The 56,634-nt window shown below is 75.0% G+C and carries 49 protein-coding genes and 1 pseudogene (2 of these 50 cut by a window edge); 22 read left to right on the top strand and 28 right to left on the bottom strand.

Annotated elements, in window-relative coordinates:
- From ABWU78_RS01025 to ABWU78_RS01010, 4 genes are all read right to left on the bottom strand, one after another.
- Positions 1-211, bottom strand: partial view of a 16S rRNA (uracil(1498)-N(3))-methyltransferase gene (locus ABWU78_RS01025; RefSeq protein WP_439157288.1) — the 5' portion only. 602 nt of this gene lie to the left of the window's left edge; 211 of the gene's 813 nt are visible here — the first part of the coding sequence; its start codon is at positions 209-211; its stop codon lies beyond the left edge, outside the window.
- Positions 212-224: 13 nt separating this feature from the next.
- The gene (dnaJ, locus tag ABWU78_RS01020; protein WP_253050324.1) at positions 225-1,346 is read right to left on the bottom strand and encodes a molecular chaperone DnaJ; all 1,122 of its coding nucleotides are present in this window, start codon (positions 1,344-1,346) and stop codon (positions 225-227) included.
- A gap of 133 nt (positions 1,347-1,479) precedes the next feature.
- The gene (hrcA, locus tag ABWU78_RS01015) at positions 1,480-2,496 is read right to left on the bottom strand and encodes a heat-inducible transcriptional repressor HrcA (protein ID WP_439157287.1); all 1,017 of its coding nucleotides are present in this window, start codon (positions 2,494-2,496) and stop codon (positions 1,480-1,482) included.
- A 79-nt stretch (positions 2,497-2,575) separates the two neighbouring features.
- Positions 2,576-4,039, bottom strand: coding sequence for an MFS transporter (locus ABWU78_RS01010; RefSeq protein ID WP_439157286.1), 1,464 nt, complete (start codon positions 4,037-4,039; stop codon positions 2,576-2,578).
- 155 nt (positions 4,040-4,194) lie between these two features.
- Here ABWU78_RS01010 and ABWU78_RS01005 point away from each other — a divergent pair, with 155 nt between their 5' ends.
- Entirely contained in the window at positions 4,195-5,058 is an 864-nt protein-coding gene (locus ABWU78_RS01005; protein WP_253050329.1) for a DUF3097 domain-containing protein, read from the top strand.
- A 78-nt stretch (positions 5,059-5,136) separates the two neighbouring features.
- Here ABWU78_RS01005 and ABWU78_RS01000 read toward each other — a convergent pair whose 3' ends face one another.
- From ABWU78_RS01000 to lepA, 5 genes are all read right to left on the bottom strand, one after another.
- Positions 5,137-6,237 (bottom strand): hypothetical protein, encoded by a 1,101-nt coding sequence (locus ABWU78_RS01000; RefSeq protein WP_439157285.1) that lies wholly within the window; start codon positions 6,235-6,237, stop codon positions 5,137-5,139.
- Between the two features lie 116 nt (positions 6,238-6,353).
- A complete protein-coding gene (locus ABWU78_RS00995; RefSeq protein WP_439157284.1) occupies positions 6,354-7,454 on the bottom strand; it encodes a hypothetical protein in 1,101 nt (366 codons plus the stop codon).
- Positions 7,455-7,617: 163 nt separating this feature from the next.
- Entirely contained in the window at positions 7,618-9,732 is a 2,115-nt protein-coding gene (locus tag ABWU78_RS00990) for an acyltransferase family protein (RefSeq protein WP_439157283.1), read from the bottom strand.
- The gene (gene hemW / locus ABWU78_RS00985; RefSeq protein ID WP_439157282.1) at positions 9,729-11,066 is read right to left on the bottom strand and encodes a radical SAM family heme chaperone HemW; all 1,338 of its coding nucleotides are present in this window, start codon (positions 11,064-11,066) and stop codon (positions 9,729-9,731) included. The genes ABWU78_RS00990 and hemW overlap by 4 nt, the downstream gene beginning before the upstream one ends.
- Entirely contained in the window at positions 11,063-12,955 is a 1,893-nt protein-coding gene (lepA, locus tag ABWU78_RS00980; RefSeq protein ID WP_290444608.1) for a translation elongation factor 4, read from the bottom strand. The genes hemW and lepA overlap by 4 nt, the downstream gene beginning before the upstream one ends.
- 204 nt (positions 12,956-13,159) lie before the next feature.
- On the opposite strand from lepA, the gene ABWU78_RS00975 reads away from it, so the two are divergent.
- From ABWU78_RS00975 to rpsT, 3 genes are all read left to right on the top strand, one after another.
- Positions 13,160-13,738: a type 1 glutamine amidotransferase domain-containing protein gene (locus ABWU78_RS00975; protein WP_253050339.1), complete on the top strand. Its 579-nt coding sequence runs from the start codon at positions 13,160-13,162 to the stop codon at positions 13,736-13,738.
- Positions 13,739-13,842: 104 nt separating this feature from the next.
- A complete protein-coding gene (locus ABWU78_RS00970) occupies positions 13,843-14,481 on the top strand; it encodes a type II toxin-antitoxin system PemK/MazF family toxin (protein WP_439157281.1) in 639 nt (212 codons plus the stop codon).
- Between the two features lie 246 nt (positions 14,482-14,727).
- Entirely contained in the window at positions 14,728-14,988 is a 261-nt protein-coding gene (rpsT, locus tag ABWU78_RS00965; RefSeq protein ID WP_253050343.1) for a 30S ribosomal protein S20, read from the top strand.
- A gap of 215 nt (positions 14,989-15,203) precedes the next feature.
- Here rpsT and holA read toward each other — a convergent pair whose 3' ends face one another.
- The 4 genes from holA to ABWU78_RS00945 form a co-directional block, all read right to left on the bottom strand.
- Positions 15,204-16,214 (bottom strand): DNA polymerase III subunit delta, encoded by a 1,011-nt coding sequence (gene holA, locus ABWU78_RS00960; RefSeq protein WP_253050345.1) that lies wholly within the window; start codon positions 16,212-16,214, stop codon positions 15,204-15,206.
- 50 nt (positions 16,215-16,264) lie between these two features.
- Positions 16,265-18,955: a ComEC/Rec2 family competence protein gene (locus tag ABWU78_RS00955; protein ID WP_439157280.1), complete on the bottom strand. Its 2,691-nt coding sequence runs from the start codon at positions 18,953-18,955 to the stop codon at positions 16,265-16,267.
- Positions 18,952-20,217: a helix-hairpin-helix domain-containing protein gene (locus ABWU78_RS00950; protein ID WP_439157279.1), complete on the bottom strand. Its 1,266-nt coding sequence runs from the start codon at positions 20,215-20,217 to the stop codon at positions 18,952-18,954. The genes ABWU78_RS00955 and ABWU78_RS00950 overlap by 4 nt, the downstream gene beginning before the upstream one ends.
- A 168-nt stretch (positions 20,218-20,385) precedes the next feature.
- Positions 20,386-21,267, bottom strand: coding sequence for a DegV family protein (locus ABWU78_RS00945; RefSeq protein ID WP_253050351.1), 882 nt, complete (start codon positions 21,265-21,267; stop codon positions 20,386-20,388).
- Positions 21,268-21,351: 84 nt separating this feature from the next.
- On the opposite strand from ABWU78_RS00945, the gene ABWU78_RS00940 reads away from it, so the two are divergent.
- The gene (locus ABWU78_RS00940) at positions 21,352-23,322 is read left to right on the top strand and encodes a helicase HerA-like domain-containing protein (RefSeq protein ID WP_439157278.1); all 1,971 of its coding nucleotides are present in this window, start codon (positions 21,352-21,354) and stop codon (positions 23,320-23,322) included.
- 83 nt (positions 23,323-23,405) lie between these two features.
- Here the strand turns inward: ABWU78_RS00940 and leuS are convergent, their stop codons facing one another.
- On the bottom strand, positions 23,406-26,405 hold the full coding sequence (gene leuS / locus ABWU78_RS00935; protein WP_439157277.1) for a leucine--tRNA ligase: 3,000 nt from the start codon (positions 26,403-26,405) through the stop codon (positions 23,406-23,408).
- A 67-nt stretch (positions 26,406-26,472) separates the two neighbouring features.
- On the opposite strand from leuS, the gene ABWU78_RS00930 reads away from it, so the two are divergent.
- Positions 26,473-26,919, top strand: a complete 447-nt coding sequence (locus ABWU78_RS00930; protein ID WP_253050354.1) for a YbjQ family protein — start codon at positions 26,473-26,475, stop codon at positions 26,917-26,919.
- 49 nt (positions 26,920-26,968) lie between these two features.
- On the opposite strand, the gene ABWU78_RS00925 is transcribed toward ABWU78_RS00930, so the two are convergent.
- The 6 genes from ABWU78_RS00925 to ABWU78_RS00900 form a co-directional block, all read right to left on the bottom strand.
- A complete protein-coding gene (locus ABWU78_RS00925; RefSeq protein WP_439157276.1) occupies positions 26,969-27,625 on the bottom strand; it encodes a vitamin K epoxide reductase family protein in 657 nt (218 codons plus the stop codon).
- 347 nt (positions 27,626-27,972) lie between these two features.
- Entirely contained in the window at positions 27,973-29,262 is a 1,290-nt protein-coding gene (locus ABWU78_RS00920; RefSeq protein ID WP_439157275.1) for an MFS transporter, read from the bottom strand.
- A gap of 120 nt (positions 29,263-29,382) precedes the next feature.
- Positions 29,383-30,126, bottom strand: a complete 744-nt coding sequence (locus ABWU78_RS00915) for a metal-dependent transcriptional regulator (RefSeq protein ID WP_253050358.1) — start codon at positions 30,124-30,126, stop codon at positions 29,383-29,385.
- Positions 30,127-30,160: 34 nt separating this feature from the next.
- Positions 30,161-30,865, bottom strand: coding sequence for a YceI family protein (locus tag ABWU78_RS00910; protein ID WP_253050360.1), 705 nt, complete (start codon positions 30,863-30,865; stop codon positions 30,161-30,163).
- A 54-nt stretch (positions 30,866-30,919) separates the two neighbouring features.
- A complete protein-coding gene (locus tag ABWU78_RS00905; RefSeq protein WP_253050362.1) occupies positions 30,920-32,779 on the bottom strand; it encodes a metallophosphoesterase family protein in 1,860 nt (619 codons plus the stop codon).
- Positions 32,780-32,876: 97 nt separating this feature from the next.
- Positions 32,877-34,448, bottom strand: coding sequence for an MFS transporter (locus ABWU78_RS00900; RefSeq protein WP_439157274.1), 1,572 nt, complete (start codon positions 34,446-34,448; stop codon positions 32,877-32,879).
- Between the two features lie 203 nt (positions 34,449-34,651).
- Here ABWU78_RS00900 and ABWU78_RS00895 point away from each other — a divergent pair, with 203 nt between their 5' ends.
- A complete protein-coding gene (locus ABWU78_RS00895; protein WP_439157273.1) occupies positions 34,652-35,281 on the top strand; it encodes a TetR/AcrR family transcriptional regulator in 630 nt (209 codons plus the stop codon).
- 88 nt (positions 35,282-35,369) lie between these two features.
- Here the strand turns inward: ABWU78_RS00895 and ABWU78_RS00890 are convergent, their stop codons facing one another.
- The 3 genes from ABWU78_RS00890 to ABWU78_RS00880 form a co-directional block, all read right to left on the bottom strand.
- On the bottom strand, positions 35,370-36,851 hold the full coding sequence (locus ABWU78_RS00890; protein WP_253050368.1) for a hypothetical protein: 1,482 nt from the start codon (positions 36,849-36,851) through the stop codon (positions 35,370-35,372).
- Positions 36,848-37,438, bottom strand: a complete 591-nt coding sequence (locus ABWU78_RS00885) for a VOC family protein (RefSeq protein WP_253050369.1) — start codon at positions 37,436-37,438, stop codon at positions 36,848-36,850. The genes ABWU78_RS00890 and ABWU78_RS00885 overlap by 4 nt, the downstream gene beginning before the upstream one ends.
- A 129-nt stretch (positions 37,439-37,567) precedes the next feature.
- On the bottom strand, positions 37,568-38,578 hold the full coding sequence (locus tag ABWU78_RS00880) for a non-homologous end joining protein Ku (RefSeq protein WP_253050370.1): 1,011 nt from the start codon (positions 38,576-38,578) through the stop codon (positions 37,568-37,570).
- Positions 38,579-38,692: 114 nt separating this feature from the next.
- Here ABWU78_RS00880 and ABWU78_RS00875 point away from each other — a divergent pair, with 114 nt between their 5' ends.
- Complete coding sequence (locus tag ABWU78_RS00875; RefSeq protein WP_253050372.1) at positions 38,693-38,995, top strand: DUF1905 domain-containing protein; 303 nt, start codon at positions 38,693-38,695, stop codon at positions 38,993-38,995.
- A gap of 6 nt (positions 38,996-39,001) precedes the next feature.
- Here the strand turns inward: ABWU78_RS00875 and ABWU78_RS00870 are convergent, their stop codons facing one another.
- Both ABWU78_RS00870 and ABWU78_RS00865 read right to left on the bottom strand, forming a co-directional pair.
- Positions 39,002-39,670: a response regulator gene (locus tag ABWU78_RS00870; RefSeq protein WP_253050374.1), complete on the bottom strand. Its 669-nt coding sequence runs from the start codon at positions 39,668-39,670 to the stop codon at positions 39,002-39,004.
- Complete coding sequence (locus tag ABWU78_RS00865) at positions 39,667-40,866, bottom strand: sensor histidine kinase (protein ID WP_353708920.1); 1,200 nt, start codon at positions 40,864-40,866, stop codon at positions 39,667-39,669. Before ABWU78_RS00865 ends, ABWU78_RS00870 begins: the two co-directional genes overlap by 4 nt.
- 172 nt (positions 40,867-41,038) lie before the next feature.
- On the opposite strand from ABWU78_RS00865, the gene ABWU78_RS00860 reads away from it, so the two are divergent.
- Both ABWU78_RS00860 and ABWU78_RS00855 read left to right on the top strand, forming a co-directional pair.
- Positions 41,039-42,010 (top strand): ABC transporter ATP-binding protein, encoded by a 972-nt coding sequence (locus tag ABWU78_RS00860; RefSeq protein ID WP_353708919.1) that lies wholly within the window; start codon positions 41,039-41,041, stop codon positions 42,008-42,010.
- Positions 42,007-42,813 (top strand): ABC transporter permease, encoded by an 807-nt coding sequence (locus ABWU78_RS00855; RefSeq protein ID WP_353708918.1) that lies wholly within the window; start codon positions 42,007-42,009, stop codon positions 42,811-42,813. The genes ABWU78_RS00860 and ABWU78_RS00855 overlap by 4 nt, the downstream gene beginning before the upstream one ends.
- Positions 42,814-42,862: 49 nt before the next feature.
- On the opposite strand, the gene ABWU78_RS00850 is transcribed toward ABWU78_RS00855, so the two are convergent.
- Entirely contained in the window at positions 42,863-43,561 is a 699-nt protein-coding gene (locus tag ABWU78_RS00850; RefSeq protein ID WP_253050773.1) for a GTP pyrophosphokinase, read from the bottom strand.
- A gap of 256 nt (positions 43,562-43,817) precedes the next feature.
- Between ABWU78_RS00850 and ABWU78_RS00845 the strand changes: the two genes are divergently transcribed.
- The 6 genes from ABWU78_RS00845 to ABWU78_RS00820 all read left to right on the top strand — a co-directional run bounded on the left by ABWU78_RS00845 (position 43,818) and on the right by ABWU78_RS00820 (position 51,351).
- Positions 43,818-46,511 carry an ATP-dependent DNA ligase gene (locus ABWU78_RS00845; RefSeq protein WP_439157272.1) on the top strand — a complete coding sequence of 898 codons (2,694 nt, stop codon included), beginning with the start codon at positions 43,818-43,820 and terminating at the stop codon, positions 46,509-46,511.
- A 178-nt stretch (positions 46,512-46,689) separates the two neighbouring features.
- On the top strand, positions 46,690-47,115 hold the full coding sequence (locus ABWU78_RS00840) for a nitroreductase/quinone reductase family protein (RefSeq protein ID WP_439157271.1): 426 nt from the start codon (positions 46,690-46,692) through the stop codon (positions 47,113-47,115).
- A 122-nt stretch (positions 47,116-47,237) separates the two neighbouring features.
- Positions 47,238-48,503: a hypothetical protein gene (locus ABWU78_RS00835; RefSeq protein WP_439157270.1), complete on the top strand. Its 1,266-nt coding sequence runs from the start codon at positions 47,238-47,240 to the stop codon at positions 48,501-48,503.
- Positions 48,500-49,747: an amidohydrolase gene (locus tag ABWU78_RS00830; RefSeq protein ID WP_439157269.1), complete on the top strand. Its 1,248-nt coding sequence runs from the start codon at positions 48,500-48,502 to the stop codon at positions 49,745-49,747. The genes ABWU78_RS00835 and ABWU78_RS00830 overlap by 4 nt, the downstream gene beginning before the upstream one ends.
- A 132-nt stretch (positions 49,748-49,879) precedes the next feature.
- Positions 49,880-50,287, top strand: coding sequence for a VOC family protein (locus tag ABWU78_RS00825; protein WP_439157268.1), 408 nt, complete (start codon positions 49,880-49,882; stop codon positions 50,285-50,287).
- A 128-nt stretch (positions 50,288-50,415) separates the two neighbouring features.
- Complete coding sequence (locus ABWU78_RS00820; RefSeq protein ID WP_253050389.1) at positions 50,416-51,351, top strand: NADP-dependent oxidoreductase; 936 nt, start codon at positions 50,416-50,418, stop codon at positions 51,349-51,351.
- 80 nt (positions 51,352-51,431) lie between these two features.
- Here the strand turns inward: ABWU78_RS00820 and ABWU78_RS00815 are convergent, their stop codons facing one another.
- A complete protein-coding gene (locus tag ABWU78_RS00815; protein WP_253050391.1) occupies positions 51,432-51,812 on the bottom strand; it encodes a cupin domain-containing protein in 381 nt (126 codons plus the stop codon).
- Here ABWU78_RS00815 and ABWU78_RS00810 point away from each other — a divergent pair.
- The 3 genes and pseudogenes from ABWU78_RS00810 to ABWU78_RS00800 all read left to right on the top strand — a co-directional run.
- Positions 51,811-52,344: pseudogene (locus tag ABWU78_RS00810) on the top strand (aminopeptidase P family N-terminal domain-containing protein); the annotation flags it as partial. The gene ABWU78_RS00815 and the pseudogene ABWU78_RS00810 overlap by 2 nt on opposite strands.
- The gene (locus tag ABWU78_RS00805; RefSeq protein ID WP_439157267.1) at positions 52,298-53,116 is read left to right on the top strand and encodes a M24 family metallopeptidase; all 819 of its coding nucleotides are present in this window, start codon (positions 52,298-52,300) and stop codon (positions 53,114-53,116) included. The pseudogene ABWU78_RS00810 and the gene ABWU78_RS00805, both read left to right, overlap by 47 nt.
- A complete protein-coding gene (locus ABWU78_RS00800) occupies positions 53,113-53,718 on the top strand; it encodes a class I SAM-dependent methyltransferase (protein ID WP_253050393.1) in 606 nt (201 codons plus the stop codon). Before ABWU78_RS00805 ends, ABWU78_RS00800 begins: the two co-directional genes overlap by 4 nt.
- Before the next feature lie 10 nt (positions 53,719-53,728).
- Here the strand turns inward: ABWU78_RS00800 and ABWU78_RS00795 are convergent, their stop codons facing one another.
- On the bottom strand, positions 53,729-55,132 hold the full coding sequence (locus ABWU78_RS00795) for an MFS transporter (RefSeq protein ID WP_253050395.1): 1,404 nt from the start codon (positions 55,130-55,132) through the stop codon (positions 53,729-53,731).
- A 122-nt stretch (positions 55,133-55,254) separates the two neighbouring features.
- Between ABWU78_RS00795 and ABWU78_RS00790 the strand changes: the two genes are divergently transcribed.
- The 3 genes in view from ABWU78_RS00790 to ABWU78_RS00780 are tightly spaced (each overlapping or abutting the next) and all read left to right on the top strand, a layout consistent with a single transcriptional unit that may run on beyond the window.
- Complete coding sequence (locus tag ABWU78_RS00790) at positions 55,255-55,830, top strand: TetR/AcrR family transcriptional regulator (RefSeq protein ID WP_353708907.1); 576 nt, start codon at positions 55,255-55,257, stop codon at positions 55,828-55,830.
- A complete protein-coding gene (locus tag ABWU78_RS00785) occupies positions 55,827-56,516 on the top strand; it encodes a pyridoxine/pyridoxamine 5'-phosphate oxidase (protein WP_353708906.1) in 690 nt (229 codons plus the stop codon). The genes ABWU78_RS00790 and ABWU78_RS00785 overlap by 4 nt, the downstream gene beginning before the upstream one ends.
- A protein-coding gene (locus ABWU78_RS00780; RefSeq protein WP_353708905.1) for a maleylpyruvate isomerase family mycothiol-dependent enzyme crosses the window boundary here: on the top strand, positions 56,507-56,634 show its 5' end (the start). It continues 706 nt past the right edge of the window; 128 of the gene's 834 nt are visible here — the first part of the coding sequence; the start codon lies at positions 56,507-56,509; the stop codon falls past the right edge of the window. Before ABWU78_RS00785 ends, ABWU78_RS00780 begins: the two co-directional genes overlap by 10 nt.

The raw sequence follows: 56,634 nt of genomic DNA, 5'->3' as shown, positions 1-56,634 counted from the left end.
CCTGGACGAGCAGGGTCACGCGGCCCGCGTCGGCGTGCTCGACGACGCAGCGCAGGCGCAGGCCGTCGCCGTCCACGACGTCGACCCGCTCCCCCGCCCCGCGGCGCTGGACGACGCCCGCGTGGCGGCCCTCGGCGCCGTCGAGGACGTAGCGGTCGCCGGGCGCGACGGCGTCGAGCCCGGTCTCGGCGAGGAACACCGGAGCACTCACGCGACCGCTCCCCTCAGCGCCCGGAGAGCTTGTCGCGCAGGCGCGAGAACACGCCGGGGTGCGCGGCCGACAGGCGCGGCTCGGGCCGCTCCTCGCCACGCATCGCGGCGAGCGAGCGCAGGAGCTGCTCCTGCTCCTCGGTGAGCTCGCGCGGCACCTGGACCTCGATGTGGACGTTGAGGTCGCCGCGGCCGCTGCCGTGCAGGTGCCCCACGCCGAGGTTCTTGAGCGTGACGATCTGGCCCGGCTGCGTGCCCGGGCGCAGGTCGATCTCCTGCGCGCCGTCGAGCGTCTCGAGCTCGAGGACGGTGCCGAGCGCGGCCGCGGTCATGGGCACCTGGAGCGTGCAGTGCAGGTCGTCGCCGCGGCGCACGAACGTGTCGTGGTTGCGCTCGCGGATCTCGACGTACAGGTCGCCCGCGGGGCCGCCGGCCGGACCGACCTCGCCCTGCGCGGTGAGCTTGATGCGCGTGCCCGTGTCGACGCCCGCGGGGACGTTCACCGTGATGCTGCGGCGGCTGCGCACGCGGCCCTCGCCGGAGCACTCCGCGCACGGCTCGGGGATGACGGTGCCGAAGCCCTGGCACGCGGCGCACGGGGCGCTCGTCATGACCTGGCCGAGGAAGGAACGCGCCACGCGCTGGACCGTGCCGCGGCCGTGGCAGACGTCGCACGTGCGGGGCGAGGTGCCCGGGCGACAGCACGAGCCGCCGCACGTCCCGCACACGACCGCCGTGTCGACCTGGAGCTCGCGCTGCGCGCCGAACGTCGCCTCGGACAGGTCGATGTCGAGCCGCACGAGCGCGTCCTGGCCGCGCCGGGCGCGCGGGATCGGCCCCTGCTGCGCCTGGCCGCCGCCGAAGAACGTCTCGAAGATGTCCTGGAAGCCGAACCCGCCGCCCATGGGGCCGGCGCCGCCGCCGGGGGCGCTCGGGTCGACGCCGAGATCGTACTGCTGACGCTTCTCCGGGTTGGAGAGCACCTCGTACGCGCGCGCCACGTCCTTGAAGCGGTCGCCCGCCTCCTCGCCCGCGACGTCGGGGTGCAGCTCGCGCGCGAGCTTGCGATAAGCCTTCTTGATCTGGTCCTGGCTGGCGTCGCGCGCCACGCCCAGGATCTCGTAGTAGTCGCTCACACGTCACTCTCTGCTGGTGCGGGTCGTGAGGCCGGCAGGGGGCCGGTCGTGAAGGGTCTGGTGCGGGTCGTGAGACCGGCACGAGGTCGGTCGTCGTGGATGCCTGCCGCGCGCGGGGAGGCCGCGGCGAGGCTCACGTGCCGAGCACCCGTGACAGGTAGCGCGCGACGGCGCGCACCGCCGCGATGGTCCCGGGGTAGTCCATGCGGGTCGGCCCGATCGAGCCGACGAGGGCGACCGTGTCGCCGTCGTTACCGTAACCGGTCGTCACGACGGAGGTCTCCACGAGGCCCTCGAGCTGGGTCTCGTGCCCGATCCGCACGCTCACGCCCGACTCGGCCGCCATCTCCGTCAGGAGGCCCAGGAGGACGACCTGCTCCTCGAGCGCCTCGAGGACCGGGCGCAGCGCGTGCTCGAACCGCATGCCCGCGCGGGCCAGGTTCGCCGTGCCCGCGAGCACGAGGCGCTCCTCGCTCTCCTCGGCGAGCGTCTGGGCGACGAGGTCGCCGACCGCGCGCACGAGCGGGGCGTCGTCGGGGTGGAAGCTCTCCGTCACCGCGGCGAGGCCCGTGGCGAGGTCCGTGAGGCGCTTGCCGGCCGCGGCGGCGTTGAGCCGCGCACGGACCTCGACGAGGGTGCCCTCGTCCGGCACGCTCGCGACCTCGAGCGTGCGCTGCTCGACGCGCCCGGTGTCGGTGATGATCACGACGAGCAGGCGCGAGTCCCCGACCGGCACGAGCTCGAGGTGCCGCAGCCCGGACCGGCTCAGCGACGGGTACTGCACGACCGCGACCTGGCCCGTGAGCTGCGCCAGCAGCCGGCCGGCGCGCGCGATGACGTCGTCGAGGTCCACGCCCTCGGAGAGGAACGTCTCGATGGCGCGCTTCTCCGGCGCGGACAGCGGCTTGACGCCCGAGAGCCGGTCGACGAAGAGACGGTAGCCCTTGTCCGTGGGGATGCGGCCCGCGGACGTGTGCGGCTGCGCGATGTACCCGGCGTCCTCGAGGGCCGCCATGTCGTTGCGGATCGTCGCGGGCGACACGCCGAGGCCGTGCCGCTCGGTGAGCACGCGCGACCCCACGGGCTCGCGCGTGAGGACGTAGTCCTCGACGATCGCCCGCAGCACCTCGAGCCGGCGCTCCTCGCTCACGTCCACCTCCGTGTGCCGCACCGTCGCCGCCCCGGGCGGGCGCGCGGGCGTCGGCACTCTCGACCTCCGAGTGCCAATCCTACGCGTCCGCGCGGCCCGTCCCGCGGTCCTCCGCTCGCCGCGAACGCAGGTCCGCGAGCCCGACGACGAGCGCGAGCGCGACGAGCACGATCGTCACGAGCAGCGCCCTCCCCGTCGCGTGCGCCGCCGTGTCGCCGCCCGCGAGGCCCCCGTAGTACACGGAGAGCACGATCGAGATGCCGACCGCCGACCCGATGCGCTGCCCGAGCTGCAGCATGCTCCCCGCGACCCCCGCGCGGCTCACGGGAACCTCGGACAGCGTGAGGGTCTGGTTCGGCGCGATGACCGTCCCGCTGCCCGCCCCGGCGACCAGCAGGGCTCCCGCGAGCGCCGGCCCCACGGCGCCCGGCTCGTCCCCGAGGAGGCGCACGACGGCGTCGGCCACGACGACCCCGACGAGGACGAGCGTCAGCCCGCCGACGACGAGCTGCCGGCCCCAGCGCGCGACCCAGCGCCCCGAGAACCACGCCGACACCCCGGACGCCACGGCGAACGGCGTCCCCACGAGCCCCGCCTGGAGCGGCGTGTAGCCGAGCTCGTCCTGGAGGTAGAGCGTGACCACGAGGAAGATGCCCGTGAAGCCCGCGAAGTAGGCGAGGCCGAGCAGCGCGCCGTTGCGGAACGACCCGAGCCCGACGACCTGCGGGTCGAGCACCGCCTCGCCGGTGCGCCGCTGGTACCGCCGCTCCCAGACGACGGCCGCGGTCCCCGCCGCGGCGGCCACGACCAACCACCACCAGCGCGAGGCGTCGTCCCCGCGACCGGTCGTCGTGACGAACGGCATCATGACGCCGAGCGTCGCCGCACCGAGCAGCGCCAGCCCGACGAGGTCGAGGCGGCGCGGGCCCCGCGCGGAGCGCGCGGCGTCGGGCGGTGGCGCGGGCACGAGGCGCCACGCGAAGGGCAATAGGACCGCGACGACGGGGAGGTTGACGAGGAAGACCCACCGCCACCCGTCCGCGGAGCCGGCCGCCGCGATGATGAGGCCGCCGAGCAGCGGGCCCAGCGCCGTCGAGACCCCGATCGTCGCGCCGAACATGCCGAACGCGCGGCCGCGCTCGAACCCGGAGAACTGCTGCTGGATGAGCCCGACGACCTGCGGGTTGAGGACGCCCGCGCTCACGCCCTGCAGCAGGCGCGCGACGGCGAGCCACCCGTCCGTCGGCGCGATCCCGCACGCGAGGCTCATGAGCGCGAACCCGACCAGCCCGGCGATGAACAGGGCACGCCGGGCGCCGGCGTCGCCGAGCCGGCCGGCGGGCACGAGCGCGAGCCCGAACGCGAGCGTGTAGCCCGCGACGACCAGCTGGAGCTGCGTCGGCCCCGCGTCGAGCGACGACTCGATCGACGGGAGGGCGACGTTGACGATCGACACGTCGAGCGTCGTGACGAAGCCGACCGCGAGGCAGACGGGCAGCACGCGCCAGCGGTTCGGGTCCGGCTCGGCGCGCTGCGGGCTCACCGCTCCGTCGTACCACCCCTCCCCGGGACCGCGCGCGGCGGGCGCCGGGTGCCGAGATCGACCCGAGCGTCCGAGATCGACCCTCGGGAGGTCGATGTCGCGACGCACGGGCCGATCTCGCCGGGGTGCGTCCGGCGCTCCCCTAGGGTGACGGCGTGGCTTTCGATCGTTATGGGTTCGACGTCCTCGGCGGCACGCCCGCCCCCGTTCATCATCGTGCGCGGCCGGTGTCCCGACCGCAGGCCGCCGAGCGGGGGCTCGTCGTCGAGGAGGTGCAGACCGGGTGGGTCGGCGCGGTCGTGCGGGTCGAGAAGTCGGGCGGGATGCACGTCGTCGTGCTGGAGGACCGCGCCGGCCGGACGCGGACGTTCCCGCTCGGGCCCGGGTTCTGGGTCGACGGCGAGCCGGTCGAGCTCACCGCCCCGGTCACGTCCCGCGCCCCCGCCGCGCCGACGCGGACCGCGTCCGGCTCGCGCGCCGTCGTCGGGCAGCGGGCGCGCGTGGCCCGCGGCAGCCGCATCTGGGTCGAGGGCAAGCACGACGCCGAGCTCGTCGAGAAGGTGTGGGGCGACGACCTCCGGGTCGAGGGCGTCGTCGTCGAGCCCCTGCACGGCGTCGACGACCTCGCGGCGGCGCTCGCCGACTTCGGCCCGACGCCGCAGCGCCGCGTCGGCGTGCTCGTGGACCACCTGGTGCCCGGGAGCAAGGAGCGCCGCATCGCCGACGACGCGGTCCGCCGCTCCCCCGCGGGCACGGTGCTCGTGCTCGGGCACCCGTACGTCGACGTGTGGCAGGCCGTGAAGCCCGCGCGCGTCGGCCTGCAGCGCTGGCCCGTGATCGAGCGGGGCACCGAGTGGAAGCGCGGCATCCTGCGCGAGCTCGGCTGGCCCGCGGAGACCGCCGAGGACGTGGGCCGCGCGTGGCAGCGCATCCTCGGCACCGTGCGCACGTACGCGGACCTCGAGCCGTCCCTGCTCGGCCGCGTCGAGGAGCTCATCGACTTCGTCACGGCGTCCTGACCTCGCCCCGGTCCGGACGCGCCGCGCCCCGGCACCGACGGGCGGCACCGGGGCGTGGTGAACGACGACGACCGGCCGTCAGGCGGCCGGCACGCCCCCGGTGAGGCGACGGTAGGCGAAGCCCACGGCCACGTAGCTCAGCGGGATCGTGACGAACAGGCCGAGGCCGCACGGGATCGCGCCGAGGATGTTGATGCCGAACAGCGCGAGCAGCAGCAGGAACACCTGGCCGAAGTTCTTGGCGACGAGCGAGAAGCTCGTCCGGATCGCCGTGATCGCGTCGACGCCCTGGTCGAGCGCGACGTAGTAGACGAACGCGGAGAAGAGCAGCACCGCGAAGCCCGGCAGGATGCACAGCACGAAGCCGATGCCCGTGAGGATGCCGACGATCAGCGCCGCGAGCAGCACGTTGACGACGTTGCCGAGGCGGAAGAACGCCGCGACGTCCGGGCGGCGCCCGTCCACCTCGTCGAGCGCGCCGCGCGTGAAGAACGCGGTGATCAGGTAGCCGATGACCGTGCCCACGATCCCGAGCAGGATGCTCGTGAACGTGATGCCGCTGACGGCGGCGAAGTTCGTGTCGCTGAAGTCGTACTGGTCCTGGAACTGGTCGAACCCGCCCGTGATCCAGCTCCACGCCACGTTCACCGCGAGGAAGATCAGCGCGACGAGGATCCACGGCCCGAGGTTCGAGGTGACCTTGCGCCAGCCGTAGGAGATCGCCTCGCCCACCGCGAAGGCGGGCCCCGTGTACCCGGGCTGGGCGCCGTAGCCGCCGGCCGCGGCCGGGTACGAGCCGGGCGGCGGCGGGTAGGCGCCGGACGGGGGCGGGTACGCGCCCGGCGGCGGGGCGGTCGGCCCCGGGGCCGCGGGGTCGCCCGGTGCGCCCGCGGGAGCGCCGTACGCCCCGGGCGCGCCGTAGGCGGGCGGGCCCGACGGCGGGGCGGCGGGGTCCTGCGGCGCGCCGTACGCGGGCGGCCCCGACGGCGGGGCGGACGGGTCCGGCGGCGTCGCGCCGCCCGGGCCGTACGGCGACGCGGGCGGGACGTCGCCCTCGGGCGTCGCCGGGCTCGGACCGGCCGGCGGCTGGGTGGGCTGCTCCGGAGCGCCGGAGCCGTCCGCCGGCGTCGGCTCGTCGTCGCGGGGCGGCTGACCGCCCGGGTTCGTGGGGTCCGTCATCGTGCACCTCGTTCCTCGTCGTCACGTGCTGCGGGCAGCACGCGTCCTCGACGTGCTCGGTCCTATCCTGGCTGCTCAGGGGCCTGGGCGCGCGGGGAGCAGTGCCACCCTCCGCCTCAGACGGGCTGCTCGCCGTTGAGCCGCCGGTACACGTACGCCGTCGCGATCTGGGCGACGGGCAGCGCCACGAGCAGGCCGACGTAGCACAGGAGCGTCCCGACGAGCTCGGCCAGGTACACGCCCAGGAACAGCAGCACGACCGTGCCGAGGTTCTTGCTCACGACGGTGAAGCTCGCCTTGAACGCGTCGAGGACGCCGAGCTTCTTGTCGATGACGTAGAACAGCGTGAACTGGGCGAAGAACACGAAGACGAGCGGTCCGACGATCGTGATCGCGAGCACGCCCGTGGCGAGACCGATCAGCAGCGCCACGAGGATCACCGTGCCGAGGTTCGGGTACCGGAAGAAGTCCGCGTACTCGAGCTTCTTCCCGCGGGTGACCAGGAGCGACACGTTGACCACCGCGGCCTGGACGAGGAACCCGAGCACGACGAGGATCGCGACGAACAGGAACGTCCCGAACCCGAAAGCGAACCCGCCCGCCGTGCTGATCTCGCCCGTCTGCGGGTCGATCGTGGTCGTCGCCGTGCCGACGAGGAGCGCCCAGAACGCGACCGACAGGCCGGCGAGCACGACGACGTACGTGAGGACGCCGCCGAGGATGACCCCGGCGTTCTGCGTGAACCTGCTCCAGCCGTAGGAGAACGCGTCCTGGACCTGGATCGGCTGACCCGGGTACCCCGGCTGCCCGTACGGCGCCGCCGGCGGCGGGTACCCGGGCTGCCCGCCGTAGGGCGGCTGCCCGGGCGGCTGCTGGCCGTACGGCTGCCCGGGCGGCGGTCCCGCCGGGGGCGGGTACGCACCGGCCGGCGGGGCACCGTACGGCTGTCCCGGCGGCGGCCCGGCCGGCGGCGGGTACGCGCCCGCGGGCGGAGCACCGGAGGGCGAGGCCGGGGGCGGCGACGCGGGCTGCGCCGGTGCGTGCGGCGTCTGCGGGACGGGCGGGGCCTGGGGTGCAGGCGGCTCCTGTGCGACGGGCTCCTGGGGCGGGACCGGCGGCTCGGCCGCCGCGTACGGGTTCTCGGGCGCCGGGGCGTCCGACGGGAGCTGCGGCTCGTTCTCGTCGCGCGGCGGGCCGCCGGCGGTGCTGTCGCTCATGGGTCTCCTCGGTCGGTCGACGGGCCGCGGGGGAACCGGGCCACGCACCGGATGTGGACGTCGTGTGTCGGTCGCACATTTCGCTGTCGCCCTCCAGCCTGTCGGGATTCCGACGGCGGCGCGAGGGGAAACGCCGGGCGGACCGGAACGACGCCGCGGAGGGTCAGCTCGTCGTGGAGCCCAGCGCCGCCGCACGGGTCAGGCCGTCGACGACGACCGCCGTGTACGCCGTCGCTCCGGCGTCCGTGGGATGCACGCCGTCCGGACCGAGCACGGTCGGGTCCGCGGCCACCGCTGCCGACCAGTCCGCGACGACCACACCGGGGTGCCGTCCCGCCGCGGCGACGATCTCGGCGTTGGTGCCCGGTACCCACGGCCGGTCGGCGTACCCGGTGACGAGCACGACGCGGTGGCCGGGGCCGACCGCCGCGAGCAGCTCGTCCATCGCCGCGGCGCTCGCGGTGCTGTTCGTCCCGAGGGAGACGACGACGTAGGGCCGCAGCGCGCCCGCGTCGCGCGCGGCGGCGAGCGCCGCCGGCCCGTCCTTGACCTGGCGCGAGACCGCGCCGTCGACGTACGTGCCCGGGAGGGCCGCAGCGAGCGCGGGCGCGCTCGCGAGCGTCACCGAGTCCCCTACGACGGTCACCTGGTCGCCGGTCGGTGCCGCGACCGGGGCCGCCGCGGCCTCGGCGGGTGCCGCCTCGGGTCCCGGTGCGGGCGCGTCGGCCGGGCCCGGGTCGGGACCCGCTGCCGGGGGCGACACCACCGGGCCGGCCGCGGGCGCCGCGGCGCGCGGTGCAGCCTGCGTCGCCCGCGCGACCTGCTCCCCCGCCGCGATCTGCTGCTCCACGCTCGTCGTGGCGGGCGCGTTGACGACCCCGGCCGCGGAGAGGCCGACGACGAGCGCGCACGACGCCGCCAGCGCCCAGCCGCGGCGGGTGAGGACGCGCGGCCCCGCCTCGCCCGGCGTCGGCTGGAGGCGGCGGGCGAGGTCGCGCGCCGCGCCGCGCAGCCCGCGCCGCAGCACGGGACGCTCGACGTACCGGAAGGACAGCGCCGCCGCGACGGTCGTCACGGCGAGGGTCACGACGACGACGAGCGGGTGCACGGCACCCGGGGTCACGGGACCCACCACGGTCCCGAGCGCGGCCGCGGCGAGCACGAGCACGGGCCAGTGCCACAGGTAGAGCCCGTACGACCGCCGTCCGACCCAGCCGAGCGGACCGCGGTCGAGCTGCGCGCCGATGCCGGGCAGGCACACGACGGCGTTGAGCACCGCGGTCGCCGCGACCGCGCACACGAGCAGCCCGCCGCGGTAGGCGAGCTCGCCGTCCCAGCGCATCGTCGCGACGGCGACGACGAGGACGACGGCGCCGACCGCCCCGGCGCCGAGGACGGCGACCCGGCCGCGCGCCGTGCGCACGCGCGGCCCGCCCGGCAGGAGGGCGGACGCGTCGGCGCCGGCCCGGGGGTCGACGTCGGGCCGCTGGACCGGGCGCACGTGCCAGAACGCGAGCGCAGCCCCGGCCATGAGCGCGAAGAGGTGGGTGTCGGTGCCGACGTAGACGCGCGTCGGGTCGGAGCCGGGCGAGTACAGCAGCGCCATGAGGGCCGCGGACACGAGCCCCAGCCCGGCGACGATCCACGGCGCCCGGCGGCGCAGGGGCCGCACGACGCACAGGAGCACGACGACGAGCGGCCACAGGAGGTAGAACTGCTCCTCGACCGCGAGCGACCACAGGTTGCCGAAGAGGTGCGGGAGCAGCGCACCCGAGTAGGTGGCCCCGCTCGCGACGTCGACCCAGTTGCTCGTGAACGTCGCAGCGCCGAGGAGCTGGGGGCCGATGCCGACGAGGACGTCACCCCCGACGACGGCCGCGGCAGCCGTGCACACCGCCACGACCAGCCCGAGCGCGGGGAGCAGGCGGCGGGCGCGCCGCGCCCAGAAGGAGCGCAGCCCCACGTGGTGCCGGTCGCGGTGCTCGCGCACGAGGAGCGTCGTGATGAGGAAGCCCGAGAGCACGAAGAAGACGTCGACCCCGACGTACCCGCCGGGGAACGTCGCCGGGGCGAGGTGGAACGCGACGACCACGAGGACGGCCAGCGCCCGCAGCCCGTCCAGCCCGGGCATCCGGCGGTAGCGCACGGTCGGGCGGCCCGGCCGTCGGGCGGCGCCGGGCGCCCGCAGGTGCCCGACGACGCGAGGCTCCTCGAGCGTCGGGCGACCGGCCCCGGCAGGGGTCGTCCCGGGTCGAGGTGCCTCGTAGGTCGTCGTCACTCGTCCGTGATCTCCCGTACCACCGTGTCCGCCAGCAACCGCCCCCGCAGGGTGAGCACTCCGCGACCGGCCACGGCCGCGCGGCCGTCGAGCAGCCCGTTCGCGACGAGCCCGGCGACGGCGCGCCGTCCGGCCGGGGACAGGACCGCGAGGTCGAGACCCTCGTGCAGCCGCACGCCGAGCATGGCCTGCTCGAGCCGTCCCTCGTCCCGCGTGAGGAGCTCACGCCCGGCCGCGGGGCTGGTGCCCGCCTCGAGCAGCGCCGCGTACCGGCGCGGGTGCTTCACGTTCCACCATCGCACGCCGACCCGCGGCTCCTGGACCGACGCGCCCGTGTCGTCGGTCACGGACGTCGGCTCCGCGCCGAGCGCCCCCGCCGCCGCGACGTACGAGTGCGCGCCGGGTCCGATCCCCCACCAGTCGTCGCCCCGCCAGTACGCGAGGTTGTGGCGGCAGCGGTCGTCGTCGGTGCGGGCCCAGTTGCTCACCTCGTACCAGGTCAGCCCGGCGGCGGTGAGTAGCTCGTCGGCGAGCTCGTACTTCGTGGCCTGGTCGTCCTCGCTCGGGAGCGCGACCTCCCCGCGCCGCACCTGGGCGGCCATCTTCGTCCCCGCCTCGACGACGAGCGCGTACGCGGACACGTGGTCGACGCCGGTCGCGAGCGCGGCCTCGAGGCTCGCCCGCCAGTCGTCGAGGCTCTCGCCCGGCGTGCCGTAGATGAGGTCGAGCGAGACCTGGAGGCCCGCGTCGCGCGCCCAGCGCACGACGTCCGGGATGCGGCGCGGGTCGTGCGTGCGCTCGAGCGTCGCGAGCACGTGCGGGACGGCGGACTGCATGCCGAACGAGACGCGCGTGAACCCCGCGGCCGCGAGCTCGGCGAGCGACTCCGGCGTCACGGAGTCCGGGTTGGCCTCGGTCGTCACCTCGGCGTCGGGTGCGAGGCCCCACGCGTCCCGCACGCCGTGGAGCAGGCGCGCGAGGTCGCCGGCGGGCAGCAGCGTGGGCGTGCCGCCGCCGACGAACACGGTCGACACCGGCCGCTCGGGCAGACCGGCGTCGCGCAGGACGCGCGCCGCGAGGTCGACCTCGAGGAGCGCCGTGCTCGCGTAGGACGCCTGGCTCGCGCCGCCGCCGAGCTCGGACGCCGTGTAGGTGTTGAAGTCGCAGTACCCGCACCGCACCGAGCAGAACGGGACGTGCAGGTAGACGCCGAACCCGCGCGGCGCCGTCGGGCGGGGCACCCCCGCGACGGACCCGCTCCCGCCCGGCGCGACCCACGCGGGGAGCGAGCCGTCGGGCGGGACCGGCTCGCCGTCGGGCAGGGCCGGGCTCACTTCTTGGACTTGTCCTTGGCGTCCTTGCCGCCCGCGGCGTCGGAGGAGAGCGCGGCGATGAAGGCGTCCTTCGGGACCTCGACGGACCCGATGTTCTTCATGCGCTTCTTGCCCTCCTTCTGCTTCTCGAGCAGCTTGCGCTTGCGGCTGATGTCGCCGCCGTAGCACTTCGCGAGGACGTCCTTGCGCATCGCGCGCACCGTCTCGCGCGCGATGACGCGCGCGCCGACGGCCGCCTGGATCGGCACCTCGAACTGCTGGCGCGGGATGATCTCCTTGAGCTTGGCGGTCATCATGACGCCGTAGTCGTACGCCTTGTCCTTGTGCACGATCGCGCTGAACGCGTCCACCTGCTCGCCCTGGAGCAGGATGTCGACCTTGACGAGGTCCGCGACCTGGTCGCCCGACGGCTCGTAGTCGAGCGACGCGTACCCGCGCGTGCGGGACTTGAGCTGGTCGAAGAAGTCGAACACGATCTCGGCGAGCGGCAGGGTGAAGCGCAGCTCCACGCGGTCCTCGGACAGGTAGTCCATGCCGAGCATCTGCCCGCGGCGGTCGTTGCACAGACCCATGACCGTGCCGACGAACTCGCTCGGCGCGAGGATGGTCGCCCGCACGACGGGCTCGCTGACCTGCTTGATCTTGCCGCCGGGGAACTCCGACGGGTTGGTCACCTTGACGGTCGTCCCGTCCTCGAGCGTCACGTCGTAGACGACGTTCGGCGCGGTCGAGATGAGGTCGAGGTCGAACTCGCGCTCGAGGCGCTCGCGCACGATCTCCAGGTGCAGCAGGCCGAGGAACCCGACGCGGAAGCCGAAGCCGAGCGCGACCGACGTCTCCGGCTCGTAGTTGAGCGCGGCGTCGTTGAGCTTGAGCTTGTCGAGCGCGTCGCGCAGGACCGGGTAGTCGGTGCCGTCGATCGGGTACAGGCCCGAGAAGACCATGGGCTTGGGGTCGGAGTAGCCGCCGAGCGCCTCCGCCGCGGGCTTCGCGGAGTTCGTCACCGTGTCGCCGACCTTCGACTGGCGCACGTCCTTCACGCCCGTGATGAGGTAGCCGACCTCCCCGACGCCGAGACCCTTCGTGACGATCGGCTCCGGCGAGATGACGCCGATCTCGAGCAGCTCGTGCGTCGCACGCGTCGACATCATGACGATGCGCTCGCGCGGGTTGAGGTTGCCGTCGACGACGCGCACGTACGTCACGACGCCGCGGTAGGTGTCGTAGACCGAGTCGAAGATCATCGCGCGCGCCGGCGCGTCGGCGTCGCCCACCGGGGCGGGCACGCGCTCGACGATCCGGTCGAGGAGCGCCTCGACGCCGGCGCCCGTCTTGCCGGAGACCTTGAGCACGTCGTCCGGGTCGCCGCCGACGAGGTTCGCGAGCTCCTCCGCGTACTTCTCGGGCTGCGCGGCCGGCAGGTCGATCTTGTTGAGCACCGGGATGATCTCGAGCTCGTTCTCCATCGCGAGGTACAGGTTCGCGAGGGTCTGCGCCTCGATGCCCTGCGCCGCGTCGACGAGCAGCACCGCGCCCTCGCACGCCGCGAGCGACCGGGAGACCTCGTACGTGAAGTCGACGTGGCCCGGGGTGTCGATCATGTTCAGCGCGTGCGGCGTCTCGACCCCGTCCTCGACGACCGCCCACGGCATGCGGACGGCCTGCGACTTGATCGTGATGCCGCGCTCGCGCTCGATGTCCATGCGGTCGAGGTACTGGGCGCGCATGGCGCGCGGCTCGACGACACCGGTGAGCTGCAGCATGCGGTCGGCCAGGGTCGACTTGCCGTGGTCGATGTGGGCGATGATGCAGAAGTTCCGGATCAGCTCGGGCGGCGTGGCCGCGGGCTGGATGCGGGTGCTCAGCTGGGCGCTGGGGATCGGGGACAACGCGGGTGCGCTCCTGGGAGTGGCGTGCGGGTCGGGCCGCGCGCTCGGGGGCGGCGCGCCGACGGTCGCTCTCGGGCGGGCGGGAGCATCCATTGTCCCACGTCCGGCGTCCGGCACCCGCCCGCCCTGCGGGGCGCGGCGAGCCGACCTAGCGTGGAGGACCGGCCGGCCGCACCGGGCCGACCGGCGACGAGAGGAGCGCTCATGGCCCAGGACACCGCGCACCGGACCTCCGGCCGTCCCCGCGGCCGTCGCGTGCTGGCGATCGTGACGAACTACGGCGTCGAGCAGGACGAGCTCGTCGTGCCGCTCGAGCACCTGCGCGGCGAGGGGGTGGAGGTCGACGTCGCCGCGGTGTCCGCGGACGACGTGCAGACCCTGGTCGGCGACAAGGACCCCGGCCGCACCGTCACGCCGACGCTCACGCACGCCGACGCCGACCCTGCCGAGTACGACCTGCTGCTCGTGCCCGGAGGCACGATCAACGCCGACGCGCTGCGCCTGCAGGACGACGCCGTGAGCCTCGTCCGCGCGTTCACGACCGCCGGCAAGCCCGTCGCGTCGATCTGCCACGGGCCCTGGGCCCTCGTCGAGGCCGCGGCGGTCGAGGGCAAGACCCTCACGAGCTACCCGTCGCTCGAGACCGACGTGCTCAACGCGGGCGGCGCCTGGGTGGACCGCCCCGTCGTGCGCGACGACGACGGCTACACGCTCGTCACGTCGCGCGATCCCGGCGACCTCGACGCCTTCCTGCGCGAGGTGGACGCCGTCCTGGCCGGCTGAGCAGGCCGGTGCTCGACGGTCCCGCGGCCGAGACCTGCGGCGGGGACCGACGCCGTCCGCACGCTGCGGGCACCGCGACACCGCCCGCCCGGTAGGGTGCGCGCGTGGCACGCAACCGATGGCTGGGACTTCTCACCGACGCGGCCCGCGCCGTCGTCTCCGGGCTCACGCGCTCGTCGCAGGGTGCGCAGGGCGGCTCGGGAACGGCCGCGACGCGCGCGCCGGGACGCGAGCGCCCGTCGCCGGCGCGGACCCCCTCCCCGCGCCCGGGACCGCGACCGTCGTCCCCGGCCCGGCCCCGCACGCCCGCGCGCGGCGGGTCGGGCGACGGACCGGTCGGCGGGTACCCCGGCGACTACGAGGGCCGGGTGCGCGCGCAGTACGCGCCGCGGCTCGACGGCGACCCGGACCCCGGGGAGATCGTCTGGACCTGGGTGCCCTACGAGGAGGACCACACGCAGGGCAAGGACCGGCCGGTCCTGCTCGTCGGGTCGGACGGCGCCTGGCTGCTGGGCGTCATGCTCACGAGCAAGGACCACTCGCGCGACGCCCGCGACGAGGCGCGCTGGGGCCGCTACTGGCTCGACATCGGGTCGGGCCCCTGGGACGCGAAGGGGCGCGACAGCGAGGTCCGGCTCGACCGCGTGCTCCGCGTCGACCCGGCCGCCGTCCGACGGGAGGGCGCCGTCGTGGGGCGCGACGTCTTCGACCGCGTGGTGGCGGGCATCTCGCAGCACCGCTGATCCCGTGGAGCGGGGGCGTCCGTCCGGGACTCGGCGCGGGCGACGTCGCGCTGCTGTCCCGTGGGAGCTCCTGCGGATTGGAGTTCGGACCACGACCGCTGGTAGTCTTGGTGGTCGCGTGTCCGCCCAGGTCGGCGGGCACAGCCCCAGCACCTCTCCACGGGTTCCCCACCCCAGTCCCGGAGCTAGGGCCGCCCTCTACGACCTATCCGCTCGCTCCGGCGAACAGAACCAGAGAGTCCACACGTGGCAAACATCAAGTCCCAGATCAAGCGCATCCGCACGAACGAGAAGGCTCGCCTGCGCAACAAGGCGGTCAAGTCCGAGCTCAAGACGTACGTGCGCCGCGTGCGCGAGGCCGTCGCCGCGGGCGACAAGGAGGCGGCGAGCACCGCGCTCCAGGCTGCGTCGCGCAAGCTCGACAAGGCCGTCTCGAAGGGCGTCATCCACGCGAACCAGGCCGCGAACCGCAAGTCGGCCATCGCGAAGGCCGTCAACGCTCTCTGAGCGCACGGTTCGCCCGCGTCGGCGTGACACGCTGAGCGTCACGACGGCCGCACAGGCTTCCCACGGAGGGGCGCCGACCCGCACGGGTCAGCGCCCCTCCGTGCGTGCGACGGGAGAGCACCCACGCCCCACGAGGTAGAACCGTGGTCGGTCGAGGTAGAGCCGTGGTCCGGCGAGGTAGAGCCGTGGTCCGGCGCCGACAGCCCGTCGCGCGCTCAGCGGCCGTGGGCACGCGCGATGGTGAGGACCGCGCGCTCGACGGCGAACACCGGGTCCCGCCCCGCGCCCTTGACCTCCGCGTCGGCCTGCGCGACGGCGCTGATCGCCGTGGCGAGTCCTTCGGGGGTCCAGCCCGCGAGCTCGCGGCGCGCCCGGTCGACCTGCCAGGGGGCGAGCCCGAGGTCCTTGGCCGCGACGCCGCCCCGGCCGCGCATCGCGCCGACCTTCGCGAGCGCGCGGAGCTTCATGGCGAGCGCCGCGACGAGCGGCACCGGGTCGGCGCCGGTCGCGAGCGCGTGGCGCAGGAGCGCGACGGCCTCCCCCGCGTTCCCGGCGACGGCGGCGTCGGCGACGCGGAAGCCGGTCGCCTCGACCCTGCCTCCGTAGTACCGGTCCACGACGGCCTCGCTCACGGTGCCGTCCGTGTCGGTGACGAGCTGGCTGCACGCGGCGGCGAGCTCGCGGAGGTCGTTGCCGACCGCCTCGACGAGGGCGCGCACCCCCGACGCGTCGATGCGTCGGCGGGCGCGGCGGAACTCGGCGGTGACGAAGGCGGTCTTGTCGGAGTCCTTCTTGATCGCCTCGACCGCGACGACGGGCGCCCCGCTGGCCTTGATCGCGTCGAGCATGCGCTTGCCCCGCACCCCGCCCCCGTGCACGACGACGACGGTCGTCTCCGGGTCGGCGGTCGGGACGTAGTCCACGACGTCGGCGACGAGCGCGTCCGTCGCCGCCTCCGCGCCCTCGACCACGACGACCTTCGCCTCGCCGAACAACGACGGGCTCGCCGCGACGGTGAGCATCCCCGCCTGGTACGTGGCGGCCTCCATCGTGACCTTCTCGACCTCGGGGTCCCGCTCGCGCGCGAGCCCGACGATCGCGTCCACGGCCCGCTCGGCCAGGAGCGACTCGGGACCCTGCACCAGCACGACCGGCGCGAGCCGGACGTCGTCCCACGCGAGCGACGGGCCGGCGGACGGTCGGGCGGTGCGGGTCGGCGCGGGCATGGCACCAGCCTCCCACGAGCCACCCACCGGACGAGAAACGCCGGCGCCGTTCAGCCGCAGCCCGCCGCGGCGAGGACGCCGTCGCGCACGACGAGCGCGAACGTCCCGCAGGCGTCCGTCCGCAGCACCGTCGCGCCGACGCCTCGGTAGAGGTCGAGGGCCCGGTCCGTCGGGTGCCCGTAGGTGTTCTCGCCCGAGCTGACGAGCGCGACCGTCGGGGCGAGCAGACCGGCGAGCCGGTCGGACTGCGTCGCCGAGCCGTGGTGCGCGACCTTGACGACGTCGACGGGTCCGGAGCCGCGCTGCGCGAGGGTCCGCGCGAGGGCTGCCTGGCCGGCGTCCTCCAGGTCGCCGAGCGCGACGACGTCCATCCCCGCCACGCGCAGGAGGAGCGCCACGCTCGCGTCGTTCGCCCCGCCGTCGGACTCCGTCCGGGCTCCGCCCGACGAGGCGGCACCTGACCCGGCGGGCGACGGGCCGGGTCCCCGCGCGGCTCCCGAGCGTCCGCCGCCCACCCCGGCCTGGAGCACCTCCCACCGCACACCCGCGGCGGTGCCGTCACCGCCCTCGCTGCCGACGGCGCCCGCCGTCGCCACCTGGACCGGGACGCCCGCCTCGGCGAGCGCGGCGAGCGTCCTCTCGGCCTGCTCCGGGGGATCCGCCGTGGCGGTCACGAGCGCGCGCTCGACCGCGCGGCCGCGCAGGACGGCGTCGAGACCGCCCACGTGGTCGGCGTGGAAGTGGCTGAGGACGAGCAGGTCGACCCGGTCGACGCCGAGCCGGTCGAGGCAGCCGCCCGCCGCGGTTCCGGGTGGCCCCACGTCGACGACGACCGCGGACCGGGGCCCGGAGCGCAGCACGAGGGCGTCGCCCTGCCCGACGTCGCACGCGACCACGGCCCAGTCCGACGGCACCGGTCCGGCCGACACGGCGAGCGGTCGCACGAGCACGACGACGAGCACCGCCAGGACCGCCGCGGCGACCCCGCCGGCGACGACCTGACCCGGGCTCCGGCGAGGGCGCCGCGGCGCCGCACCCGGCCACGCGAGGCGTCCGCGCCCGCCCGACACCCGCCGTCGGGCGACGCGGACCGTCCGGGCGACGCGGTCGCGCAGGGGTGGCGACGACGCGCGTCGGAGGGCGCGCCGCTCCCCCGCCTCGTGCAGCGCGCGCGACCGGAGCACGACGGCGAGCAGCACGACCGTCCCGAGCGCCAGCAGGACCAGACCGCCGACGCCCCCGGGCCAGGGCAGCCGCGCACCGGGCAGACCCGCGAACGCCTCGGCGACGCCGGCGATCCACCCCGTGAAGATCCCGGCGGCCCACGCGAGCGCCGTCGCCGCGCCCGGCCACCACGGCGCGACGAGGGTCGCGAGCACTCCCAGGACGGTCGCGGGACCGAGCGCCGGGGCCGCGACCAGGTTGGCGGGGACGGACCAGGTGCTCACGCTCGGGTCGAGCAGCACGAGCACCGGGGCGCACGCGGCCTGGGCGGCGACGGGCACCGCGACCACGTGCGCGGCGGTCCGCCCGCACCACGGGGCCATCCGGCGCGCGAGCGGCGCCGCGAGGAGCGCGAGCCCGGCCGTCGCCGCGACGGAGAGCACGAACCCGTACGAGCGGGCGAGCCCGGGATCGAGGACGAGCAGGACGACGACGCCCGCCGCGAGCGCGGCGACGGCGCGCGACGGCCTGCCGAGCGCGATGCCGACCACCCCGACGGCACCCATCGCCGCCGCCCGCAGCACGCTGGGCTCCGGGTGGACCAGCACGACGAACCCGACCATGGCCGCACCCGTGACGACCACGCGCGCCCCGCGGGGCGCGCGGGCGAGGACGCACAGCGCGGCCACGCAGGTGACGACGATCGCGAAGTGGCCGCCGGAGACGGCCGTGACGTGCGTGAGCGACGTCGTCCGCATCGCCTCGTCCAGCGCGGGGTCGAGCCGCGAGGTGTCACCGACCGCCACGCCCGGGACGAGCCCCCGCGCCTGCGGGCTCAGCCCGTCGGTCGCATCGAGGAGCCCCCGACGCATGGCGTGCACGCCGCGCAGGAACGCGCCCGGTGGCTCCACGACGCGCGGCGCCCCCTCCGTCCGCAGCAACGTCCGGTCGCCCTGGACCGCCAGCCGGCCCGTCACCACGACCGCCGCCCCGTAGGCGAGGTCGTCCCAGCCGTCGCCGGGCCCCGTCACGACGACGGTGCCGGCCGCCACGGTGGTCACGCCGCGCGCGGTGAGCTCGCGCAGGGAGACGCGCACCTCGTGACGGTCGGCGGCACCCGACCACGGGTTCGTCCGCGGCACGACGGCGGAGCGCACCACCGCGGTGACCGTCGCCGTCGCGCCCTCGCCGGCCACGTCGGCGAGCGCCTGCCGGTCGGCGAGCTGCGCCCCTGCGGACAGGAGCACCGCCGCGACGCACGCGACCACCAGTGCGCCCTGTGCCAGCACGCTCCCGGCCCGCCCCGACCGGGTGGGCCGGTCGGGGCGCGCCGGACGTCGTCGGTCTCCCGGCCCCGACGGCACGCGCGCGGCGCCCGGGGAGGTGGCGATCCGCGGAGCCGTCGGCGTCCCGCGGCGGCCACGTCGTCCTCCGAGCAGCAGCACCCCGAGCACGACGCCCAGCAGCACGACGGCGACCGACGCACCGCGCAGGGCCGCCGCCGGCGTCGCGCCGGCCGCGAGGAACGCCGTCCCCCACGCCGCGAGCGCCGCCGGGACGAGCCGCAGGTCGCTCACACGCGGACGAGGTCGCGCACGTCCGCGAGGACGGCAGGCCCGATCCCGCTCACCTCGCCGAGCTCGTCGACCGTGGTGAACGGACCGTTCTCCTCCCGCCACGCCACGATGCGCTCGGCGAGCACGGGCCCGATCCCGGGCAGCGCGTCGAGCGCCGCCGCGTCGGCCGTGTTGAGGTCGACCGTGCCGTCCGCGGCAGACCCTCCCGACGGTGGTGCCGACCCCGCGGCGGGCACCGCCTCGCCGGGGCGCGGGACGACGATCTGCTCGCCGTCGGTCACCGTCCGGGCGAGGTTCAGCGCGGCGAGGTCGGCCTCCGCGGTCGCCCCGCCCGCGGCGTCGAGCGCGTCGGCGACGCGCGCGTCGGCGGCGACGGTCACGAGGCCCGGCGCGACGACCTGGCCCACCACGTGCACGACCACCCCGCCCGACGGCACGCCCTCGGACGCGGCGCTCGCATCCTCGTCGCCCGCCCCGGCCGGGGCCGCGCCGCCCGCCGTCCCGTCGGCGTCCGACGAGGTCACGGCGGCCTCTGTCGAGGAGCCGCCCGTGGGCGCCGCGTCGAGGGGCGCGACCGGGGTGACGCCGCCGGCCGAGGACCGCAGCACGACGACCCCGGCCGCGAGAAGGAGCACGACGACCAGCGCCGCGGCCGCGACCCGGGGCCGCAGCGCCCACCGGCGCCTGCCCTCGTCGCCGAGCCCCGCGAACCCCGCGTGGGACGTGGGGTGCCCGTACGCCGCGGTGTACGCCGTGGACGCGGTCCGGGCAGCGCGGGAGCGCAGCCGGTCGACCGCCTCGCCGTCCGGACCCGCGAGGCCGTCGGGCTCGTGGGGTCCGGCTGCTGCCGCCGGGTCGGTGCCTCGGCCCTCGTCCACGTCGGGACGCGGCGGGAGCCAGCCGGGCCTCGCGTTCTCCGGCTCCTCAGCACGACCACGCCCGCGGAGACCGCCCCGTTCGCGCATGAGCGGCTCGCTGCGGCGTGCGGGGAGCTCCGCGACGGGGGCGGGCGCCGCGCCGTCGCCCACGGGGTCGGGCTCCGCCGTGCGGAGACCGTCCGGCCACGGGTCGACGGCGGGCGCGGCGTCGCCGTCGTGCGGCGGTCCGAGCTGCGGGAGCGCCGCGGTCGCGGGGTGCCAGGCGAGCGCGGGCCGCTCGGCCCCGGTCACCGCGCGCAGGCGCTGGCGGACGACCGCACCCTCTCGGGCGGGGTCGCGACCGGGACGGGCGTGCTGACGCGGCTCGGGTCGTGGGGTGCTCACGCCGCGACCGTACGGAGCATGGGTCGGGAGGATCCCGCTCGTCGAAGGCTCCTGGGGACGGGACGCTCCGTCGACGGCCCTGTGCACGGCCACGACCGGCACGCCCTCGCCGCGGACGGAGGACCGACGGGTCTCGGCGCGCGTCGAACTGTCCGCGACGCCCGGGGCTCAGCGCGCGGTCGAACCGCCCTCGACGCCCGAGCCGCGGTCCGCGAGCTCGGCGACGACGACGGCCAGCACGCCCGGTCCCACGTGGGCGCCCAGCACGGCGCTGACGGGGGTGACCACGACGTCCAGGCCGGTGCGCGCGGTCAGCTCGGACGCGAGCCGCTGCGCGCCCGCCTCGTCCCCGACGTGGTGGACCGCGAGCGCGGGCAGCGCCCGGCGCGCCGCGGACTCGACGGCGACCGTCGTCAGCCGCTCGACCGCCGCGGCCCTGGTCCGGACCTTCTGCACGACCTCGATCCTGCCCTCCCGCACGGCCAGCAGCGGTCGCACGCCGAGCACCGTCCCCAACGCCGCGGACGCCGCGCTGAGGCGGCCCCCACGGCGGAGATGGTCGAGCGAGTCGACGAGGAAGACGGCGCGGCTCGCGTCGGCGACCTCGATGGCGCGCCGGGCGACCACGTCCGCGCTCTCCCCCGCTCCCGCGGCACGGGCGGCGGCCCGCGCCGCGAAGCCCAGCCCCATCGCGACGGTCCGGGAGTCCACGACCCGCACCGGGACCGGTGCGTCCGCCGCCGCGAGCGCGGCCGCGTGCACCGTGCCCGACAGCTCGCCCGAGAGATGGACGGAGACGATCTCGCGCGCGCCCGCGGCGACGGCGGCGGCGTACGCCTCGGCGAACGCCCGGGGCGTCGGCTGCGACGTCGTGACCCGGCGACCGGCCTGCAGGTGCGCGGCCACGTCCTCGGCGGTGAGCCCGACTCCCTCGAGCGAGGACTCGTCGTCGACGATCACGTGCAGCGGGACGGACCGGAGCCGCTCCTCGGGGACGGACGGGAGGGACGCCGTCGAGTCGGTGACGACGTGCACGTGGTGGTCGGTCATGGCCGCGCCACCTTACGGCCCGCGCGGGCCGTCGCGCATCCCGGCCCGGCTGCGCCCCCGCGGTGCCGCCCCTACGATCCGAGCATGGCCGACGACGCCGCACAGTCCCCGACCGAGCTCGCCGCCCTGCGCGCGGCCGCCGCGCAGGCCGCCGCCGAGGCCGCCGAGGCCAGAGCCGCCGCCGCGCAGGCGGCCCTCGAGGCCGCGGAGGCGGCCGCGCGGGCCGACACGGCCCCCGAGACCTCGGCTCCCGAGGGCGCCGACGCGTCGGCGACCGGCACGCCCCCGGGCACCGCCGGTCCAGCCGAGGCGAGCGGATCCCGCGAGGGGGGCACGTCGTCGGGCACCGAGCCGAGCGCGGAGGGTCGCGCGCCTGCCGAGGAGGCTGCGCCGTCGGGCACCGGGCCGCTCGAGGGCTACGCCGCCGAGGTCGCGACCGGCTACGCGTACCGGGGCGGCACGCTCGCGCTCGGCGCGCTGCTCGAAGGCGACCCGGGCGGCGACCCGACGCCGCGCGCCGACGTGCAGGTGGGGTTCGCCCTGAGCATGCTCAACCGGCACGGGCTCGTCGCGGGCGCGACCGGGACCGGCAAGACGAAGACGCTCCAGGGCATGGCGGAAGGGCTGTCGGCCGCTGGTGTGCCCGTGTTCCTCGCGGACGTCAAGGGCGACCTGTCCGGGCTCGCCGTGCCCGGCGAGCCGAACGAGAAGATCGTGGAGCGCTCGGCGTCGATCGGGCAGGACTGGAGCCCGACGACCTTTCCCGTCGAGCTCTACTCGCTCGGCGGTCTGGGGACCGGCGTGCCGATCCGCACGACCGTCACGGACTTCGGTCCGCTGCTGCTGTCCAAGGTCCTCGGGCTCAACGAGACGCAGGAGTCGAGCCTCGGGCTGATCTTCCACTGGGCCGACGCCCAGGGTCTCGCGCTGCTCGACCTCAAGGACCTCCAGTCGACGATCGCGTACCTCACGTCGGACGAGGGCAAGGCGGAGCTCAAGGGGATCGGCGGGGTGTCGAGCGCGACGGCGGGGGTCATCCTGCGCGAGATCGTCGCCCTGCAGGCGCAGGGCGCGGACGTGTTCTTCGGCGAGCCCGCGTTCGCGACGTCGGACCTGCTGCGCACCGCACCGGACGGCCGGGGAGTGATCTCCGCGCTCGAGCTGCCCGCGGTGCAGGACCGCCCCGCGCTGTTCTCGACGTTCCTCATGTGGCTGCTGGCCGACCTGTTCCAGGAGCTGCCCGAGGTCGGGGACGCGGAGAAGCCGAAGCTCGTCTTCTTCTTCGACGAGGCGCACCTGCTGTTCACGGGCGCGTCGAAGGAGTTCCTCCAGCAAGTGGTGCAGACCGTCCGGCTCGTGCGGTCGAAGGGCGTCGGCGTGTTCTTCGTGACGCAGAGCCCCAAGGACGTCCCCGCCGACGTGCTCGCACAGCTCGGCAACCGCGTCCAGCACGCGCTGCGCGCCTTCACGCCCGACGACGCCGCCGCCCTCCGCGCGGCCGTGCGGACGTATCCGACCTCGCCGTACGACCTCGAACGGCTGCTGCAGTCGCTCGGCACGGGCGAGGCCGTCGTCACGGTCCTCACGGAGAAGGGCGCGCCGACCCCGGTCGCCTGGACGCGCGTGCGGGCACCGCAGTCGTCGATGGAGCCCGCGCCCACGACCGTGCTCGAGGGGATCGTGGCTGCGTCGCCGGCCTTCGCGCGCTACGGCACGGCGGTCGACAACGAGTCCGCGTTCGAGCTCCTGCAGGTGCGCGTGCAGGAGCAGGCGGCGGCGCGGGACGCGACCGCCGCCGCTGAGGCCGAGGCGGCGGCCCAGGAGAAGGCGGCCAAGGACGCCGCCAAGGAGGCCGAGCGCGCGGCGAAGAAGGAGCAGGCGGAGCTGGAGAAGATGCGCGCGAAGCTCGAGCGCGACGCGGCGAAGAGCCGCTCAGGATCGGGCGGGTCGTCACGGTCGCGGTCGTCGAGCCCGCTCGACTCGTTCCTCCGCTCCGCCGGCACCCAGCTCGGCCGCGAGCTCACCCGCACCATCTTCGGCACCCGCCGCCGCTGACCCCCACGTGCTGTGGGCGTGAGATGGGCCCGGTTTCGGAGTCGAAACCGGGCCCATTTCATGCCCACGACCAGGTCGGGGACTCAGACGACGATGTTGACCAGCTTCGGGGCGCGGACGATGACCTTGCGGACCTCGGCGCCGTCGATCGCTCGCACGACGTTCGGCTCTGCGAGCGCGGCGGCGGTGAGATCCTCCTCCGTGATCGACGGCGGCACCTCCAGGCGGGCGCGCACCTTGCCCTTGACCTGGACGACGCACGTCACGGTGTCCTCGACGAGGTAGCGCTCGTCGGCCGTCGGGAAGGGCTCGTGCGCGAGCGAGCGGTCGTGGCCCAGACGCTCCCACAGCTCCTCCGCGATGTGCGGCGCGACGGGAGCGGTCATGAGCACGAGCGGCTCGACGGCCTCGCGCGGCACTCGGTCGAGTGACGTGAGGTGGTTGTTGAGCGTGATGAGCTTCGCGATCGCCGTGTTGGGGCGCATGTGCTCCATCTCGACGCGCACGTCGGCGATGGCGCGGTGCACGGCACGCAGGGTCGCGGCGTCGGCGGGCTCGTCGACGACCGTCAGCTCGCCGGTCTCCTCCGAGACGACGTTGCGCCACAGCCGCTGCAGGAACCGCTGCGACCCCACGACGGCGCGCGTCTCCCACGGGCGCGACAGGTCGAGCGGACCCATCGACATCTCGTAGACGCGGAACGTGTCGGCGCCGTATTCGGCGTACATCTCGTCGGGCGTGACGACGTTCTTGAGCGACTTGCCCATCTTGCCGTACTCGCGCTGCACGACCTCGCCGTTCCAGCGGTACACGACCTCGCCCGAGCCGTCGGACGCCGGCTCCTCCGTGACCTCGGCGGCCGGCACGTACTGGCCGCGCGCGTCGGTGAACGCGTACGCCTGGACGTAGCCCTGGTTGAAGAGCTTGTGGAACGGCTCGACGCTCGTCACGTGGCCCAGGTCGTAGAGGACCTTGTGCCAGAAGCGCGCGTAGAGCAGGTGCAGGACGGCGTGCTCGACGCCACCGACGTACAGGTCCACGCCCCCGGCGCGGCCCGCGCTCGGGTTGTGCTCCGGGCCCATCCAGTAGCGCTCGAGGCCGCCGTCGACCACGACGTCGTCCGCGCCGCCGTCCCACCGCGGGTCGAGGTAGCGCAGGTAGTACCAGCACGACCCCGCCCAGTTGGGCATGGTGTTGGTGTCGCGGCGGTACTGCTTAGGGCCGTCGCCGAGGTCGAGCGTGACGTTGACCCACTCGTCGTTGCGGCCGAGCGGCGCCTCGGGCGACGAGTCGGCGTCGTCCGGGTCGAACGTGCGGGGCGCGTAGTCCGGGACGTCCGGCAGGTCGACGGGCAGCAGCGCGTCGGGGATCGCGACGGGCTGGTCGTTCTCGTCCCAGACGATCGGGAACGGCTCGCCCCAGTAGCGCTGGCGGCTGAACAGCCAGTCGCGGAGGCGGTAGGTCGTGGTGCCCTCGCCGAGGCCCTTGGCGACGAGCCACTCCGTGATGCGTCGCTTGGCCTCCGCCACGTCGAGACCGTCGAGCGACACCTCGTCGTTCGACGAGCGGACGGCGACCCCGTCGCCCGTGTACGGGCCCGTGAAGTCCTCGGGGAGCCCGCCCTCGGGCTCGACCGTGCGCACGACCGGCAGCCCGAACGCCTCGGCGAACGCGAAGTCGCGCTCGTCGCCGCCCGGGACGGCCATGATCGCGCCGGTGCCGTAGCCCATGAGGACGTAGTCGGCGGTGAAGACCGGGATCGTCTGGCCGTTCACCGGGTTCACCGCGAGGTGCCCGGTGAACACGCCCGTCTTCTTGCCCGCGTCGGCCTGGCGCTCGACCGCCGTCTTCGCCGCGGCCTCGCGACGGTAGGCGGCGACGGCCTCGACCGGCGAGCGGTGCCCGCCGGTCCACGCGCTCGACGTGCCGTCGGGCCAGTGCGCCGGGACCTCGTCGAGCAGCGGGTGCTCGGGCGAGACGACCATGAACGTGGCGCCGAACAGCGTGTCCGGGCGGGTCGTGAAGACCTCGATCTCGGTGCCGGACTCCGCCGCGGCGTCGTTGGCGCCGTCGGGCGTGCCGAGCACGGCGAACCGCACGAGCGCGCCCTCGCTGCGCCCGATCCAGTTGCGCTGCATCGCCGTGACCTTCTCCGGCCAGTCGATGAGGTCGAGGTCGTCGGCGAGCCGGTCGGCGTACGCCGTGATGCGCATCTTCCACTGGCGCAGGCTGCGCTGGAAGACCGGGAAGTTGCCGCGCTCGGAGCGGCCGTCGGCCGTGACCTCCTCGTTCGCGAGGACCGTGCCCAGGCCGGGGGCCCAGTTCACGGGCGACTCGTCCACGTACGCGAGGCGCTGGGAGTCGACGACGGCGCGGCGCTGCTGGGGCGTGAGCGTCGCCCAGTCGGCCCCCTCCTCGACACCGTCGACGCCGGCCGGCACCGATCGCGCGCCCGACGCGAGCTCGGCCTCGAGCTCGGCGATGCGGCGCGCCCGGCCGCGACCGCCGTCGGGCCGCAGCGCTTCCGCGTCGTACCAGGAGTCGAAGATCTGCAGGAAGATCCACTGCGTCCAGCGCACGTAGTCGGGGTCGATCGTCGCGAACGTGCGGCGCGAGTCGTGCGCCAGGCCGAGGCGGCGCAGCTGGCGCCGCATGTTCGCGATGTTGGCCTCGGTCGTCACGCGCGGGTGCTGGCCCGTCTGCACCGCGTACTGCTCGGCGGGCAGGCCGAACGCGTCGTAGCCGAGCGCGTGCAGCACGTTCTCGCCGCGCATGCGCCGGAAGCGCCCGACGACGTCCGTCGCGATGTACCCGAGGGGGTGCCCCACGTGCAGGCCCGCGCCCGACGGGTACGGGAACATGTCCATGATGAAGTACGGGCTCGCGCCCTCGGGGCCCTGGCCGTCGCCGTCCGTGAGCTCGCCCGTGGGGTTGGCGGCCCAGAAGGTGCCGCGCTGCTCCCAGAGCTCCTGCCACTTGAGCTCGATCTGCTCCGCGAGCGCCGGCGTGTAGCGGTGGGCGGGGCCGCCCGCGGCGGGGGCGTCCGAGGCGTGCGGGATCGAGGCGGTGTCAGGCGTGGTCACCCGGCCGAGTTTACCGGCCGACGGGAGGCGCGACGGCGGCCGTCCGGCCCGTGCGAGGATGTGCGCCGTGATCATCGTGACGACCAACGAGGTGCCCGGCTACCGCATCGACGCGGTGCTCGGCGAGGTGATGGGCATGACCGTGCGCAGCGCGAACATCGGCGCGAACTTCGTCGCGTCGTTCCGCTCGATCGGCGGCGGCGAGGTGACGGAGTACACGAAGCTCGTCTACGAGTCCCGCCAGGAGGTCATGCACCGCATGGTCCAGGAGGCGCAGCGCCGCGGCGGGAACGCCGTCGTCGGCATGCGCTTCGACACGGGCGAGATCGCGGCGTCGTTCTCGGAGGTGTGCGCGTACGGCACCGCCGTCGTCGTCACGCCGATCCCGGCGGGCCAGCCCGGCGCGACGGCGCAGTCCGCCCACCAGGCCCAAGGCGCGCCGTCCGCTCCCCCGCAGCCGGGCGGTCACGGCTACCCGCAGGACGCCGCGCCGGACCAGCCGGCCTGGCGCTGACGCCAGCGGCGGTCCGCGCGGCCGGACCCTCGCGGGGCCGCGGCGCGCGTCAGAACAGCGTCATGATGATCGGGCCCTTGACCAGCAGGATCCACGCGACGAGCGCGACGTAGCCGATCGCCAGGAACAGGTGCCGGTTGCCCACGAGCGTGCGGCGCACGCCGTCGCCCGCGGGCAGGTACCCCTCCTGGACGGCGTGGACCACCTGGTACCAGAAGAGCGGCAGCATGGCGAACCACACGACCATGCAGTACGGGCACATCGCCGAGATCGCGTACATCGTCGTCCAGACGAGGAAGACGATCAGACCCATGCCGAGGGTCGTCCCGCCGAGGAGCGCGAGCCAGTACCAGCGTGGGAGCCGCGCGCCCGCGAGCAGCACGACGCCCGTCGTGATGACGACGGGGAACGCCGCGATGCCCAGCAGCGGGTTCGGGAACCCGAGGAGCGAGCCCTGCCAGGAGTCCATCGCGTCGCCGCAGTCGAGCAACGCGTTGAGGCTGCACGACGGCACGTGGTTCGGGTCCGCGAGCTTGAGGAACTTCTCGATGGCCAGCGCCGCCGAGCCCGCCAGACCGATCGCGCCGGCCACCACGAGCAACCAGCCCATCGCTCGCATGCTGATCGGGCGGGGACCGGACGACGGCAGCGGCTCGTCGTCGTGGTCGGCGGACACGCTCGCACCGGCGGTGGCGCTCTTGCTCACGGGGACGCTCCTCGTGGGTCACCGGCTCGCGCCGGACGTGACGGGGCGCACGGCGGTGCGCGCAGGGCACAACCTACCGCGCGCCGCTGGGTCCCGGCTGGGAGTCCGCCGAGGTAGAGGCGTGGTCGCCTTTCACGACGGCGTGTGGTTGCCCTGGGTGGTCGGGGTGGGTGGTGGTGCCGCGTCTACCATCCGCGCCGCTCGTTCCTCGCGTCGCTCCCGCCAGGCCCGACCACGACGCGGCACCACCACCCACCCCGACCCGGTGTCGACTCACCCGGTCGGTGCTCACGACGACCAGGGCTCTACCCCGGCAGACCACGCCTCTACCTCGGCGGACCAGGGGTCTACCTCGGCAGGCTGACCGGCTCGGTCGCAGGCGAGCCGGCGTCGTCGGGCAGGGTGGCGCCGACGACGCCGGCGACGCCGGCGGGGCGGCGGCCGACGAGGAGGATGATCGCCAGGCCGGCGACAGTGAGCACGACGCCGGTCCAGGCCGGGGCGAGGTAGCCCCAGCCGGCGGCGATGACGAGGCCCCCGAGGAACGCGCCGTTGGCGTTGCCGACGTTGAGCGCGGAGTGGCACAGGGCCGCGCCGAGCGAGGGCGCGGCGGGCGACAGGTCCATGAGGCGCGTCTGCAGGGCGAGGCCGAGGACCTGGGAGGTGACGCCGAGCAGGAAGAGCGACAGCACGGCGGGGACGGGGTGGTGGCCCGTGAGGCCGAACAGCGCGAGCGTCACGCCTGTGGAGACGAACCCGAGGTAGACGGTGCGCATGACGGAGCGGTCGGCGAGCCGGCCGCCGAGGACGGTGCCGACGGTCATGCCGACGCCGAAGATCGCGAGCACCAGCGGCACCGCGGCGGACGACAGGCCCGTGACGCGCGTGATGGTCGGCTCGACGTAGGAGTAGACGGCGAACATGCCGCCGAACCCGACCGCGGCGCCGACGAATCCGAGCCACAGCGGCCCGTTGCGCAGCGCGCCGAGCTCGCGGCGCACGCTCGAGTCCTCGTTCCCCGCACCGGCCGGGACGAGCCACCACAGGGCGGCGAGCGTGACGAGGCCCAGCCCGCCGACCACGACGAACGCGGCGCGCCAGCCGAGCTGCTGCCCGGCGAAGGTCGAGAGCGGGACCCCGACGACGTTGGCGATGGTCAGCCCGGCCATCATGGTCGCGACGGCGCGCCCCCGGCGCCCGGGGCCCGCGACGGCCGCGCCGACCGCGGCTCCGACGCCGAAGAACGCTCCGTGCGGCAGCCCCGCGAGGAACCGGCCGGCGACGAGCGTCTCGATGCTCCCGGCGGTCGCGGAGAACAGGTTGCCGAGCGTGTAGAACGCCATGAGCGCGACGAGCAGCGTCTTGCGGGGCAGGCGCGCCGCGACGACGGTGAGCAGCGGCGCCCCGACGACCACGCCGACGGCGTAGGCGGTGATGGCGTGGCCCGCCGTGGGGATCGAGACGTCGAGGTCGGTCGCGATGTCGGAGAGCAGGCCCATCGTCGCGAACTCGGTCGTGCCGATGGTGAACCCACCCATCGCGAGCGCGAGGAGCGCGGGCCCGGCCCCGCGCAGGCGTCCGGCGCGCGTGGGAGGGACGTCCGCGGGGGGCGCGGGCGTGGCGGTGCTGTCGGTCATCGTGTCCTCGGGGCGTCGTGGCAGGGCGGCGGTGGAGACCTCGGACCGAAGCACCAGCGATCGAATCGATTCGAGGATCGTCGACGACGTCGGCGACGAGAACAGGGGCAGGCGGCCAGTCTAGGCGGGGACCGGCTCCGCGCGCACGACCCACACGTGGTCCGCGGCACGCAGGCCGAGCTGCGCGGGCGGCGTCGGGCGCGCGGCCGACGCGTCGTCGGGACGGACGCCCGCCCCGGCAGCGTCCGGCGGCGACCACACGACGGAGAGGATGCCCGCGTACTCGCGGCGTTCGCGCACCTCGACGCCGGTGTCCAGGCCGACGCCGATCTCCGCGAGGTAGCGCAGGACGTCCGGGTCGGCGTCGGAGATCCGCACGACGGTCCCCCGGTCCCCCACGACGAGGTCGGCGAGCGGGACGGCGGGCGGGCGGACGACGGTCCCGTCGGCGCCGGGGATCGGGTCGCCGTGGGGGTCGCGCGTGGGGCGCCCGAGGCGCGCGTCGATCCGCTCCATGAGCAGGTCGGAGACGGCGTGCTCGAGCACCTCGGCCTCGTCGTGCACCTCGTCCCAGCCGTAGCCGAGCTCGGACACGAGGTAGGTCTCGAGGAGGCGGTGGCGTCGCACCATGGCGAGCGCGAGGCTGCGCCCGCGCTCGGTGAGCGTGATCGCCCCGTAGGGCGCGTGCTCGAGGAGGCCCTGGGCGCTGAGCCGGCGCACCGTCTCCGACACGGTCGAGGCGCCGACACCGATGCGCTCGGCGAGGAGCTTGGTCGTCACCTTCTCGTCCGACCACTCCTGGGCGGCCCAGACGACCTTGAGGTAGTCCTGGGCGACGGGCGTCAGGTCGGTCGGGTGGTCCACACGACCACCCTAGGTCACGGGGCCCCGCGACCCCTCAGGGGCTCGCGGGCCGGACGAGCTGGAGCCGCACCTCGACCGTGCCCTCGTCCCGCACCTGGACGGGGGCCACGGGCGGCACCGCGATGCCGAAGTCGGAGAAGCGCACGCCGATCGCCCCGGTCGCGAGCACCCCGTCGCCCGACCGCTGCGCCTCGAGCGCCACCGTCACGGCCTCGGTCTCGTCGCGGATCGTCAGCGCGCCCGACGCCTCGAGGCGCACCGGCGTCGTCGTGGACCCGAGCTCGCTCACGTCGAGCGGCGAGGTGAGCGAGAAGAGCGTGGTCGGGTAGAGGTCGGTCTCGAGCGCCTGCTGGAGCTGGCGGTCCGCCACGGAGGACCCGGTCCGGAGCGTCGTCGTCTCGACCGTCACGGTCGCGGTCTCCAGCGACCCCGACCGCACGCGGAACGTCCCGGTGACGTCCGGGGTGACGCCCAGGAGCACGGCCTCGTCCGCCGGGACGTCCAGGACGTCGGCGCGGAAGCCCGCCTCGGACCCCGGCCCGACGACCCACTCGCCGTCGACGTCGAACGGCCCCGGCTCGGCGGGCGCCGCGGACGCCGTCTCCTCCCCCGGAGACTGCAGGCCCAGCGGCGGCGGGGTGCGGCCCTCGCGCACCTCCGAGTACACGAACGGCGCGAGGAGCACCACGACGAGCGCGAGGACCACCGACACGACGATCCAGCGCGTGGACCTGCTCATACGCCACATCCTGCCGTGTCCGGCAGCGCGGGGCGAGGACCGACGCGCGCCGTCTCAGCCCTCGGTGGCGGGCGCGTCGTCGGTCGGCTCGCCCGCGGGGACGTCCCCGCCCTCGACACCCTCCTCGCCGCCGTCGTCACCCGCCGGCTCCTCGACCACCGGCACGCCCGACGGCGTCGGCCAGGCGATGCGCGGCCAGACCGTCGCGGACTCGTCGGTCCCGATCTGCACGAGCTGCCAGTCGACGATGCGGCGCCGCTCAGGGTCGAAGCGCAGCACCGTCATCTCGGCCGTGCCCTTGAGCGGGCCGATGCGGAGCTGGTCCTTGACCGCCCCCGCGGTGCTGCCGCTCACGTACCGGACGCCGCCGCCCGTCCGCTCCGGACCGGACCGGGTGTGCATGTGACCGGAGATCTGGTTCGGGACGCAGCCGGAGTCGAGCGCCTCGTTCCCCATGCGGGGCGTGTGGATGAGGAGGAGGTCGATGCCGTCGCCCTCCTCCTGCTCCGTGCACGCGACCTCGGTGAGACGCGCCGCGTACTCCTCGGGCGTCTCCTCGCGCGGCGGCTGGCTGCCGAGGCCGAGGCGCGTCTCGAGCGGGTCGCGGTCGCCGAGGATGCGGATCCCCCCGACCTCGACGACCTTCCCGTCCAGCACGGTCTGGCCGTTGGCACGCTCCTGCGCCGACGTCTCGACGCTGTCGTGGTTGCCGTCGGCGACGACCATGGTCGCGCCCTTCGGCACCGCCGACGCGAACGAGTCGACGCAGAACGACTCGACCGCCGTGCCGTTCATCGTCGTGTCGCCGGCGTTGAGCACGATCGTCGCGCCCGAGCGCTCGGCGGCGGTCCGGACGAGCGGCGTCATGCCCGTGTTGCAGTGGAGGTCGCTCACGACCAGGAGCGTCACGAGGTCCTCCTCGGCCGCCGGCTGCGGAGCCGGCTCGTCGGTCGCCTCGGCGTCGGCCGACCCCTCGGCGCCGGAGACCTCGCCGCCCGCGCCCTCGTCGCCGGCGCCCGACGGCGGGGTGGCGGACGCCCCGTCGTCGTCCCCCGTGGCGCGGGTCCCCTCGGGCGACGTCGCCTCGTCGGGGGACGACTCGTCGTCGGACGTCGCCGTGGCCGCGGGGCGCGGGGCGGTGAGGCGCTGGATGCGGTCGCGCCGGTCCCACGCCGCGACGAGGTTGGCGTCGGCGCGCGCGTAGAAGGCCTCGTTCTCGCGGTACAGGTCGATGAGCATCGCGCCGTACGTGTCGACGACGCCCGCGAGCCGGCCGGTGATGCGCGCGCCCTCGAGCGGGGTCCCGTCGAACACGGCGGACGCGCGGTGGGACGGGCCGGTCGTCGTGCCCGGGTCGCTCGCGACGAGCGACGCCGCGACGAGGGACACGAGGACGACCCCTGCCGTGATCTCGTAGGTCCGCGGCGCGACGCGCTCGGTGAGCTCGCGGCGGCGCGGCGGGCCGAGCAGCAGGTAGAGCCCCGCACCGACGGCCGCGACGACGAGGATCGCGAAGCCCGTCCGGCGCAGCGCGTCGACGACGAGGGCCCGCGCGACGGAGCCGATCGTCTCCTGCGGGCCGCCGAAGAAGCGGAGGTAGTCCTCGAGGTCCTGCGACAGACCCTCGAGCGTGTCGGCCTGCCCGACCGCGGTGAGGTCGGCAGGGATCTCCTCGACCGTGACGTCGGCGCCCAGGCCGAGCGGCAGCGGCGAGTCGATCTGGATGGTCCCGAGCGGGCCGAGGTCGACGGTGACGAGGCCGTTCGTCGTGACCTCGTACAGCGCCTCGTGCGGCCCGAGGCTGCGCTCGGCCGTCGCGGTCGTGACCCCCCACACGACGCACGGCACGAGCGCGAGCAGGACGGCGAGGGTCCAGCGGACCCAGCGGGGCGGGGTGCGGTGCGGACGGCTCATCACCGCCCAGCCTCCCGGATCGGGGCTCCCGCCGCCAACCGCGGGCGCCGCGCGCCCCGCCGCGGGGGCGCGGCGGGACGCGCGGGGCGGCGCGTCGTCAGGACTTCGCGCCGCGCAGCGTGACGAGCGCCACGCCCGCGGCGACGAGCATGAGCACCACGCCGATGAGCGACGTCGTGCCCACGCCGCTGCCGAACGCGGCGTGCGCGGAGTCGAGCAGCGCCTGCGCCTGCCCCGCGGGCAGGGTGGACGCGACCTGGGTCGCACCGCCGAGCGTCTCGGCCGCGGCGACGGCGTCGGCGGCGGGAACGCCCGCCGGGACGACGACGTTCGCGTGGTACGACGCCGTGAGGATGCTCCCGAGCACGGCGGTGCCGAGCACGGCACCGACCTCGTACGCGGTCTCGGAGATCGCGGACGCCGCGCCCGCCTTGGCGGCGGGGACCGACGACACGATGAGGTCGTTGGACACGGTCTCCGCGGCGCCGACGCCGAGCGACAGCACGACGAACGCGACCACGAGCAGCGCGAGCGTGCTCTGCCCCGCGCCCGCGGCGACGATCGCGTACCCCGTCGCGGAGAAGAGCAGCGCGACGGCGACGACGTGCGCGGGGCGCACGCGGCGCACGACCCGCACGACGCCCAGGCCCGCCACGATCATGACGAGCAGGCCGGGCAGGAGCGCGACGCCCGCCTGCATGGGGGCGAGCCCGAGCACGAGCTGCACGTCCTGCGAGACGAAGAACAGGAACCCGACGAGCGAGAACACGGACAGCAGGTTGACGAGCACGGCGCCGCTGAACGCGCCGTGGGTGAAGAGCCGCACGTCGATCATCGGGTCGGGCCGGCGGAGCTGACGTCGCACGAACAGCGCCCCGGCGACCAGCCCGACGACGACGCTCCCCACCGCGAGGGTGCTCACCCCGGACTTGGCGAGCATCTTGATGCCGTAGACGACGGGCGTCATGGTCGCCATGACGAGCACGATCGACAGCACGTCGACGCGCCCCGGTGCGGGGTCGCGCGACTCGGGCACGAAGAACGGCGCGAGCGCGAGCAGCAGCACGAGCACGGGGACGGCGAGGAGGAATACCGAGCCCCACCAGAAGTGCTCGAGCAGGAACCCGCCGACGATGGGCCCGAGGGCCGACCCGGCGGCGAACCCCGCCGCCCAGATCGCGATGGCGAGCCGACGCTCCTCGCGGTCGACGAAGACGTTGCGCAGGAGCGAGAGCGTCGACGGCATGAGCATCGCGCCGAAGAAGCCGAGCGCGGCGCGGGACGCGACGAGCGCGCCGGCCGTCGGCGCGTAGGCGGCGACGACCGACACGGCCGCGAACCCCACGGCCCCGACGAGGAGCAGCCGGCGGCGGCCGACGCGGTCGGCGAAGGAGCCCATCGGCACGAGCAGGCCGGCGAGCACGAGCGGGTAGATGTCGATGATCCACAGGAGCTGGGTCCCGCTGGGGCGCAGCGACTCGGAGATCTGCGGCAGCGCGAAGCTCAGCACGGTGTTGTCGATCGACACGAGCAGCACCGGGAGCATCAGCACGGCGAGCGCGAACCAGCGGCCGGCGGCGCCGCGCGCGGGCCCGCGCGTCGCGGACGCGTGCTGGGCGGCCGGGGCGGCCGTCGGGGTCGTCGGGGTCGTCGTCACGGAGGTCGTCACGGCGAGAGGTCCTTCCACGTTCTGCGGGCGGTCGGGGCAGCGCGGTGGCGCCGAACTTCCAAACCGTCCAGACGGTACAGTAACGATCTCGACGCTCGCCGTCATCCCGAGGACGGTGTGACGCTGCGCACCGCCGCCGTCCGAGCGAGCGCCGCTCCGTCCGGACGGCCGGTGCGCCGCGCCCTCCCACTACCCTCGGAACCATGCCGCCGCCCCCCGCCGCCCGCGCCAAGGTCCTGCGCGCGTTCGCGTCCCTCCTCGTCGAGCAGGGTGAGCGCGCCGCCACGCTCGACGCCGTCGCCGAGCGCGCCGGGGTGTCCAAGGGCGGGCTGCTCTACCACTTCGGCTCCAAGGACGCGCTCGCCGACGGTCTCACCGAGCACCTGCGCGAGCTCACCGCCGCCGACGTCGCGGCGATGCGCGCGGCGCCCGCCGGGGCCGTGGACTACCTCATCCGCACGTCGACGCTCGTCGACACCGAGTTCGAGCTCGTCTACCTCGCCGTCTCGCGCCTGGCGCAGGGGTCGTTCCCGCGCGCCCGCGCCGCGCTCGACGGCGCGCACGACGCCTGGACCCGTGCCGTCCTCGACGAGGTCGGCGACCCCGTCGTCGCGCGCGCGATCGTCCTGCTCAGCGACGGGCTCTACGCGCACGCCGCGCTGAGCAGCGACGTGCTCGGTCGTGTCACGGGCGGCACGGCCGCGACCGACGACAGCGACGGCGTCCCCGAGGAGGACCTCGCCTTCCGCGGGCCCCGGCCCGGCGACGACGTCGACGACCTCCTGCGGCTCATCGACGAGCTCGTCGCGCTGCGCCGCGCGTCGACCGCCTGAGCCGGGACCGTCCCGCGACGCCGGAGGCCCGGTGGCACGCCTGTCGACGTGCCACCGGGCCTCCGGATCCCGGGGGTGCTGCCTGCCGCTACCCGCCGAACGAGAACGCCACGGAACGCTCCCGCGTGACCTGCTCACCGTCGACGTCGGCGGCGAACGAGACGTCCACCTGGCCCTCGACCGGCTCCGTCGTGCGCACGGCGAACGCCTGGTAGGCGCTCGCTCCCGCCTCGACGCGCGGGAAGTGCTTGCGCCCGAACGGCGTCACGACGCTCACGTCCGCGGTGCTGTCGCCCTCGTTGAGCACGCGCACGCTGAGGTAGAGCTTGCCCGCGAGCCAGCGGGGGCTCACGTCGACGGAGAAGTGCGGCCCGGGGTCGTCGGCGCACGGGTCGGCCGTCGGCGCGTCCTCCCAGACGGCCCCGTAGGACCGTGAGTACGACCACCCGTCGACCCACGCCGACGCGCCGAGCACCAGATCGATGTCGTCGAGCCTCCACGTCTCGTCGTAGGCCGGCGAGACCGTACCGTCGCCGTGCGTGACGAATCCCGGCCAGGGCTCACGAGTGACCCACGGGTGGCCGAAGCCGGCGTCTCCGTACACGACGTCGTACCCGGTGTTCGGCCCCTCCCACGAGATGAGGAACGAGCTCTCGTCCACTCCCGCCGGGGGGTCGACGGCGATGTCGACGAACGGCTCGCCGGCCTCGCACACCGCCGTCACCGAGACGACGTCGAGCGCGCACCGCGGCCGCACGAGGGAGTACCACTCGAGGAGCAGCCGCCCGTCCCCGAGCGCTCGCCACTCACCCGTCGTGCCGGCGCCGCCGGGGAACTCGTACCCGGCCGCCGCCGTCGCGACGATGCCGTCGTCGCCACGCGCGTACGACACCTGCGCGGTGTCGGGCGGGAGGTGCACGTCCTGCGGCGTCGCCGCGCAGTCCGTCAGGGCTGGGGGCGTCTCGGGCACGACGATCTCGCCGCCCGACCCGCAGGACGAGACGCCCGACTCGCTGCGGTCGAAGGCGTCGTCCTCCGCGTCGACGACGACCTGCCACGTCTGGCCCGACCACTGGTCGAGCCGGGTGCCGAACCAGTAGGAGCCGTACTCGTCGACGCGGCCCTCGGAGACGACCTCGGCGTCCACCACGACGGTGACCGCCGAGCCGGCCGGGAAGCCGCCGAGCGAGACGTTGAGGTTCCCGCAGTACGCGTCGGCGGAGAACCAGTCGCTGGGCGGCTCTCCGCACGGCGTCGTCGTACCGCTGTCCGAGAAGTCCTCGTCGACCTCACCGGGTGCGTCGACGACGACGCTCCAGTCGTGCGCGACCGAGCCGTCGACGTCGTACCAGAGCGTGTGGTAGCCGTCGAAGACGACGTCGTCGACGGTCTCACCGTCGACGGTCGCGACGAACGCCGTACCGTCCGGGTATCCGTCGAGCGTGACGTAGAGGGACGAGCAGCCGGCTTGGACGTCCGGGACGGCGGCGGCTGCGGGGGTTGCCGTGGCGACGGAGATGCCGCCGAGGGCCAGCACCGTCCCCACGGTGCTGGCAAGGAGCTTCTTCACTCGGTGTCGTGGTCCTTCACGAGAGGACGGCGCGCGCCGTCGGCGGAGATGTCGAGCGCATTCAACCAGACCTGGGCACGACCTGGACATCCCCGACGAACCCCCTGTGCGCCGAGACCGGGGGCGGACGGAGGATCAGCCGTGTACGCCGCCCGCAGCGGGCCCAGGTCGAGCTTGGCCTGCGTCATCATCACGTCGACGACGCGCTGGACGCGGGCGGGGTCCGGGTCCTGCAGCATCGCGAGGAACTCGACGGGGACCACCTGCCACGACAGCCCGAAGCGGTCCTTGAGCCAGCCGCACTGCGACTCCTGACCTCCGTCGGTGAGCGCCGCCCAGTACGCGTCGACCTCCTCCTGCGACTCGCACTCGACGACGAACGACACCGCCTCGGTGAACGGGAACTGCGGGCCGCCGTTGATGGCGGCGAACCGGTGCCCGGCGAGCTCGAAGTCGGCCGACACCGCCGTGCCGTCGGGCTGGCGGAACACGTCGCCGACCGTCGCGTCGGGGAACACGCTCGCGTAGAAGGTGATGGCCTCCTCGAGGTTGCCGTCGAACCACAGGCTCGGCACGATCGCGCGCATCGTCGTCTCGCTTCGTCGGTCTCGCGGGTGGCCGGACGACCACCCACCGGTTCCGACGCGTCCCAGGGGCGCAACTCATCGCGCGCCCCAGGCCCCGCGTCGGGTCGGGCCGGGGCGGCGGGGACCGCCCTACGCGGACGCCTTCTTCCGCGTCGTCTTCGCCGTCGTCTTCTCCTTCGAGGACGACGAGCGGCCCGAGGTCTTCTTGGCCGCGGGCTTCGAGCCCTCGTCCTTCGCGCCGCCACCCTTGGCCCGGGAACCGGAGGAGCCCTTGCCCGACGACGAGGCGGCCTTGCGGCCCGAGCCGCCCTTCGCCGTCGACCCGCCGGACGACCCCGACCCGCCGGCGCGGCTGCTCTTCGAGGACGCGACGGACTTGCGCAGCGCCTCCATGAGGTCGATCACCTCGGCGCCCTCGCCCTTCTCGGGCTGCTCGCCGAACGTCTCGGCGGTGTCGAGCGCGTCCCCCTGCTCGAGCTTGGCCTCGATGAGCTGGCGGAGCTGCACCTGGTAGTCGTCCTCGTACTCCTCGGGCGTGAAGTCCGCCTCGAAGCTCGCGACGAGCTGCGCGGACATGGCGAGCTCCTTGTCGGTCACCTTCGCCTCGTCGTCCAGCGAGGGGAACGCGGCCTCGCGCACCTCGTCGGCCCACAGCAGCGTCTGGAGCACGAGCACGTCGTCGCGCACGCGCATCGCAGCGAGCCGCGTGCGCTGACGCAGCGCGAACTTCACGATCGCCGTCCGGTCGGTCTCCTCGAGCGTGCGCCGCATGAGCACGTACGCCTTGTTGGACTTCGAGTCGGGCTCCAGGTAGTAGCTGCGGTCGAGCAGGAGCGGGTCGATCTGCTCGCTCGGCACGAACTCGACGACCTCGATCTCGCGGCTGCGCTCGGCGGGCAGCGCCGCGAAGTCCTCGCCCGTGAGCACGACGGTGCGCTCGCCGTCGTCGTACGCCTTGTCGATGTGCTCGTACGGCACGACCTCGCCGTCGATCTCGCACACGCGCCGGTAGCGGATGCGCCCGCCGTCCTTGTCGTGCACCTGGTGCAGCGGCACGTCGTGGTCCTCCGTCGCGGAGTACACCTTGACGGGGACGTTGACGAGACCGAACGTGATGGCGCCCTTCCAGATGGCCCTCATGCGTCCATGGTGGCGCCCTGCGCGCCCGCCCGCGAGGGGGCGACGGCTCCGGGTCGCAGGCGAGCGGCGCGCGCCCCCGCCCGCCGTGTGGGTGGCCCGCGGCACCATGGTCTCGTGGCGGGGACGAGGTTCGAGTTCGAGGCAGAGCTGTGGCGGTGGGAGGCGCGCACCGACAGCTGGGTGTTCGCCGCGCTGCCGGAGGACGTGAGCGACGAGATCGCGGAGCTGCCCCTCCCGCCCGCGGGGTTCGGCTCGGTCAAGGTCGAGGTGACGCTCGGGGCGCAGCGCTGGTCGACGTCGGTGTTCCCCGACGCGGGGCGCAAGACGTTCGTCGTGCCCATCAAGGCCGCGGTGCGGCGCGCCGAGGGCGTCGACGTCGGCGACCGGGTGACGATCGGCGTCGAGACCCTGCTCTGACGGGCGTCAGCCGAGCAGGCCGACGTGCAGCGCGCGCAGGACGGCGCGCGTGCGGTCGCGCGTCCCCAGCTTGAGCAGCACGGTCGACACGTGGTTCTTCACGGTCCCCTCGGCGAGGAAGAGCGCGTGCGCGATCTCGCGGTTGGAGAACCCCGCCGCGACGAGACGGAGCACCTCGAGCTCACGGTCGGTCAGCTCCTGCACCGGGCCGGTGCCGTCGTCCAGGTCGTCGGCGGGGACGGTCCCGGCTCGCACCGCCCGGAGGAGACGGTCGGTGATCGACGGCTGCACGAGGGTGCCGCCGGTGGCGAGCGTGCGGACGGCGCCCGTGAGCTGCTCGAGCGTCACGTCCTTGAGGAGGTAGCCGCGGGCTCCCGCCCGCAGGGCGCGGAGCACGAGCGCGTCGTCGTCGAACGTCGTGAGCACGAGGACGGGCACGTCGTGCCCGCTCTCGGCCATCGCCTCGAGAGCCCAGATGCCGTCGTGGCGCGGCATGCGCAGGTCGAGCAGGACGACGTCGGGCTCGTGCTCGCGCACGGCCGCGAGCGCCGTCATCCCGTCCTCCGCCTCCGCGACGACGGTGATGTCCGGCGCGAGCTCGAGGAGGCTGCGGATCCCCTGCCGCACGAGGGTCTGGTCGTCGACGAGCAGGACGCGCACCGCGGGGTCGCTCATGCTCCGGTCACGGTCGAGCCGACCGGTCCGGCACCCCGCGCGAGGGCTCGGCCGTCGCCGTCGACGCGGCGGCGCTCGACGACGCTCCGCCGCACGGGGTCGAGCTCGACCTCGACCCGGAACCCGTTCCGCCCGTCGAGCCGGACGGTCCCGCCGGCGGCGCGGACCCGCTCCTCGATCCCCCGCAGTCCGTTGCCGGGCTCCACGCGCGCGGCGCCCCACCCGTCGTCCTGCGCGACGAGCCGCACCCGGCCCTCGTCGGCGGTGACGACGACGTCGAGCACGGTCGCCTCGGCGTGCCGGATCGCGTTGGTCAGCGCCTCCTGGAGCACGCGCACGAGCACGACCGTCTGGTCCTCGTCGACAGTGACGTCGTCGGCGACGGCGACTCGCACGCGCGGCACGGTCACCCGCTCGGCGAGCGCACCGAGCGACTCCTGCAGGCTGGGCGCCTGCCGCCGCAGCTCGCCCACCGTGGCGCGCACGTCGCCGAGCAGCTCACGGGCGACGTCCTTGGCCCGGAGCACGTGCTCGCGCGCCGGGCCGCCGTCCTGGTGGCTCGCCGTCTCCAGCTCGAGGGCGAGCACGGTGAGCTGGTGGCCGAGGACGTCGTGCAGCTCGCGCGCGATCCGCAGGCGCTCCTGGGAGCGCGTCGACTCGTCCCGCAGCACCGCCGCCGCGCGCAGCTCGACGTGCGCGACGGCGAGCTGCTCGCGCATGCGCCGCTCGCGCTGGAGCGCGAGGGTCGAGCCGACGCTCGCGACCTGGAGCAGCAGGTAGATCGTCGCGGTGAGCAGGGCGTCGGTCGCCGAGCCGCGCAGCCCGACGGCGGCACCGACGACCACGGCGTTCACCGCGACGACGACCGCGACGACCGGCACGGGCACCACGTACACGCTCAGCGCCGCGACGACGACGAGCAGGATCGGGAGCCAGCCCGCGCCGGGCGCCGTGAGCACGAGCGTCCCCACGAGCACGACCTGCGCGCCCAGCAGCGTGTACGCGCGGGTCGTGGCGAAGCCCGACCCGAGGACGATCCCGACGGTGGCGAGGACGAACGCCGCGAACACCGCGAGCCAGGCCACGACGGGGAGCGTCAGGGCATCGGGGGCGGCGATCGGGACGAGCGCCCCGATGCCGAGGATGACGACGAGCATCGCGGTGCCCGCCCACACCTCCGGGTCGGTCCGTCGCATCCCTCCACCCTACGGACCCGCCGGCCGGGCGCGACGTGCCGGAAGTCATGGGCGGGGTCGGTGACGACCGGCACGCGCGGGCCGGTCCCCGCGGTCCCTAGCGTCGGAGCACGCACCTGGGCAGGACGACCCGAGCGGTGGCACGCACACCGCGGACGAGCAGGAGGACGACATGGACGCCGTCGACGCACGGAACCTCACGAAGCGCTACCGCCGCAAGGGCGGGACCACGACGGCGGTGGACGACGTCAGCCTCGTCGCCGTCGAGGGCGAGGTCCTGGGGATCCTCGGTCCCAACGGTGCGGGCAAGACGACCACGGTCGAGATGGTCGCGGGCGTGCGCCGACCCGACCACGGGTCCGTGCGGGTGCTCGGCCTCGACCCGTTCTCCGACCGTGCCGCGGTGCGCCAGGTGCTCGGGGTGCAGCTCCAGTCGGGCTTCCTGCACGGCGCGCTGACGGTGCGCGAGCTCGCGCACCTCTACCGCACGTTCTACGGCGCGGGCCGCGACCCCGACGAGCTGGTCGCGACGCTCGGGCTCGAGGAGCAGCGCGACGTACGCTACGAGCGGCTCTCGGGGGGTCAGCAGCAGCGGGTCGCGATCGTCCTCGCGCTCGTGGGGGACCCGCGCGTCGTGATCCTCGACGAGCTCACGACCGGGCTCGACCCGCAGGCCCGCCGGCAGGTCTGGGGCGTCGTGGAGGGCCTGCGCGACGGCGGCGCGACCGTGCTCCTCGTCTCGCACCTCATGGAGGAGGTCGAGCGGCTCTGCGACCGCGTGACCCTGATCGAGAGCGGTCGTGTCGTCGCGCACGACACCCCGGCCGGGCTGGTCGCGGGTGCCGGGCTGGACCAGCGCGTGCGGTTCCGCGTCGCGCAGCCTCTCCCGCCCGCGCTCCTGGACCGCGTCCCCGGCGTGGACGACGTCGCGGTCCGCGGGGACCAGGTCGTGGTGACCGGTCGCGGCGACCTGCTCCAGGAGGTGAGCACCGCGCTCGTGCGGGCCGGCGTCGTCGCGACCGAGACCCGGCTCGAGCGCGCGACGCTCGACGACGCGTTCCTCGCCCTGACGGGACGCCCGCTGACCGACGACCTGCCGGGCGAGTCCCGGGCGACGACCGCCCCGACCGAGGAGGCCGCATGACCACCACCGTCCCCGCCGTCACGACCCCGTCCGGACGGGGCGCCTCGACGCGTCCCGGGCCGCGCGCGTGGGTCGCGCTGGTCGGCGCCGAGGCGCGGATGGTCGCGCGCGACACCGCCGGGCTCGTCATGCCGTTCGGCATGCCCGTGCTGATCCTCGTCATGTACGGGCTCAGCGACGTCACGACGACGGTCGTCCCGGGATCGGGCGGCCGGACGGCGTTCGACGTCTTCGTCGTGCCGGTCGTGCTCGCCGTCGTCGTCGGCATGATCGGCGTCGTCAACATGCCGAGCTTCCTGGCCTACTACCGGCGGTCCGGCATCCTCAAGCGTCTGTCCGTCACGCCCGCGTCGCCTGCGATGGTGCTCGTCGCGCAGGTCGTGGTGAGCGTCGCCCAGACCGCCGGGGGCGTCGCGCTCGCCCTCGGCGTCGCGACGGTCGCGTTCGACGCACGGCCCCCCGCCTCCCCCGGGGTCGCGCTCGGCGTGCTCGCCCTGGCGTCGGCGGCGATGTACGCGGTCGGGATGCTCGTGGCCGCCGTCGCGCCGACCCCGAACGCCGCGCTCGCGCTCGGTCTCGTCGCGTTCTTCGCGTTCGGGGCGACCGGCGGCATGTTCGGCGCCGTGTCGAACCTCCCCGAGCCGGTGGCACGGCTCGGCGAGATGCTGCCCTTCGGCGCCGCGGTGCAGGCGCTCGGCGACGCGTGGGCGGGGCAGCCCGTGGAGCCGGCGCACCTCGTCGCGCTCGGCGGCGCGGTCGTCGTCGGGACCGTCGGCGCGGCGCGCTGGTTCCGCTGGACCTGAGGCCGGCTCCGCCGGCCACCGGCGCCGCCCATCCGCGGGGTGGGTGGCGTCAGCCGTCGTGGCGGCGCTCGTGGAACGCCTCGTCGGCGACCTGCGCCGTCCGCATGAAGCTCTCCATCACCTCGCGCGGCGTGGCGAGCTCGTCCGTGTTCTCCGTGGGCTCGGGCACGCCGTCGAGGCCGCGCACCTCGTCGTGGATGCGCTCCATCGTCGTGTCGAGCGTCGCGGCGACGTCGGCCGCGAGCTTGAGGGCGTCGGTGAGGTGCTGCGGCACGTCCCGCTGGTACTTGTAGTAGATCTTGTGCTCGAGGCTCGCCCAGAAGTCCATCGCGATCGTCCGGAGCTGGATCTCCACCACGACGTCCTCGACGCGGTCCGACAGGAACACCGGCACCTGCACGATGAGGTGCAGGCTCTTGTACCCGTTGCCCTTGGGGTGGGCGATGTAGTCGCGCTCCTCCAGGACTGTGAGGTCGCGCTGGCCGACGAGCAGGTCCCGCACGCGGTAGATGTCCGAGACGAACGCGCACGTCACGCGCACGCCCGCGACGTCGAACATGTTCTCGCGCACGCCCTCGGGCGTGAGCGGGATGCCCTTGCGGCGCGCCTTCGCGACGATCGAGTCGAGCGACTTGAGGCGCGAGCCGAGGTGCTCGATGGGGTTGTCGTCGTGGACGTGCCGGAACTCGTCGCGCAGGACGGTGATCTTGGTCATCACCTCGTCGATGCCGAACTTGTAGTTCATCATCAGGCGCCGGAACTCGCGGACGCGCGGACCGATCTCCGCGGGGAGCGGTACGTCGTCGGTCGTCAGGTGCGTCACGGTGTTCCTCTCGGTCCTGCCTCGTCCCGGCGGTCTCCCCGGCTGGGTCGGACCGCCTCCTCCAGTGTGCACGGTCGAGGGCGCCAGGAAGTTCCCGCGGCGGCCCGCGGGCGGGGTCCTTGGTCCCGCGTCGGGTCCCGCCCGGCGGGCGGCGCGGACGGGCGCGCGTCACGATGGGCCCATGGCCACCTCATCGAGCCGCGGCGCGGGCGAGACGGTGAGCGTCGGGGGCCACCGCCTGCGGCTCACGAACCTCGACAAGGTCCTCTACCCCGCCACCGGCACGACGAAGGCCGACGTCCTCGCGTACCTCGCGGCCGTCGCCGACGTCATGCTCCCCCACTGCGCCCACCGGCCCGCGACGCGCAAGCGCTGGCCGGACGGGGTCGACGGGCAGGTGTTCTTCCAGAAGAACGCGGGGCAGGGCGTGCCGTCGTGGGTGCGCACGCGCCGCATCCAGCACAAGAGCAGCGCGAACGACTACGTGCTCGTCGACGACCTGGCCACGCTGACGTGGCTCGGCCAGACGGCGTCGCTCGAGCTGCACGTTCCGCAGTGGCAGTTCGGCCGCACCGGCGTCCACCTGGCCCCGGACCGGCTCGTCCTCGACCTGGACCCGGGGCCCGGGGCCGGGCTGGCCGAGTGCGCGGAGGTCGCGCGCCTGGCCCGGCAGATCCTGCAGGGCATGGGGCTCGAGCCCTTGCCCGTGACGAGCGGGTCCAAGGGCATCCACCTGTACGCCGCGCTCGACGGCAAGCAGGACGCCGCGGCCGTCTCCGCCGTCGCGCACGAGCTCGCGCGCTACCTCGAGGCCGAGCACCCCGACCTCGTCGTGAGCGACATGAAGAAGTCGCTGCGCGGCGGCAAGGTGCTCGTCGACTGGAGCCAGAACAACGGCAACAAGACGACCATCGCTCCGTACTCGCTGCGCGGGCGCGAGCACCCGACCGTCGCGGCACCCCGCACGTGGGAGGAGCTCGACGACCCGGACCTGCGGCACCTCGACAAGGACGAGGTCGTCGAGCGCGTGCGCACGATCGGCGACCCGCTCGCGGCCCTCACGCTCGGCCATCTGTCCGCGCTCGAGCCCACGCCCGAGCGCATGGCGACGTTCGAGCGCAAGGGCGCTGCGACGTCGGGCAGCGGCGGAGACGGCCCCGGGGCGAGCGACGACGACCGACCCGACCGCCTGCACCGGTACCGCTCGATGCGTGACGCCCAGCGCACGCCCGAGCCGGTGCCGGACGACGCACCGCCCCCGAGCGCGGGCAACAGCTTCGTCATCCAGGAGCACCACGCCCGGCGGCTGCACTGGGACTTCCGGCTCGAGCACGACGGCGTCCTCGTGAGCTGGGCGCTGCCCCGCGGCGAGCCGACGGACCCGAAGAAGAACCACCTCGCCGTCCAGACCGAGGACCACCCGCTCGCGTACGGGTCGTTCGAGGGCACGATCCCGCAGGGCGAGTACGGAGCGGGCGAGGTGACGATCTGGGACGCCGGAACGTACGAGCTCGAGAAGTGGCGCGACGGCAAGGAGGTCATCGTCACCCTCCACGGCGAGCAGCACGGCACGCGCCGCCTCGCGCTCATCCACACGGGCGGCCGCGACGGCCGCGAGGACGACAACTGGCTCATCCACCTCATGGCCCCGCGCGGCGGCACCCCGGGGCCGGTGTCCGCGGGAGGCCGCGACCAGGGCGAGACGAAGAAGGCGGGTGGGGCGCTCGCGCCGGGTCGTGGCGGGTCTGGCGGGAGCGCCGAGGAACGAGGCGCGGATGGTAGACCCGGCGCGAGCGCCCCACCCGCCACCCAGCCCGACCACGGCCCCGACCAAACCCCGACCGAACCGCAGCCGGCTCGGACGGACTGGCGGCCCATGCTCGCTTCTCCCGCGACGCCAGGCGACCTGCGCGACGGCGATGGTTGGGCGTTCGAGATGAAGTGGGACGGGTTCCGGGCGCTCGCGCACGTGTCGCACGGCCAGGTGCGGCTCGTGAGCCGCTCGGGCAAGGACATGACGGTGACGTACCCGGAGCTGCAGGCGCTCGCCGACCAGGTCCCCGCCGAGGCGCTGCCCGTGGTGCTCGACGGGGAGATCGTCGCGCTCGATGCGCGCGGGCGCCCGAGCTTCCGCCGCCTGCAGCAGCGCGCGAACATCGCCAAGCCCGGCGACGTGGCGGCGGCGCGGCGGAAGGTCGCCGTCGACCTCATGGTGTTCGACATTCTCGAGACGGCGGGGCGCTCCTTGGCGAAGCGCCCCTACGACGAGCGCCGAGAGCTCCTCGAGGACGTGCTCGACGACGCGCACGCACCCGTGCACGTGCCGCCCGCGTTCGACGGCGACCTCGACGCGGCGATGGAGACGTCGAGGCGGCTCGGCCTGGAGGGGGTCGTCGCCAAGCGGCGCGACGGCACGTACTCGTCCGGCCGCCGGTCGACGCTGTGGCTCAAGCTCAAGCACGCGCAGTCGCAGGAGGTCGTCGTCGTGGGGTGGCGGCCGGGGCACGGCGACCGGACGCACCTCGTCGGGTCGCTCCTGCTCGCGGTGCCCGACGGCGACCGGCTGGTCTACGTGGGCCGCGTCGGGTCGGGCTTCACGGACGCCGAGCGACGCGACCTCGTCGCCGAGCTCGGCCGGATCGAGCGCACGACGTCTCCCGCGACGGGAGTGCCCCGCGAGGACGCGCGGGACGCGCGCTGGGTCTCGCCGCGTCGGGTCGCCGAGGTCGTCTACGCCGAGTGGACGGGCCCCGGCGAGGGCGAGGGCGACGACATCCCGTTCGGCAAGCTGCGGCACCCCGTGTGGAAGGGGTGGCGGCACGACAGGTCGCCGGCCGACGTCGTGCGCGAGGAGCCCGCGACGCTCGACAGGTGACGGACCGTCGACGGCCGTTGACGCGGCCCGCGACCCGCGGGACCGTTGCTGCGTCGAGGTTCCTCGGCTCCCCTCCGACGCAGGACGGTGACCATGACCGACACGTCCTCCGCACCTCCCGCCCCCCGAGCGCCCGCCCCGGCTCCCGCCGCGCTGGTTCGTCCGCACGGCCTGGGTCGTGCACCGCGCGTACTACCGGGTCACGGGTCACCGGCGAGGCCTGTGGCGCCCGCAGCCCGAGAAGTGGGGCACGCTCCTGCTCTGCACGGTCGGGCGGCGCTCCGGCCGCGAGCACGACGTGATCGTCGGCTACGTCGAGGACGGCCCGAACCTCGTCACGCTCGCGATGAACGGCTGGGCCGCGCCCGAGCCGGCGTGGTGGCTCAACCTCCAGGCGCACCCCGACACCACCGTCGAGCTGCACGGCGAGACGCGCGCCGTCCACGGTCGCGCGGCCGAGGGGGCGGAGCGCGCCCGGCTCTGGGAGCGGTGGCGCACGTTCGACCACGCGCTGGACGGGTTCGCCGCACGGCGCCCGACCGAGACGGCGGTCGTCGTGCTGGAGCCCCGTCCCGCAGAGGCGCCGGCCGGCGACGGCGCGTAGGGCGGGGCGCTGCCGACACGTCCCGCCGGTCGTCACCCGGTGCTCGGCGCGGCTCTCGGCCTGGTCCGGAACCGGTCCAGGACGTCGACGGGGCGTCCGTGCAATTGGTATACCATTTCGCCATGGCACATCTCCCCCCTCCCGGTGGCGCCGCGCCCCTGCGGCGTCGTACGCGCCGCACGCGGCGCGCCGTCGCGGCGTGGGCGACGGCCGTCGTCGTCGGCCTGCTCGCCGCCTGCTCGCCGGGCGATCCGGGCGATCCGGGCGACGCTGCCTCTCCCGATCCCGCGCGGACCCCCGGCGCCACGTCCCCCGCCCCGACCCCTGCGCCCGACCCCTCGGACGAGCCCGCGGTCCCCGAGGAGCCGGTGGAGGCCCCCGCGCGCTACCTGCTCGCGACCGAGGCCGAGTCCGACGGGCTCGCCGTCGTCGATCCGACGATCCGGGACGGGAGCGCCGTCGTCGACCGCGTCGAGGTCGGCGCCGCGCCCTGGGGGATCGCCGTGCACGCCCCGACGATGCGCGCGTACGTCTCGACCGCGCAGGGCGTCGCGGTCGTCGACCTCACCACGCGCGAGCGCGTCGACCTGATCCCCTACCGAGACAGGCCCGCCCGGGTCGGGTTCGGCGAGTACCGACGCGGCGGCATGGGCGTCGCGGTGTCGCCGGACGGCACCCGCGTCTACGTGGCCGTCCACCGGGGCGACTCGTCCACGCTCGAGACGATCGACGTCGCCGCGCGCGAGGTCCTCGCGAGCACGCCCGTGGGCCTGCGGCCGTTCGACGTGCTCGTCGCGGCCGACGGCCGCGAGGTCTACACGGTCGACCACGACGAGTTCTCCGTGCACGTCGTCGACACCACGACGTTCGAGGCCCGGCGGATCGAGGTCGCCCCCTTCGGCACGGAGGGCGGCCTCGCGTCGTTCGAGAAGCCGCACTACGCCGTCCTCGACGACGACGGGTCGCTCCTCCTCCCCTACCAGGGACGCGTCCTGGTCCGTCTCGACCCGGCCACCGGCACGACGACGACGGTGCCGTCCGCGGCCGACAGCCACCAGCACGGCGTCGCCCGCGCGCCCGACGGCCGCGTCGTCGTCGTGGGCAACGGCCCGTTCGGCAACGCCGCGGGCGGCCCCAACGTGGCCGTGCTCGACCCCGCGACCGGGTCGGAGCAGGTCGCGGCGCTCCAGCGCCGCCACGAGACCGTCACCACGTGGACCGACCCGGCGACCGGCGCCCTCAGCGCCGTGCTCGCCGGCGGCTACACCCAGGCCGAGGCGTGGGACGGCGCGACCGTCGTCGACCTCGCCACCCTCGCCACGTACGAGATCCAGATCCCCGGACGGCCCCAGGTCGTCGTCCCGCTCCCGGAAGGACCCGCCGCATGACCAGCCCGAGCGCCCCCGAGACCGTCACCGTCCTGCGCGACGTCCGCCCCTGGGGCGGCGAGCGGGTCGACCTGCACGTCGCCGGCGGACGGATCGCCGCGGTGACGCCGCACGACCCTGCCGCGCCCGCGCCGTCGGGTACGTCGTCGGACGCGCCGGCCGCCGGGGCCGACGGGGTCGTCGACGGACGCGGTCTGCTCGCGCTGCCCGGCCTCGTCAACGCCCACGCGCACGTCGACAAGAGCTGGTGGGGCAAGCCGTGGGTCAGCTACGGCGGCGAGGCGACGACGCAGGGCCGCATCGCGCACGAGCGCGCGCACCGCGACGAGCTCGGGATCCCCGGCGTCGACGTCACGCTCGCGGTGCTGCGCGAGTTCGTCCGCCACGGCACGACGGCGATCCGCACCCACGTGGACGTCGACCTCGGCCTGGGCCTGCGCGGCATCGAGGTCGTGCGCGAGGCGCTCGCCGCGCTCGGCGGCGCCGTGCACGCCGAGATCGTCGCGTTCCCCCAGGACGGCGTGCTGCGTCGCCCGGGCGTGCTCGACCTCCTCGACGCGGCCGCCGCCGCGGGGGCCGAGCACGTCGGCGGCCTCGACCCCGCGTCGATCGACCGCGACCCGGTCGGCCAGCTCGACGGGCTCTTCGCGATCGCCGAGCGCCGCGGCGTCGGGATCGACGTGCACCTCCACGACGGCGGCGACCTCGGCGCGTTCCAGGTCGAGCTCATGATCGACCGCACGCTGCGCGCGGGGCTCCAGGGCAAGGTCAACGTCGCGCACGGCTTCGCGGTCGGCGACGTCCCGGCGTCGCGCCAGGCGGACCTCGTCGCCGCGATGGGCGAGGCGGGCATCACCATGACGACCGTCGCGCCGATCGGCGCCGCGCCCCTGCCCGTGCACGCGCTGCGCGCCGCGGGCGTCGCCGTCGGGCTCGGCACGGACGGGATCCGCGACCTGTGGTCGCCATACGGGACCGGGGACCTCCTCGCCCTCACGACGCAGCTCGCGCGCCTGTCCCGGTTCCGGTACGACGAGGAGCTCGTCACCGCGGCGCGCGTCGCGACGTCCGACGCCGCGCGCTTCGTCGGCCGCGACGTGCACGACCTCGTCGTCGGCGCGCCCGCGGACGTCGTCCTCGTGGACGCCGAGAACGTGCCCGACGCCGTCGTGCGCGCCCCGCGCCGCGCGCTCGTCGTGGCCGCGGGCCGGGTCGTCGCGCGCGACGGCGACGTGCTCGTCTGAGCCCTCCCCGAGGCGGGCCGTCGCCCGGCCGCGACCCGCGCGCGGCCGGGCGATGAGTTCGTGGGGCACCGGTCGTCTACCTCCACGACACCACGTACCGGGCGAACCGCCCACGACGCCGGAGGCGCACTCATGAGCACGCAGATCTTCGTCAACCTGCCCGTCAAGGACCTCGACGCCGCCAAGGCGTTCTACACGACCCTCGGGTACACGGTGAACGAGCAGTTCACGGACGAGAACGCGTCCTCGATCGTCCTCAGCGACACGATCTACGTCATGCTCCTCACCGAGGAGTTCGCGAAGCGGTTCACGAACAAGGCGATCGCCGACGCGACCGCCACGACCGAGGTCATCAACGCGCTGAGCGTCGGCACGCGCGAGGAGGTCGACCGCCTCGCCGACGCCGCGTTCGCCGCCGGCGCCATCCCGGTCAAGGACCCCCAGGAGGAGGGCGGGTTCATGTACTCCCGCAGCTTCGCCGACCTCGACGGCCACCAGTGGGAGGTCCTCTTCATGGACCCGACCGCGTTCGAGGGCTGACGCACCGCACGAGGTAGAGCGTCCGGTCTCGAGGTAGGACACGCGGGGTTCTACCTCGAGACCGGACGCTCTCTCTCGTGACGGTCGGTCTCGGGAATCGGGCGGGCGCGCGTGCCGTTGCCGCCATCATGCGAGCCATCACCTACTCCCGCTACGGCGGCCCCGACGTCCTCGAGACGACCGAGCTCCCGACCCCCAAGGTCGGGCCCGACTCCGTGCTCGTGCGCGTGCGCGCCGCGAGCGTCAACCCGGTGGACTGGAAGGTCCGCGAGGGCTACCTCGACCAGATCATGGACGTAGCCTTCCCCGTCGTCCCCGGCTGGGACGTCGCGGGCGTCGTCGAGCGCGTGGGCCTGGACACGCCCGAGCTCCAGGTGGGCGACGAGGTGTACGGGTACGTGCGCAAGGACGTCGTCGGAGGCGAGGTGTCGGGCGGGACGTTCGCCGAGCTCGTCGCGGCGCCGGTCCGCACGCTCGCGCGCAAGCCCGCGGCGTGGTCGTTCGAGGAGGCCGCCGCCGTGCCGCTCGCGGGTCTGACGGCATTCCAGACGATCCGGCGCGCGGGGGTCGCGGCGGGGCAGACGGTCCTCGTGCACGCCGCGGCCGGCGGCGTCGGGTCGTTCGCCGTCCAGATCGCCCGGGCGCTCGGCGCGCGCGTGATCGGGACCGCGTCCGAGCGCAACCACGACTTCCTGCGCTCGCTCGGCGCCGAGCCGGTCACGTACGGCGACGGACTCGCGGACCGCGTCCGGGCGCTCGCGCCCGAGGGCGTGGACGTCGTCCTCGACTACGTGGGCGGCGACGCGCTCGACACGGTGCCCCAGGTGCTGCGCGACGGCGGCACGGTCGCCTCGATCACGGAGGCCCGGGCGCGCGACGAGCTCGGCGGGCACTACGTGTGGGTGCGCCCCGACGCGGCGGACCTCGCGGAGCTCGCGCGCCTCGGCGAGGAGGGCGTCCTGCGTCCGGAGGTCGCGGAGGTGTTCGACCTCGCCGACGCCGCCGACGCGCACCGCGCGAGCCAGTCCGGCCACGTGCGCGGCAAGATCGTCGTCCGGGTCTGACCCCCGCGAGATCGACCCGAGCGTCCCCAGATCGACCCACCGAGGGTCGATCTCGGCCGCTCGGGTCGATCTCCTCGTCGTCAGGCGTCCGGGAGCTCGCGCAGCGGCGACGTGAGGTCGCCTCCCGCGTCGCCCGTGTTCACGGTCCCTCGGCGCTCGACGAGCACCGCGGAGGTCTCGACGTCGGCCCGCGGCCGGTGCTCGACGCCCCGCGGCACGACGAACAGGTCGTGCGGCCCCAGGACGACCGCCCGCTCGACGCCGTCCTCGCGCAGGTCGATCGTCAGCTCGCCCGCGAGCACGAGGAACAGCTCGTCGGTGTCGGGGTGGGTGTGCCAGACGAACTCGCCGCGCACCTTGACCACCTTGACGTCCTGGTCGTTGAGGCTCGCGACCCGGTGGGGCTGCCAGTGCCCGTCGAACGTGTCGAGGGCGGCGAAGAGGTTGCGCGCGTCGGTCATGTGCCCACCCTGCCACTCCCCTGCGCGCCGCGAGATCGACCCGCACGTCCGAGATCGACCCTCAGAGGGCCGACGTCGGAGCGCTCGGGTCGATCTCGCGGGTGAGCGGTGCCACGCTGGCACCATGTCCAGCACCGACGCCGCACGTCCGGGGGCCGCGTTCGGCCCCGAGGTCTACGCCGCCCGCCGCGAGCGCGCCGCCGCGCACGCCCGCGACGCCGGGCTCGCGGGGCTCCTCGTCTCGCCGGGGCCCGACCTCGCCTACTTCACCGGCTACGCGCCGCCGGACACCGAGCGCCTCACGCTGCTCGCCATCCCCGCGGGCGAGCCCGGCGCACGGGCCGGCGCGTCCGTCGTCGTGCCGCTGCTCGAGCGCGGCGACCTGGTCTCGGCCCCGGGCGCCGACGGGCTCGACGTCGTGACCTGGCGCGACGGCGACGACGAGCACGACGCCGCCGCACGCCTCCTCGACGGGACCGGCACCTATGCCGTCTCGGACTCGACGTGGGCGCTGCACGTGCTCGGTCTCCAGCGAGCCCTCCCGGACGCGCGGTTCACCGCGTTCACCGACGCCGTCCCGACGCTGCGCGCCCGTCAAGGACGCGCAGGAGGTCGAGCGCCTCGCCGCGGCGGGCGCCGCCGCCGACGCCGCCTTCGGCCAGATCCGCGAGGTCGCGTTCGCGGGCCGGCGCGAGCGGGAGGTCGCCGCCGACCTCGACCGGTTCCTGCGCGAGCACGGGCACGAGCAGGTCGACTTCACGCTCGTGTGCGCGGGACCGAACGGCGCCGACCCGCACCACGACGCGGGCGACCGGGTCATCGAGCCGGGCGACCTCGTCGTGCTCGACTTCGGCGGGCTCCGCGACGGCTACGGCTCGGACACGACGCGCACGGTCCTCGTCGACGGTGGCACCGACGACGCGCTCGCCGCGCAGCAGCGCGAGGTCTACGACGTCGTCCGCCGCGCCCAGCAGGCAGGGGTCGACGCCGTACGACCCGGCGCGACGTGCCAGGACGTCGACCGCGCGGCGCGCGCCGTCATTACCGACGCGGGCTACGGCGAGTTCTTCGTGCACCGTACGGGGCACGGCATCGGCACCACGACCCACGAGCCGCCGTACATGGTGGAAGGCGAGGACCGGCCGATCGAGCCCGGCATGTGCTTCTCCGTCGAACCGGGCATCTACCTGCCCGGACGGTTCGGCGTGCGGATCGAGGACATCGTCGTCGCGTTCCCGCCGGACGTGCCCGACGGCGCACGCCGCCTCAACACCTCGACGCACGACCTCCAGACCGTCCGATGAGGGACCCGGCGCGCTGGCCCGCCTACAACGCGGCCCAGCGCGGGCGGCCCGTGCGCGACCTGTGCCGCCGGGTCCTCGACCTCGCAGGCCCGGGCGACGGGCGCCTCGCGCTCGACCTGGGCTGCGGGGCGGGCGTCGAGACGGCCGCGATGCTCGACGCCGGGTGGCGCGTCGTCGCGCTCGACCCGGCCCCTGGGACCGGCGACCTGGTGCGTGAGGTCGTCGGGCCGGGCGACCGCGGTCGGCTCACCGTGCACGAGGCCGGCGCCGCGGACGTCTCCACCCTGGTCCGCCCCGCGGCCGTGCAGCTCGTCCACGCGAGCTACGCGCTCCCGCACCTGCCGCGAGCGGTGTTCGACGACGCGTGGCGGCAGGTCCGCGCCGCGCTCTCCCCGGGCGGGTGGCTCGCCGTCGACCTGTTCGGCGACCGCGACTCGTGGGTCGGCGCGCAGGACGAGACCTTCCTGTCGCGCGCCGAGGTGGACGACCTCCTCGCCGGGCTGGACGTCGTGGTGCTCGACGAGGTCGAGGAGGACGGCGAGGCGTTCAGCGGGCCGAAGCACTGGCACACGTACGCCGTGGTCGCCCGAGCACCGGGCTGAGCGTGCACGCTCAGGCGGCGGCGTCCGCGGTCGCGCGCACCTTCTCGTTGCGGATGCCGACCCAGCTCAGCACGCCGCCGAGGACGAGCAGCGCCGCCGTGACGACGAGCGAGCGGTGGAAGCCGTCGAGATCGAGCACGCCGCCGACGATCACGCCCGCGAACGCGATGACGACCAGGCCCGCGACGCGGGACACCGCGTTGTTCACCGCCGAGCCGATCCCAGCGTCCGCTGCGGGGATCGAGCCGAGGATGGCGGACGTGAGCGGGGCCACGGTCATCGCGAGGCCGAGGCCGAAGAGCAGGAGACCCGGGAGGACCTGGGTGACGTAGACGGCGTCGTCGGTCGTCGTGAGCAGCAGCAGGTAGCCGGCCCCGCCGACGATCGGCCCGACCGTCATGAACAGGCGCGGGCCGTAGCGGCCCGCGAGCGCCCCGAACCGCGTGGAGAGCGCGAGGAGCACGAGGGTCACCGGGAGCTGGGCGAGCCCGGCGGCCGTCGCGCTGTACCCGCCGACCTGCTGCAGGAACAGCGTGACGACGAACCCGCCGAAGTAGAGCGCCCCGTAGATGGCGGCGGTCGCGAGGTTGCCCCACGCGAAGTTGCGCACGCGGAACAGGCGCGGCGGGAGCATGGGGTCGGGGGCGCGACGCTCCCACCCGACGAACACCACGAGGCACGCGACCCCGACGACGCACGGCCCCCACACCACCGGGCTCGCCCACCCGAACCGGCCCTGCTCGATGAGCGCGAACACGGTGCCGGCGAGCCCGACGGCGGCGAGCGTCGCCCCGGCGACGTCGATGCGGCGTCGCCCGTCTGGGCCGCCCGCGGCCCCCGGCTCCTCCGCAGCGGACCGCGGGACGCCGCGCAGCAACCACAGCGTCACCGCGACGGGGAGCACGTTGATCCAGAACACCCAGCGCCACGAGATGGTGTCGATGAGGATCCCGCCGAGCAGGGGGCCGACGAGCGACGCGGTGCTGGTCCACGCGGTCCAGGAGCCGATGGCACGGGACTGCCGCTCGCCGTCGAACGTCGAGATGATCATGGCGAGCGAGCTGGGCACGAGCAGCGCACCCGCGACGCCCTGGAGCCCGCGCGCGACGACGAGGAACAGCCCGTCGGGGGCGAGCGCGCACGCGACGGACGTCACCGCGAAGCCGACGAGGCCGATCGCCATGATGCGACGCCGGCCGTGGACGTCGGACAGCGAGCCCGCCAGGAGGATGAGCGCGCCGAGCGTGATCATGTACGCGTCGACGACCCACTGCTGCAGTGCGAGACCCGTGACCGGCCCGGTCGTCAGCTCGGCGGAGATCGCGGGCAGCGCGACGTTGACCACCGAGCCGTCCAGGAACGACACGAACGACGCGAGGACCGCGACCACCAGCACTCGCTGCTGCACCGTCACCGACCCACCGTACGACTCGACTCTCATGCCGTCCCGACCGAGGCGACCGGGACGGCGTGACGCGCGGTGCTCCGCGGGGCGGCCGATCGACACCATACCTAGAGGTAGGTATGGTGACAGCCATGACGACGACCGACGCCCGTGCGCGCCTCGTCGCCGCCGCGCAGGAGCTGTTCTGGGCCCAGGGCGTCGGCGCGACCAGCCCGCGCGAGGTCCTCGCCGCGAGCGGCGTGGGCCAGGGCAGCCTCTACCACCACTTCCCCACCAAGCACGACCTCGCCGCGGCGGCCGTCCACGCCACGACGACCGCCGGGCTCGACGCGGCGCACCGCGACCTCGACGCTGACGGGACCGCCGTCGAGCGCCTCGTCCGCTACCTCGAACGGCCGCGGCCCGCGCTCGCCGGGTGCAAGGTCGGGCGCCTCGTGAGCGACCAGGCCGTCATGGACGACGCCACGCTGGCGGCGGAGGTCCGGACCTACTTCCGCGGGCTCGTCGACCTGGCCGCCGCCGTCCTGGCGGAGGACGGGCTGCCCGACGACGCCGCCCGCGACCGCGCGCTCGCCGCCGTCGCGATCGTGCAGGGCGGGTACGTCCTGGCACGCGCCCTCGACGACCCCGACGCGATGACCGCGGCAGCCCGCGGGTTCGTCGCGCTCCTGGACCCTCGACCCGCCGACCCGCCGGAGGACGCATGACCGCCGCACCCGACCGCCCGTCCCTGCGCGAGCGCCTGCGCGCGCTGCCGGTGCTCGGCGCCGACCTGCCCGGCCTCGACGTCGACGCGGCACCCGACGAGCCCAGCACGCTCTTCGTCGACTGGCTCCTGGAGGCGATCGACGCCGGTCTGCCGGCACCGCACGCGGCAACCCTCTCGACCGCCGACGCGAGCGGCCGGGTCGACGCCCGGACGCTGATCCTCAAGGACGTCGACGGCGACGGCTGGGTCTTCGCCACCCGCGCCGACTCGCCCAAGGGCCTGGCGCTCGCGGAGAACCCGAACGCCGCGCTGACGTTCTTCTGGCGCGAGCACGGCCGCCAGGTGCGGGTGCGCGGTCCGGTGGTCCCGCTCGGCCCCGACGCGTCCGCCGCCGACTTCCTCGCGCGCTCCGACGCCTCCCGCGCGACCGCGCTCGCGGGACCGCAGAGCGACCCGCTCGCGTCGCAGGACGCGTACCGGACCGCGTGGGACGCGGCGCTCGCACGGGTCCGCACCGAGCCCGGACTCGTCCTCGACGCGTGGACCGCGTACGCGCTGGAGCCCACGAGCGTCGAGTTCTGGGCGTCCTCGCCCGAGGGCCAGACCCGCCTCCGCTACGCCGCGGCCGCGGACACCCGGACCGCAGCACCCCCCACCTGGACGAAGGAGCTCCTGTGGCCCTGACCGGAACCAGCCCGCTCGCGCTCCCCGACGTCGAGGACGCGCGCCACGACGCACGGTCCGCGCTCGCCGCCGTCACCGCCGCGACGCGCACCCTCGGCGACGACGGCCTCGCCGGCCC

It is taken from the genome of Cellulosimicrobium sp. CpK407 (genome assembly GCF_051844275.1).
Classification (GTDB): domain Bacteria; phylum Actinomycetota; class Actinomycetes; order Actinomycetales; family Cellulomonadaceae; genus Cellulosimicrobium; species Cellulosimicrobium cellulans_G.
The sequence above is the reverse complement of the archived record's forward strand: the minus strand, read 5'-3'. Positions and strand labels throughout refer to the sequence as shown.

Bases quoted from the DNA above. Each gene is read 5' to 3' on its own strand.
- ABWU78_RS01000 (WP_439157285.1), bottom strand. From the start codon at position 6,237: ATGACGGACCCCACGAACCCGGGCGGTCAGCCGCCCCGCGACGACGAG.
- ABWU78_RS00995 (WP_439157284.1), bottom strand. From the start codon at position 7,454: ATGAGCGACAGCACCGCCGGCGGCCCGCCGCGCGACGAGAACGAGCCG.
- ABWU78_RS00975 (WP_253050339.1), top strand. From the start codon at position 13,160: ATGGCCCAGGACACCGCGCACCGGACCTCCGGCCGTCCCCGCGGCCGT.
- holA (WP_253050345.1), bottom strand. From the start codon at position 16,214: ATGCCCGCGCCGACCCGCACCGCCCGACCGTCCGCCGGCCCGTCGCTC.
- ABWU78_RS00945 (WP_253050351.1), bottom strand. From the start codon at position 21,267: ATGACCGACCACCACGTGCACGTCGTCACCGACTCGACGGCGTCCCTC.
- ABWU78_RS00940 (WP_439157278.1), top strand. From the start codon at position 21,352: ATGGCCGACGACGCCGCACAGTCCCCGACCGAGCTCGCCGCCCTGCGC.
- ABWU78_RS00920 (WP_439157275.1), bottom strand. From the start codon at position 29,262: ATGACCGACAGCACCGCCACGCCCGCGCCCCCCGCGGACGTCCCTCCC.
- ABWU78_RS00910 (WP_253050360.1), bottom strand. From the start codon at position 30,865: ATGAGCAGGTCCACGCGCTGGATCGTCGTGTCGGTGGTCCTCGCGCTC.
- ABWU78_RS00905 (WP_253050362.1), bottom strand. From the start codon at position 32,779: ATGAGCCGTCCGCACCGCACCCCGCCCCGCTGGGTCCGCTGGACCCTC.
- ABWU78_RS00895 (WP_439157273.1), top strand. From the start codon at position 34,652: ATGCCGCCGCCCCCCGCCGCCCGCGCCAAGGTCCTGCGCGCGTTCGCG.
- ABWU78_RS00885 (WP_253050369.1), bottom strand. From the start codon at position 37,438: ATGCGCGCGATCGTGCCGAGCCTGTGGTTCGACGGCAACCTCGAGGAG.
- ABWU78_RS00880 (WP_253050370.1), bottom strand. From the start codon at position 38,578: ATGAGGGCCATCTGGAAGGGCGCCATCACGTTCGGTCTCGTCAACGTC.
- ABWU78_RS00870 (WP_253050374.1), bottom strand. From the start codon at position 39,670: ATGAGCGACCCCGCGGTGCGCGTCCTGCTCGTCGACGACCAGACCCTC.
- ABWU78_RS00865 (WP_353708920.1), bottom strand. From the start codon at position 40,866: ATGCGACGGACCGACCCGGAGGTGTGGGCGGGCACCGCGATGCTCGTC.
- ABWU78_RS00860 (WP_353708919.1), top strand. From the start codon at position 41,039: ATGGACGCCGTCGACGCACGGAACCTCACGAAGCGCTACCGCCGCAAG.
- ABWU78_RS00855 (WP_353708918.1), top strand. From the start codon at position 42,007: ATGACCACCACCGTCCCCGCCGTCACGACCCCGTCCGGACGGGGCGCC.
- ABWU78_RS00850 (WP_253050773.1), bottom strand. From the start codon at position 43,561: ATGATGAACTACAAGTTCGGCATCGACGAGGTGATGACCAAGATCACC.
- ABWU78_RS00845 (WP_439157272.1), top strand. From the start codon at position 43,818: ATGGCCACCTCATCGAGCCGCGGCGCGGGCGAGACGGTGAGCGTCGGG.
- ABWU78_RS00835 (WP_439157270.1), top strand. From the start codon at position 47,238: ATGGCACATCTCCCCCCTCCCGGTGGCGCCGCGCCCCTGCGGCGTCGT.
- ABWU78_RS00830 (WP_439157269.1), top strand. From the start codon at position 48,500: ATGACCAGCCCGAGCGCCCCCGAGACCGTCACCGTCCTGCGCGACGTC.
- ABWU78_RS00825 (WP_439157268.1), top strand. From the start codon at position 49,880: ATGAGCACGCAGATCTTCGTCAACCTGCCCGTCAAGGACCTCGACGCC.
- ABWU78_RS00820 (WP_253050389.1), top strand. From the start codon at position 50,416: ATGCGAGCCATCACCTACTCCCGCTACGGCGGCCCCGACGTCCTCGAG.
- ABWU78_RS00815 (WP_253050391.1), bottom strand. From the start codon at position 51,812: ATGACCGACGCGCGCAACCTCTTCGCCGCCCTCGACACGTTCGACGGG.
- ABWU78_RS00805 (WP_439157267.1), top strand. From the start codon at position 52,298: ATGCCGTCTCGGACTCGACGTGGGCGCTGCACGTGCTCGGTCTCCAGC.
- ABWU78_RS00800 (WP_253050393.1), top strand. From the start codon at position 53,113: ATGAGGGACCCGGCGCGCTGGCCCGCCTACAACGCGGCCCAGCGCGGG.
- ABWU78_RS00790 (WP_353708907.1), top strand. From the start codon at position 55,255: ATGACGACGACCGACGCCCGTGCGCGCCTCGTCGCCGCCGCGCAGGAG.
- ABWU78_RS00785 (WP_353708906.1), top strand. From the start codon at position 55,827: ATGACCGCCGCACCCGACCGCCCGTCCCTGCGCGAGCGCCTGCGCGCG.